Consider the following 55,519-nt stretch of genomic DNA (forward strand, 5'->3'; position numbering starts at 1 on the left):
GATGGCCGCCGTCAGGGTCGTCTTGCCATGGTCCACGTGGCCGATCGTGCCCACGTTGACGTGGGGCTTGGTGCGTTCGAATTTACCTTTTGCCATTTTTCAATTCTCCAAAGAGCGATGCCTGTGTTGTGGTTTAACGTCTGCATCCGATTGCTGGTTCGCCCTGCACAGGCAACGGGGCGGCACCGGATCGCAGACTGCAAAAATCTTGCGTGGGGAGGGTGGTGCCGCCGGCACCTGAAACCAGGTGCTGGCGGCAGTCCCTGCGAACTGCTTACTTGGCGCGGGCAGCCATGATGGCTTCCGACACGTTGCGAGGCGCTTCGCTGTAGTGCTTGAATTCCATCGAGTACGTGGCGCGGCCTTGCGTGGCCGAGCGCAGCGTGGTCGAGTAGCCGAACATTTCCGACAGGGGCACTTCGGCGCGGATGGCCTTGCCACCGCCAGGAATGTCTTCCATGCCTTGCACCATGCCGCGACGCGAGGACAGATCGCCCATCACGTTGCCGGCGTAGTCTTCAGGCGTTTCCACTTCCACGGCCATCATGGGTTCCAGGATGACCGGGTTGGCCTTGCGGCAGCCTTCCTTGAAGCCGAAGATGGCAGCCATCTTGAACGCCAGTTCGTTCGAGTCCACATCGTGGTACGAACCGAAGTGCAGCGTGACCTTGACGTCCACCACGGGGTAGCCGGCCAGGACGCCTTGCGTCACGGCTTCGTTGATACCCTTTTCCACGGCCGGGATGAATTCGCGAGGAACCACACCGCCCTTGATGGCGTCGACGAACTCGATGCCCTTGCCCACTTCGTTGGGTTCGATCTTGAGCACGACGTGACCGTACTGGCCCTTGCCGCCGGACTGGCGCACGAACTTGCCTTCGGCCTCTTCCACCGTCTTGCGGATGGTTTCGCGGTAAGCCACCTGGGGCTTGCCCACGTTGGCTTCCACACCGAATTCACGCTTCATGCGGTCGACGATGATTTCCAGATGCAGCTCGCCCATGCCGGCGATCAGGGTCTGGCCCGACTCTTCGTCGGTCTTCACGCGGAACGATGGATCTTCGGCAGCCAGGCGTTGCAGGGCGATGCCCATCTTTTCCTGGTCGGCCTTGGTCTTGGGTTCCACAGCCTGCGTGATCACAGGCTCGGGGAACACCATGCGCTCCAGAATGATCTGGGAGTCGATGTCGCTCAGCGTTTCGCCGGTCGTCACGTCCTTCAGGCCCACGCAGGCAGCGATGTCGCCGGCGCGGATTTCTTCGACTTCCTGGCGCTCGTTGGCGTGCATCTGCACGATACGGCCAATGCGTTCCTTCTTGCCCTTGATGGGGTTGTAGACGGTGTCGCCCTTGGTGAGCACGCCGGAGTACACGCGCACGAAGGTCAACTGGCCGACGAACGGGTCGGTCATCAGCTTGAATGCCAGGGCCGAGAACTTCTCGCCGTCATCCGCCTTGCGGGTCACGGGGTTTTCGTCTTCATCGGTACCGGTCACGTCTGCGATGTCCGTAGGCGCGGGCAGGTAGTCGATCACGGCGTCGAGCATGCGCTGCACGCCCTTGTTCTTGAACGCGGTGCCGCACAGCATCGGATGGATTTCCGTGGCGATGGTACGGGTGCGCAGGCCGAACTTGATCTCGTCCTCGGTGAGGTCGCCCTCTTCCAGGTACTTGTTCATCAGCTCTTCAGAGGCTTCAGCCGCAGCTTCGACCATTTTTTCGCGCCATTCCTTGGCGGATGCCAGCAGCTCGGCAGGAATTTCTTCGTAGCTGAACTTCATGCCCTGGGACGCTTCGTCCCAGATGATGGCCTTCATCTTGAGCAGGTCGACCACGCCGGTGAATGTGTCTTCTGCGCCGATCGGGATCACCACGGGCACGGGGTTGGCCTTCAGGCGCAGCTTCATCTGGTCATAGACCTTGAAGAAGTTGGCACCGGTACGGTCCATCTTGTTCACAAAGGCCAGGCGTGGCACCTTGTACTTGTTGGCCTGGCGCCAGACGGTTTCCGACTGGGGCTGCACGCCGCCCACGGCGCAGTACACCATGCAGGCGCCGTCGAGCACGCGCATCGAACGTTCCACTTCGATGGTGAAGTCCACGTGGCCGGGGGTGTCGATGATGTTGAAACGGTGCTCGGGGTAGGAGTTGTCCATACCCTTCCAGAAGCAGGTCGTGGCAGCCGAGGTGATCGTGATGCCGCGCTCTTGCTCCTGTTCCATCCAGTCCATGGTGGCAGCGCCATCGTGCACTTCACCAATCTTGTGGCTCACGCCCGTGTAGAACAGGATGCGTTCGGTGGTCGTGGTCTTGCCAGCGTCAATGTGGGCCGAGATACCGATATTGCGGTAGCGCTCGATGGGAGTCTTGCGAGCCATGGTGGATCCTTGGATGGGTCGTGTTATTCAGGGGAGGGGCCCAGCATTGTGGCGCTGCAACCCGTCAATTTTGTGACCACCTCAATCGCCACAAGGCTGCAGGCAAAAATGCCGGCAGCCTTGCGATTGGCGACGAAAGCAGTTCGTCGATTTAGAAGCGGAAGTGGCTGAAAGCCTTGTTGGCTTCGGCCATGCGGTGAACTTCGTCACGCTTCTTCATGGCACCGCCACGGCCTTCGGTCGCTTCGAGCAGCTCGTTGGCCAGACGCTGGGCCATCGACTTCTCGCCGCGCTTGCGGGCCGCTTCCTTGATCCAGCGCATGGACAGGGCCAGGCGACGGACAGGGCGCACTTCGACTGGCACCTGGTAGTTGGCACCGCCCACACGGCGGGACTTCACTTCGACCATGGGCTTCACGTTGTTGATGGCAACGGTGAAGGCTTCCAGCGGGTCCTTGTCAGGGTGCTTCTTCTCGATCAGTTCCAGGGCACCGTAAATGATGCGCTCTGCAACAGCTTTCTTGCCGCCTTCCATGATCACGTTCATGAATTTGGACAGCTCTACATTGCCGAACTTGGGATCCGGCAGAATTTCACGTTTGGGGACTTCGCGACGACGTGGCATTTTTCACCTCATATTGCTTCAGTTGGCATCTTTTCAGACACCGCGAGATTCATTCAGAACCCCACTTACTCGACCCACACGGAACAATCCGCGCTTGGGGTCACTTCGTTTGACTGCGCCTGCCAGGCGAATCAAACACCGATGGAGACACAACCGCCAGGGCTTACTTGGCCTTTGGCTTCTTGGCGCCGTACTTGGAGCGCGACTGCTTGCGGTCTTTCACGCCTTGCAAGTCGAGCGAACCGCGCACGATGTGGTAACGCACACCGGGCAAGTCCTTGACACGACCGCCACGAACCAGCACCACGCTGTGTTCCTGCAGGTTGTGGCCTTCACCGCCGATGTAGGAAATGACTTCGAAGCCGTTGGTCAGGCGAACCTTGGCGACCTTGCGCAGAGCGGAGTTAGGCTTCTTTGGCGTCGTGGTGTACACACGGGTGCACACGCCGCGGCGCTGAGGAGAGTTTTCCATCGCAGGGCTCTTGGACTTGATCTTTTCGACCTCGCGCCCCTGACGGACTAGTTGATTGATGGTTGGCATGAATACGTCCCTAAACGTAAAAAACGAAAACGTGAAACCCTTCGGAATTTCCGAAAAGCCTTCTAATGTAGCAGCATGGGTCTCGGTGGGCAAGCAGCAGTCGACTTTGCCCCCAGGTTTCCCGGGGCCTGACACTCAAGCACCGCCACCAGCCATTGAAAGCGCGCGGCCCAGGCCAGTGCCGCCGTGCAAGGGCCGCCCCGCCGCAGGGGCGCCTTTCCCCTTCCAAGGGGTAGCCTTACTTTATCCAGAGGCGGATGGCATCCCAGGCGCGGCCCAGAATGCCGGCCTGCGCCACGCCATCGAGCGCCACCAGAGGCACCTCGGCCAGCGTCTGCTCGCCCAGCACCACCTTCAGCGAGCCCACCGCCTGGCCCTTGGCAAAGGGTGCCACCAGGGGGTCGGGGCGGGCGATCTCGGTCTTGATCTTGCCGCCGCTGCCCGAGGGCACGGCCACCACGATGGCCTCCGCACGGCCGATCTTGAGGGTGTTTTCCGTGCCCTTCCAGACAGCGGGGGTGGCCACGGGCTGGCCGGCGTCGAACAGCTTGACCGCCTCGAAGGCGGTGTAGCCCCAGTTCAGCAGCTTCTGGCTTTCATTGGCACGGGCATTCTCGCTGGCGGCGCCCAGCACGATGGACAGCAGTCGGCGCTGGCCGACATTGGGGAAGTCGCGCTTGGAGGTGGCCACCAGGCAGTACCCGGCGGCGGCGGTATGGCCGGTCTTGAGGCCATCCACCGTCGGGTCGCGGAACAGCAGGGAATTGCGGTTGTTGCCGTTGGAGACGGGTGTGCCCGGGTAGCTGTACTGCTTGGTGGCGTAGTAGTGCATGTACTCCGGGAAGTCCTTCATGAGCCGGCTGGCCAGCACACCCAGGTCGCGTGCGGTGGTGGTATGCCCGGGCTCGGTCAGGCCCTCGGGGTTCTTGTAGGCGGTGTTCTTCATGCCCAGGGCCTTGGCCTGGTCGTTCATCAGCTTTACGAAGTTCTCGGCCGTGCCGCCCACGCCTTCGGCCAGGGCCATGGTGGCGTCATTGCCCGACTGCACGATCATGCCCTTGATCAGGTCGTCCACCGGCACCTGCATCTTGGGATCGATGAACATGCGCGAGCCGGGCATCTTCCAGGCCAGCACGCTCACCGGCAGCTTCTGGTCGAGGGCGATCTTCTTGGCACGCAGGGCATCGAACACCAGGTAGCCGGTCATCAGCTTGGTCAGCGAAGCCTGCTCCACTGGCGCATCGATGTCCTTGGCTGCCAGCACCTGCCCAGCCGTGATATCAAGCAGCAGGTAGTTGCGCGCGGCGATCTCCGGTGGCTGAGGGGCCTGCACCTGCGCCCACAGGGCGGCTGGCGCGAGCACCGCAGCAAGGAGGACGGAGCGCAGCGTGTGCAATAAGGACTTCATGGAAACAAGCATTCGGGTGAGAAGAGGAAAGAAAACAGCAGAAGGCGGCGGGAGACGGCCCGAAGCGGCATGCAGCCGCGCGCAATGCGCGCGGTGGCCCGGGAAGCTCAGGCGCCAGCCAGCAGGTGGCGGGTCACCAGGTTTTTGAGAAGTGGCAATTGTCCGTGAAAGAAATGCCCCCCACCGGGGACGACTGTCACAGGGAGTATCTGGGGCCGCGCCCAGTCCATCACGGCGGCCAGGGGCACGGTGTCGTCCTGTTCTCCATGCACGACCAGGGTGCGTTCGTGCGCTTCGGGGGGCACGGGCGCCACGGCAAAGCGGCTGGCAGCCGTACCCACCAGCACCACCCGTTCGATGGCACGCTCGCCCCACAGGCGCGCCAGCGCGTGGCTGGTCACGAAAGCGCCGAACGAGAAGCCGGCCAGGGCCAACGGCCCCTCGGGCGCAGCCTGGCGCACCACCTCCAGGAAATCCTCGGCCTCGCCCCGGCCCTCGTCGTGCGTGCCGGCGCTGCCACCCACGCCGCGGAAGTTGAAGCGCACCGCCGTCCAGCCGCTGTGCACGAAGGCCCGCGCCAGGGTCTGCACCACCTTGTTGTCCATGGTGCCGCCAAACAGCGGGTGGGGGTGGGCAATGACGGCAATGCCGCGCGGGGCCGCGCCCTCGGGCAGCACGGCGGCGTCGCGCACCGCCTCGATGGCGCCGGCGGCGCCGGTGAGGGTCAGGCGTTCGGTCTGGGAATTCACGAAAATTTGCTACCAGGTCAATAGCAGTCTGCGCATACAAGGCAATGCAGGCAGCCTGGAATCAGGAAGGACAACAGCGCTCTGAATGCGAATCAGCGGCCGAGTTCCGGCGGCGTGCGCAAACGCTCCACCACCTGGCCATTCTTGAGGTGCGATTCGACGATCTCGTCGATGTCGGCGCTGTCCACGAAGGTGTACCAGACTGCCTCGGGGTAGACCACCGCGATTGGCCCGCCCGCACAGCGGTCCAGGCAGCCCGCCTTGTTCACACGCACCTTGCCGGCGCCGGACAGGCCGGCGGCCTTCACCTGCGACTTGCAGCGGTCGAAGGCGGCCTGCGCACCGTGGTGGGCGCAGCTGTCTTCGCCGTTGGTGCGGTCGTTCAGGCAAAAGAAGATGTGACGCTGGTAGTAGCCCGGCTGTGCCGCCGGTGCCGTTGTCGTGGAGGTGTCGGTCATGCCGCCATTCTAGAAGCGGCGCCCTGCACGGCCTATGCCCATAACCCCCAAAAGGCGTTCAGGCCGGGCCGTCGCGCCGGGCCACGCGCACAACCACATAGGCCAGTGCCGCATAGGGCCAGACCCAACCCAGCCACTGGCCCAGGCCGTAGAAGCGGATGAAGCGCCCCTGCTCCCAGGCCTGCAGGGTCTGGGCAAAATAGGCACTGGTCGGCGCCTGGTTGAGCAGCCCCAGGTGCCACACCAGCACCAGCAGCAGCACGGCCGCGCAGGCGCGCCGGGGCAAAGCCAGCAGCAAGACCGCAAGAGCAAGCGCGCTCCACACGCCCACGCGCACGGGCAGGCCCATCCATTCCCACGCATGGGCGGGGCCCCAACTCAGCGCCGCCGACAGCGCCGTGAGCACCACGCCCACCACCACCACAGCCAGAGCGAACAGCGCCCGGCGCGATGCCTGGCGGATCACGCAGTAGCCCAAAAGACAGGGAATCAGCAGACCCAGCGTCACGCACAGCAGCTCGCCGCCGGGGGACAGGGGATCAAGATCCGTGTCGCGCATGGGCAGCCAGTCCAGGAACGGGGTGTCGGCCAGTATCTCGACCAGGGCCCCCTCCAGCCGCTCGAGCACCTGCCCCAGGCCGAACGGCAAGGCGGCAGGGAACAGCAGGGCCAGCGGCCACAGCGCCAGCAGCACCAGCGCGCCCTGCGCGTCCTGCACGAACCAGCGGTCGCGGAAATCGCTCCAGCGGTCAATGGCCCCCAGGCGCTCCAGCGCCGCAGCCGTGAGCGCACCCACCAGCGTGCCTGCCGAGTTGAGCGCCAGGTCCATGTTGGAGGGCACGCGCCGGGGCAGGTAGATCTGCAGAAACTCCAGGCTGAGCGACAGCAGCACACCTGCAACCGTGGCCAGCACCCAGGCACCCCAGCGCCAGCGCATGCGCATCAATGCCAGCGCCAGCAGGAAACCCAGGGGCGCATAGCCGATGAAATTGGAGGTGACGTCAAACCCCGTCCAATACGGCGGTGGCATGCGGGCCACGAGAAACACCCAGGGATCGATGCCCTGCGCACGCCAGCCGTCGAACGGAAACAGGCTGGCAAAGACAATCAGCGCCGCATAGATCAGCGCGAGGGGGCCGGCCGAGCTTTTGTACACGGACGCTCTGATGCTGTCAGAAAGGCTTGACCACGACCAGCACCACGGCGGTCACCAGCAGCAGCACTGGCACCTCGTTGAACCAGCGGAACCACCGGTGGCTGCGGCGGCTGCTGCCATCGGCCAGCTTGCGCAGCAGCACGCCGCAGGCGTGGTGGTAGCCGATGACCAGCACCACCACGGCCAGCTTGGCATGCATCCAGCCGTTGCCCGGCCCGCGGCCGATGCCATAGCCCAGCCACAGCCAGAGGCCCAGGGCCAGCGCGGGCACCGCCAGGAAGGTGGTGAAGCGCAGCAGCTTGCGCGCCATGAGGATCAGGCGCTCCCGCTCGGCCACCGAGCCCGGTGCCACCATGGCCAGGTTCACGAAGATGCGCGGCAGGTAGAACAGGCCGGCGAACCAGCTGGCGATGAAGACGATGTGGAAGGCTTTGACCCAGAGCATGGCTGCAGTTTAAGGGAACGCTGAACAAGTCCTGGCGACGCGTACGCAGAGAAGGCAAGGCAGGCAAGCCCCAAAAAAAAGCCCGGCAAAAGCTGCCGGGCTTCGAAAGCCCTGCCCGCATTACGGCAGCCCAGGGCCCCGCTCAGGGAGGAAAAGCGGGGGACAGCAAGCTGCCCGCAACCAATTTAGCACCAGCCTGCGGGGCATACAAGCAGGGTTTGACAACTCCGGCAGCAGCCCTCTCGCAGCCTTGGTGGGCGCGCTTGAGGCACAATTTTCCCCATGCACCTCCCAAGCCCCGCCCCCTTTCCGCAAAACCGCCCGCGCCGCCTGCGCCGCGACGCCTTCACCCGCAACCTGGTGCGCGAGCACAGCGTCACCCCGCACGACCTGATCTACCCGGTGTTCGTGCACGAAGGCGAGAACCGGCGAGAGGCCGTGCTGTCCATGCCGGGGGTGGACCGCCTGAGCCTGGACCTGCTGCTGCCCGTGGCCGAGGACTGCGTGCAGCTGGGCATCCCGGTGCTGGCCCTGTTCCCGGCCATTGACGCGGCCCTGAAGACGCCCGATGGCAAGGAAGCCCTGAACCCCGACGGCCTGATCCCGCGCGTGGTGCGCGCCCTGAAGAAGGAATTCCCCACCCTGGGCGTGATGACCGATGTGGCGCTGGACCCCTACACCAGCCACGGGCAGGACGGCGTGCTGGACGACACCGGCTACATCATCAACGACGACACGGTGGAGATCCTCACCGGCCAGGCGCTCACGCATGCCGAAGCGGGTGTGGACATCGTCGCCCCCAGCGACATGATGGACGGGCGCATCGGCGCGATCCGCGAGGCGCTGGAGGTGCAGGGCCACATCCACACGCGCATCATGGCCTACAGCGCCAAGTACGCAAGCGCCTTCTACGGCCCCTTTCGCGATGCGGTGGGCACGCGCGGCGCCCTGGGCAAGGCGGACAAGAACGTCTACCAGATGGACCCCGGCAACACCGACGAGGCGCTGCGCGAGGTGGCCCAGGACATCGCCGAAGGCGCCGACATGGTGATGGTCAAGCCCGGCATGCCCTACCTGGACGTGGTGCGCCGCGTGAAGGACGAGTTCGGCGTGCCCACCTTCGCCTACCAGGTAAGCGGTGAATACGCCATGCTCAAGGCAGCCGCCGCCAATGGCTGGCTGGACCACGACGCGGTGATGATGGAAAGCCTGCTGGCCTTCAAGCGTGCGGGTGCCGATGGCGTGCTGACCTACTTTGCCCGAGACGCCGCCCGCTTGCTCCTCAAGCGATAGCACCCTGCGGCACCACCAGGGCGCCGCCACCTTTCACAGACATCCAAACACCGGGCATTGATGCGTATCTTCCATATCCAGAGCAGTGGGGTCCAGGAACTGGACGTCCTGCCCCATGCGCCGCCAGAGCAGGGCTTTTTCTGGATTGCCTGCGCGCGCCCGGCCTTCCAGGCGCAACTGGCCGAGGTCCAGGGTGCCCTGCAGCGGCTGACCGGCCTGCAGTTGGTGGATTTGCATGTCTCCGACCTGCTCAACGGGCAGTTGCCGTCGCACTACGACTACACCTCGCAATACGACCTGCTGGTGTTCCGCCGCCTGGCCACGGTGCCTTCGGAGGACAGCGCTGACACGGCGAAGGCCACGCACCGGCGCGGCGGCACGCCCGTGCTGCGGCGCATCGACACCAGCCCGGTGGGGTTCGCCGTGTTCGACCGGGTGCTGCTGACGGTGCATCCTGGCGACTGCAGCGTGCGCGACGCCTATGCGGCGCGCCTGCTGGCGCCAGCCCCCATGGACCCGCGCGAAGGCCGGGCCAATCCCACCGCCTCCGGTTCGCGCAAGCCCACCTCGCCGGCCGACCTGATGCTGCGCGTGGTGAACCTCATGGTGGATGGCTACCTGGACCTGCGCCGCGAACTCTCGCGCGAGCTCGATCACTGGCAGACCGAGCTGCTCAAGCCCCGGGCACGCAACGTCAACTGGAGTTCGCTGCTGGAGGCACGCCTGGCGCTGCACGCACTGGACGAGATCTGCGAAGACCAGCGCACCGCCGTGCAGGACTGGATCGACGCGCTGGAGACCTGGGAAACGCCCCAGACGCCCGCCGGCATGCGCGACCTGGACCTGCTCAAGGTGCGCAGCCGCGACGTGCTGGAGCACATTGAGCGCGTGGTGCACCATGTGCGGCGCATGGAGCAAAGCACCGAAACCACGGTGCAGATGCATTTTTCGATGCAGGGCAACCGCACCAACGACATCATGCGCACGCTGACGGCGCTCACGGCGGTGTTCCTGCCGCTGAACCTGATTGCCGGCATCTTCGGCATGAACTTCGAGTTCATCCCGCTGGTGCACAAGCAGGACGGCTTCTGGTGGGCCATGGGCTCCATGATCACCATCGCCACCCTCCTGATTGCGGTGTTCTGGCGCAAGCGCTACCTGGCCCGGACAGGCTCCTGAAAGCCCTTGCCGACACGCCCCGCGTTCGGGGCGGGGGGCAGGTCAGTTGGCGCCGGAGGACAGCAAGGCGTCCTTGAGCTGGCTGTCCACCGGCGCGGCCCCCAGCCAGATGCGCAGCACCATGCCGAAGTATTCGGCATCGCCCACCGGCGCGCCCTGGGCCTGGCCCTGGATGTAGAAGGTGGTGCCCTTGCCCGGCACGAACTCCATCGCGAAGGTGTCGCCCGATGCCAGCTTGGTGCGGCCCGAGAAGATCTCGACCAGGCGGTTGCTCGACGGCGTGTGGCGCCGGATCTGGTCGGGCGTGGCGTTGGCAGACAGGCCCTTGATGAAAGACAGCCCCAGGTCCGTGCCCGGAATGTCGCGTTGGGCGACAAAATCCAGCCGCATGGCGCCGGTGGTGGCCAGAATCTCCTCGGCCGTGCGGACCTTGCGCGGCAGGTACAGCGCCATGTCGTAGACCTTGAACACGGCGCGGTAGCGCGTGCCCGCGCCTTGCAGCACCAGCGGCGTGCCCTGCACGGTCTGGGTGGGCCCGAAGGCCGGGGCAGCCATGGCGGGTGCCAGTGTGCACAGACTGGCGGCAGCCAGGGCCAACGCACAGGCAATGTGCGTAGTTGGACGCGCGGGTTGGATCAACAGGGTTGTTATGGTTTTCAAGGACTTGTCTCCGCAATGCAGGCTGCGGCGCGCCAGGAAAGCCCTGGCCGCGCCACGCCGGCACGGAAATCATAGGCGACAGCGCGCCCCAAAGCCCTATTTGCGTGGCACGGGCACCCCGAACAGGGCAGCGCTGTTGCCAAACGCCACACCCTGCGCCACGGCTGGTGGCAGGCCACCCAGCCAGGTGCGGTAGCCCTTCATGAGGCCTTCGTAGTGCTGCCAGCGCTGGTTGACCCAGGTGTCCGACCCCACCACGAAGCGCGTGGGGTACTTGAGCAGCAAGGCGCGCCAGGCCGGGCACAGCTGGTTGTCGTCGCACACCAGGCCGGGGCGGTACGACAGCTCGCCCACCAGGCCCGGGTAGCGCGCCATGAGTGCGTCCACCCGCTCTACCGGCGCACCGCCGATGCCCGTGTGCGCCCAGACCAGGCGCAGCTTCTGGCCCTTGGACGGGGTGTTGGCCATGAGCAGGTCGATGGCGGCATCGTCCACATGCGCCAGCACCACCAGGTCGCGCTGCTCGGCCAGCACCATGAGCTTTTTGGCCACGGGGCCATCGGCATTGGCGCTGTCGTACAGGTGGAACTCGCCGATGCCCTTGTAGGGGCCGGAGGCCGTGCCCTTGGCCAGCTCGGCCAGCACCATCTCGTAGATGGTCTCGTCGCGGAACCAGTTGCTGTAGTCCTCGCGGTTGCGGTACAGGCGCACGAAGGGCACGACGGCGATGCCGGCCTCGCGCACCTCGCGTGAAGCGGCCAGGGCCTGCGAGCCGGTGTTGGGCCGCGAGTTGGCCACGATGGCGCGCACGCCCGATGCCTGCATGCGTGCCAGCACGTCGGCCGGTGGGTGCGGGCCGGCCGCACCGTTCCAGGCCTCCTCGTTGTAGTGCAGGTGCGAGTCGAACAAAGGGCCGGTGTAGTCGGCCGCCTGGGATGCGCAGGCCAACCCGCCCAGCGCCAACGCCACGAAACCGCGCAGGAAGCTGCAGGCCATGGCGTCAGCCCAGGTGCTTGTCGAAGAAAGCCAGCGTGCGGTCGCGCGCGGCCAGGGCCGAGGCCTCGTCGTAGCTGCCGCGCTGGTCGCAGTTGAAGCCGTGGTCGGCCTCGTAGATATGCACTTCCACCTCGGGGTGCGTGCGCGCGAAGGCCTGCACGCCGTCGATCAGGATGTGTTTGTCGCGCCGGCCGAAATGCGCCAGCACGGGGACCTGGGGCTGGCGCGCCATCTCGGTCTCGGTGGTGATGCCACCGCCGTAGTAGGGCACGGCGGCCGACAGGCCCTTGAGCAGGCAGGCCGAGCGCCAGGTCAGCAGGCCGCCCCAGCAAAAGCCCACGATGCCCACCTTGCGGCTGCTGCGCTCGGCCGCGTGATCGATGGCGGCCTGGATGTCGGGCAGCACGCCGGGGCTGGGCAGGCCTTCCACGGCCGCCTTGAGGGCTGCGCCAGCAGCAATGTCCTCGGGCGTGTAGCCCAGTTCCACGTCAGGCTGCACGCGGTGGAAGGTGGGAGGCGCCACGGCCACGTAGCCCCGCGCGGCAAAGCGGTCGGCCACGGCGCGGATGTGCGAGTTGACCCCGAAGATCTCCTGCAGCACGACCACGGCTCCGCGTGGTGCGGTATCGGGCTCGGCCACCCAGGCGGGAAAGACGAAGCCGTCGGCGGACTTCAGATCGAAAAATTGGCCCATGGTGCAACTCCTTGAAGACGAAAAAACCAGACAGATGGGGAATGGAAGGGGGCTAACCAGGCCCCGCAAAGGTTCCCGGCAATGCTGTAATGCCCCATTCTTGCAGGAGACGCCGATTTGGACAAAGTCGCATTGATTACCGGGGGCAGCCGGGGCATTGGCGCCGCCACCGCCGTGCTGGCCGCCCGCCAGGGCTGGGCCGTTGCCGTGAACTACCTGGCCAACCAGGCCGCCGCCGAGGCCGTGGTGCAGCAGATCCGCGCCCAAGGCGGCCAGGCCATCGCCGTGCAGGGCGATGTGTCCCATGAAGAGCAGGTGCTGGCCATGTTTGCAGCGGTCGATGCACAGCTCGGTCGCCTCACGGCCCTGGTGAACAACGCCGGGGTGGTGGACGTGACGGCCCGCGTGGACGAGATGGGCGTGGCGCGCCTGCGCCGCATGTTCGAAACGAATGTGATCGGCGCCATCGTCTGCGCCCGCGAGGCGGTGCGGCGCATGAGCACGCGCCATGGCGGCACGGGTGGCTCCATCGTCAATGTGTCCAGCGCCGCCTCGCGCCTGGGCTCGGCCCACCAGTATGTGGACTATGCGGCCAGCAAAGGCGCCATCGACAGCTTCACCATCGGCCTGGCGCGCGAGGTGGCGGCCGAGGGTATCCGGGTGAATGCCGTGCGACCGGGACTCATCGAGACCGACATCCACGCCAGCGGCGGCCTGCCCGACCGGGTGCAGGACCTGGCCCACCAGGTGCCCATGCAGCGCGGCGGCACGGCCGACGAGGTGGCCCAGGCCATCGTGTGGCTGATGTCCGATGCATCGCCCTACACCACCATGTCATTTTTAGACGTCTCTGGAGGCCGTTGATATGGACCTGAAACCCCTCATCACCTTGCTGGCCATCGTGAACCCGCTGGCCATCGTGCCCTTCTTCATCCACTACACGCAGGGGTTTTCGGCGGCGCAGCGGCGCGCCACGATCCGCACGGCGGCGTTTGCCTCGTTCTGCGTGATCGCGGCCTGTGCGCTGCTGGGCCTGCAGATCCTGGAGTTCTTCAACATCTCGCTGCAGAGCTTCCAGGTGGGCGGGGGCATGCTGCTGCTGATCAGCGCGATGAACATGCTCAACGCCCAGCCGGCCGAAGCCAAGCCCATGACCAATGAGTTGGAGGAAGGTGTGGAGAAGGCGGCCACGGGCTCCAGCATCGCGGTGGTGCCGCTGACCATTCCACTGCTCACGGGGCCGGCCAGCATGTCCACCGTGGTAATTTATGCCGACAGGGCACAGACCATCTGGCAGCAGCTGGCGCTGGTGGGCTACGGCGTGGTGATCGCCCTGGCCACGGCGGTGTGTTTTTCGCTGGCCGACCCGATCGCTCGCGTGCTGGGCAAGACCGGCATCAACGTGATGACGCGGCTCATGGGTCTGATCCTCGCAGCCCTGGCGGTGGAAGTGATGGCCGACGGCCTGGGCAAGCTGTTCCCGGTGCTGGTGGCGCGTTGATTTCGCTGCGCACCATGCCGGCACGCCTGCTGCTGCTGGAAGACGACCCGGCCATCGCGCGCACCGTGGCCTATGCGCTGGAGCGCGAAGGCCTGGCGGTGACGCACAGCCTGCTGGTGCACGATGCACGCCAGCAGATGCGCCAGCAGCCCTTCGACCTGCTGGTGCTGGACGTGGGCCTGCCCGACGGTAGCGGGCTGGACCTGCTGCGCGAGCTGCGTGGCGCGCCTGCCACCGCCACCCTGCCGGTGCTGGTGCTCAGCGCGCACGGTGAAGAAATCGACCGCGTGCTGGGCCTGGAGCTGGGGGCCGACGACTACCTCGCCAAGCCCTTCAGCCCGCGCGAGCTGGGGGCGCGTGTGAAGGCCCTGCTGCGCCGCGCCAGTGCACACACTGCCGCCATCGCCACGACAGCCCCTGCGCCGCTGTTCCATGACGACGAGCCCGGCCAGCGCATCAGCCTGCGCGGCCAGGCACTGGTGCTCACGCGGCGCGAGTACCGGCTGCTGGCCTGCCTGCTGCGCGGCGCGGGTCGCATCCATTCGCGCGACGCGCTGCTCAATGCCGCCTGGGGCGACGACAGCGAGAGCACCGACCGCACGGTGGACACGCACATCAAGACGCTGCGCGCCAAGCTGCGTGAGATCGATTCCAGCCGCGAATACATCAGCACACACCGCGGCATGGGCTACTGCCTGGACCTGTAGACAAGGACTGCCGCCTATGCGCCTGGGCATCCGCCTGCTGTTCGCCTTCTTCCTGATCAACGGCATCGCTGCCTTCTTCGTGCTGCGCGTGTTCACGGCCGAGATCAAGCCCAGTGTGCGCGAGGTGATGGAGGACATGATGGTGGACACCGCCAACATCCTGGCCGAGCTGGCCAGCGATGACCTGGTGGCCGGCCGGCTGGAGGATGGCGCGGCAGGCAGTGCCTTTGCCCAGCATGTGCGCCACTACGCCACCCGGCCCATCGATGCGGCGATCTGGGGCTTTTCCAAGCAGTCGCTGGACTACCGCATCTACGTGACCGACGCCACGGGCCGGGTGCTGTTCGATTCGGAAAACCGCGCGGTGGGGGCCGACTATTCGCAGTGGCGCGACGTCGCGCGCACCCTGCGCGGCGAGTACGGCGCGCGCTCCACCCGCGACGTGGAGGGCGACGACACCAGCGGGGTGATGCATGTGGCCGCCCCCATCTACGTGCCGGGCACGGCGGCCGAGGGCCGCCGCATCGCCGGCGTGCTCACCGTGGCCAAGCCCACGCGCACAGTGCAGCGCTTCATCGACCGGGCCGAGAACAAGGTGCTGGCCAGCGGCGTGCTGCTGCTGGTGCTGTCGGCCGCCGTCGGCGTGGCCGTGACACTGTGGATGGTGTGGAACGTGCGCCGCCTGCGCGACTATGCGCTGAGCGTGCAGGGCCCCGCTGCCGGTGACCACGATTCGCCCCCCACCACGGCACTGGCCGTGCCCGAGGTGCCGGGCGAGCTGGGCGACCTGGCCCGCGCCATGGACCGCATGCGCGCGCGGCTGGAGGGGCGCGACTACATCGAAGGCTATGTGCGCGCCCTCACCCACGAGCTCAAGAGCCCCGTGGCCGCCATCCGCGGCGCCGGCGAGCTGCTGCAGGACGATCTGCCCCCGGCCGACCGCGCCGAATTTGCCACCCAGGTGGTGCAGCAGGCCGAGCGTCTGCAGCGCATCATCGACCGACTGCTGGAGCTGAGCAAGCTTGAGCAACGCCACCATGCCGATGCGCCCGTGCCCGTGGCGCTGCAGGACTGCGCGCGCGCCGCCGTGGCCCACACGCAAGGGCGCGCGGGCCAGCGCGGCATCACCCTGGCCGTCACCGGCAGCGGTGCCAGCGGCCCTTGGGAGGCCGAGCTCGTGACCCTGGCCCTGACCAACCTGCTCGACAACGCCATCGACTTCGCCCCGGCCGGCAGCCGCGTGCAGGTGGAGCTGGCCGGCAGCACCGTGGCCGTGCAGGACAGCGGCCCGGGCGTGCCCGACTACGCCCTGCCGCGCCTGGGCGAGCGTTTCTTCAGCACCGCACGGCCCGGCGGCGAGCGCAGCGGATCGGGCCTAGGGCTGGCCATCGTGCGGCGCGTGATGGCACTGCACGGCGGGCAGATGGTGGTGCGCAATAAGGCGCCGGGGCTGCGGGTGGAGCTGGAGTTCCGCAGCGACTAGCCAGCGGTGGCAAGCCGTGGCTGGGCGTTCAGGAAGTGGACCAGATCGCCGATGGTGGTGACCCGGTCGTAGAAGGGATTGGCCTGCGGGCAAGAGAGGTCGCGGCCCGCGCGCTGGGCCATATTTACAAGGACATCGTCCAGGTCTTCAGAGTCCAGCAGCAGATCGTCCTTCAGACGGTCTGTCGCACGCAGCGGCAGCACCCACCTTGCCGAGTAATAGCGCTGAAGCTCCTCGTACACCGACCGAACGACCCAGGTGTCCACCTTCCGGCAGTCGATGGCCCGGGCAAATTGGCATATGGACTCTCCCGACCGCGCCTGCACCCATTGCACCAGACGCTTGTTCTGCTGCCGCCCCTCGATGGCCACCAGAGCCCAGAGCGCCGCGGCTATCGCGCACCCAGTGACGGGATAGGCCCACAAGAAGAGCAGCAGTGAGCACAGCAGTGCCAATGCAGCCACAGCCACGAAGATGCGGCCGAGCCAAGGCATGGCGGGGCGCTGGGCCTTGGGCATGAACCGGGAAGCTCTGCGCACGGTGATCCTCCTGCAGTGGCTGAAGAAAAGCCATTCTGCCACCGGCTCCACTTCACACTGCCCTCACAAACTTCATCGCCCCCTCACACCCGCCGCCAACACTGCCTCCACCTAATTCCATGTGGAGGATCTCTTGAAATACCCCTTGTTCACCAAACTGGGCGCACTCGCGGTCATCGTGCTGCTGCTGCTCATCGGGCTGGGCCTGATCGAGGACGTGGTGCGCGACCGGCAGCGCTACCGCAGCATGACGGCACAGAGCGTGGCCGACAGCCTGGCCGGGCCGCAAACGCTGATGGGCCCGATGATCCACAGCGCCTGTGTGGAAAGCTGGGACGTGGAGACCGGCAAGGGCGAGGAGCGCCGCACCGTGGAGCAGCGCCGCGAGTTTTTGCTCACGGCCATGCCCGAACAGCTCAAGGTGGTCACCGGTGCCGCAATGGAAGAGCGCGCGCGCGGCCTGCACAAGGTCAACACCTACAACCTCAAGTCGCACGTCACCGCGCAGTGGGGGGCGCTCACCAGCCTGCAACCGCAAAGCACCATGAAGGGCTCGCGCATGAACTGCGGCGCGCCCATCCTGATGGTGGCCGTGGGCGATGCGCGCGGCATCCGCACGGCGCGGGTCACGCTGGGCGAGCAGGCGCTGGTGCTCAAGCCCGGCACCTTCCACCCCACCTACACCCGTGGCCTGCATGCCGGCCTGCCCGAGTCGGTGCGCGGCCAGGCCACAGGCCTGACCGCCACGCTGGACCTGGAGCTGGTGGGCACGGAGCGCCTGGCCATCGTGCCGATCGGGGGCAACACCGAGGTGCAGATGAGCAGCAGTTGGCCCCACCCTTCGTTCTCGGGGCAGTTTCTTCCGTCCGAGCGCGAGGTGACCAAGGCAGGTTTCACCGCCCGCTGGCGCCTGTCCTCGCTGGCGACCACCGCGCAGAAAGACATTGCCGACGGCAAGCGGGTGTGCGTGAACAGCGGCGGCGGTGGCGACGACAGCAGTGAGTACGCCACGGGCAACGCCACCCCGCGCGAATGCGCCGAAAGCTTCAGCGTGGCCTTCGTGGACCCGGTCAACCCCTACACACTGGCCGATCGGGCCACCAAGTACGGCGTGCTGTTCATCGCCCTGACCTTCGTGGCCGTGGGCCTGTTCGAGTTGATGAAGAAGCTGCGCGTGCACCCGGTGCAGTACCTGCTGGTGGGCAGCGCGCTGTGCAGCTTCTTCCTGCTGCTGGTGAGCCTGTCGGAGCACCTGCCGTTCGGCATCTCCTACGGCGTTGCGGCAACCGCCTGCGTGCTGCTGCTGGCCTACTATGCAAGCCACATGCTGGGCAGCCTGGCGCGCGGCATACCGCTGGGTGCGGGGATCGCGCTACTGTACGGCCTGCTGTACGTGCTGCTGCAGCTGGAGCAGACGGCGCTGGCCGTGGGCTCCATCGCCCTGTTCCTGGTACTGGCCGCCGTGATGGTCCTGACCCGCAAGGTGAACTGGTATGGACTGACCTCACCCGCCGGCACGCCCCGCCCACCCCTGCCGCCACGGGAGCCACCCAGAGTGCCCCCGCCCCACTCGGGCCTGGCCACCCCCACCCAGCCAGGGCGTCCATGATGCACAGCACCGAGCAGCCCACCACCTCGCCCGCATTGGCCTGGGCACACCACCTCAGTGCCGAAGCCACCACCCACCCGGCACCGGACCTGTCGGACGCGGAGGCCCGGCGTGTGCAGCGCTACCGCGACCAGTTGCTGGCGGCCCTGCAGGCGCACGACCGTGCCGCGCTGCACAGCGCCAAGCAGGCCGTGCTGCGGGCAGCCTATGGCCCGCTAGGCACATCCGGGCCACCCGCCTCGGCGGCGCTGCGCTCGGCACTGCGGGATCTGTCTTGGCACATGGCGATTGTGCTGCTGCCACGCCATCCCACCAGTGCGCTGAGCCACTGAGGTCCGCGCCGTGCCAACGCTCAGGCTGGCACGGGCTGGGCCGAAGGCGAGCAGCTGGCACTGCCGCAGCCGTGCACCAGCCCCTGGGGCAAGGCCTCGGGGGCCTTCACCACACCGGTGGCCGCGTCGAACCCCACGCGGCGCAGGTGCAGCGCCAGGGCAGCATCCATGCTCTGCGCGTGCTGGGGAAACCACAGCGCCAGTTCGCCGGCCATCATGCGCAGCACCTGCAGCTCGCCCCGGGCGGCACGCTCAGCCCCTTCGCGCATGACCTGCAGCACCACCTTGTGCTGCATGCTGTGGCAGTTGCCCGCTGCAAAGCGCGTGCCGGCCATCCACTGGTCTTCCATGCCGAAATGCTGCTCGGTGTGGGCAATGAGCGCCTGCCAGCGCGCCAGCAGTTGCGCATCGTCCGAATGCTCCACCCGCGCCAGGAGCTCGACGAACTCCTCATGGGTCTCGTCCATCAGCGGCAGGTCCAGTGCCAGTGCGTCAGACCATTCCAGTGCTGCCATGTGCCGTTCCGTTCTTGCAAGCCAATTGAAGGGCCAGCTTAGAGGCGCAAGGCAAGGGCCGCTTTGATGCAGGTCAGACACCATGGCGCAGCTCCATGACAAAGCCCCGCACGGGGCGGGGCTCGGTGGAGCACCATCGGCCCTGAAGGCCGTGGTGCGGGGGCTGGCCCGAGATTTAGCTCTGGCCGTACATGCGCTTGGCGTCGTCCACACACTTGGACTTTGCATCACCGCTCATGGCGTCGCAACGCTCCTTGGCGGCCTTGTAGTTGGCTTCGTTCTTTTCGGCCGATGCGTCCTTGCGGGCTTCTGCGACCTGGGCGCCCTTCTCGGCGGCATTGTCGGCAGGCTTGGCTGCGGCCTTGGCCACCTTGGCGTTTTCCTTGGCGGTGGTGTGGGCTGCCTTGGCATCCTTCACGCACACGTCCTTGGCATTGCCCTTCAAGTCATCGCACTTTTCCTTGGCCACATCGTAGTCGGCGTCGGCACGTGCCATGCGGGCCTTGTTCGTGGCCTTGTCGGAAGGCTTGTGCTGGGCATCCAGTTCGGCCTTGGCCACGTTTTCGGCGCCCTTGGCTTCCTTGACGCAGATGTCCTTGGCGTTATCCTTCAGGGTGTCGCAATTGGTCTTGGCAGCCTTGTAGTCGGCAGAGATCTTGTCCTTGGCCGTCTTGTACTCGGCGTCGGTCATGGCCATCGCGGAAGTGGCCAGCAGGCCGGCGGCGATAGAGGCGATCAGGGTGCGTGCGAATTTCATGGTTTTCTCCTCGGGGTCTCAGGGGGTGTCTTGTAGGGGTGCTGAAAGAGCGTTGTGCATTCGGTAGCCCGCCAACTGCAGGGCCTTGGGCCCTGGAGGGTTCTGGCTACCGGTGCGCCAAGGCCATGTCAGTCGTTGAAGCGGAAGTCGGGATGGCGGGTTTGCCAGTCGCTGAGCTGCTTTTCGGCGGCGTCGCGGGCAATGCCCTGGCGCTCCTGCAGCTTGCCCAGGAACTGCTCGCGCTTGCCATCGATGACATCCAGGTCATCGTTGGTGAGCTTGCCCCACTGTTCGGTGATCTTGCCGGTGAACTGCTTCCAGTTGCCCTTGATGGTGTCTTCATTCATGGTGTGCATCCTCGAAAAATTCGCTTCAGCCATCCACTCGGATTGCGTGGAACACTTGCGTGATGCGATGGAGAGACTGTAAGAACGAGTCCGCCTGCGGCGCGTAGTCCGCACCGTGGAACCCACGTCGGCGCACGCCTACGGGCATGCCGGACAAGCACCCGCTAAAGCAGCCTGGGTGTTTCAATCGTTGAAAAAGCGGGTGTTGCTGCTGCGCATCGCGCCATGCGGCCCTCTCCTCTGTAAGAGGCCAGCGCGTTTCTTTTGGTAACGCTTACTGTCGGGTAGGGAATGCCACTTTTGTAGGAGGTTGCCTACACTTCTGTACAAATCTTCACAAAAGTCGCTATGACACACGCCCACGAAGCATCCGATGCAGCCTTGGCAGCACCGCTGCCCGCCCGCACAGCCTCCTCTTTGTCGCCGGCCGATGCAGCGCCAACAGCATCGGACTCCGCGGGCGCTCCCTGGCTCAAGCTGTCGGCGGCAGCCGCCGCCAGCGCGGCCCTCGCGGCCTGCGGCGGCGGCGAGGCCGAAGCCGAGGCCCCCCAGGCGCTCAAGCAGGCCGACAACGCGCCCCGCATGCCCCTGCTGGGCGACATGGGCGGCTCGGGCTCCTTCCGGTCGGACCAGGCGGCCAGCCGCACGCCCACACCCGACGAACTGATGGACTGGGCGGAGATGGTCTTCCCGCAGTACTTCGACTCGCACCAGGCCACAGTGACCAGCGGCACGCTCGTCTTCCGCTACTACGGGGGCACGCGCAACTACCTGGGTGTGTACCAGGGCAACGTTGTGGTGCTGGGCCCGCCCACCAACAACGCCGTGGTCAACGTCGGCGCGCTGGCCAGCTTTGGCGATGCGGTCTTCTCCAGCGGCCGGCCGCTCAACGACCAGGACGCTGCTCGCTTTCTGCTGCAGGCAGGGTTCGCCGCCACCACGCAGGACATCGCCACCGTCCGCTCCATCGGCTTCGACGCCTGGCTGAACTCGCAGTTCAACGCCCCCATCGGCATATCGGGCTGGGAGTGGCTCAACCAGCGCGGGTATGCGGCGGTCGACAATTCCACGGCCTACTACGACAACACCTATCCGGGCGACTGCATGATCTGGTCGCAGCTCATGACATCGCCCGATGGCCTGCGCAAGCGGGTCGCGCTGGCGCTGTCGGAGATCTTCGTGGTTTCGCTCTCGGGCCTGGACTTCAACTGGCGCAGCCACGCCATCGCGCACTACTGGGACACCCTGGTATTCCATTCGTTCGGCAACTTCCGCAACCTGCTGCAGGACGTGTCGCTCAACCCCGCGATGGGCTACTACCTCAACACCCGGGGCAACCAGAAGGAGAACACCGCCACGGGCCGCCAGCCGGATGAAAACTATGCGCGCGAGGTCATGCAGCTCATGTCCATCGGGCTGGTCATGCTCAACATCGACGGCACCGTGCGCCGCGACGGCGCGGGCCAGCCCATCGAAAGCTACAGCCAGTCCGACGTGACCAACCTGGCGCGCGTGTTCACGGGCTACGACTACAACCAGTCGCTGAACCAGCAGGGCACCGTGCCCGGCACGACACGCACGGTGCCCAACACGGCGTTCACGCGGCTGCCCATGTCTCTCAATGCCTCGCTGCACTCCAACCTGGCGGTCAACTTCCTGGGTGCCTCCATTCCGGCCAATACGCCCGGTGCCGCGGCCCTGGCCACGGCGATGGACACCTTGTTCTACCACGGCAACGTGGCGCCGTTCATCTGCAAGCAGCTGATCCAGCGGCTGGTTACCAGCAACCCCTCGCCGGCCTATGTGGCGCGCGTTGCCAGCGTGTTCAACAACAACGGTGCCAGCGTGCGCGGCGACATGAAGTCGGTGGTCCGCGCCATTCTGCTCGACGACGAAGCGCGTTCGTCCGCGGGACTCACACAACCGGGCTTCGGCAAGCTGCGCGAGCCCATGCTGCGCCTGGTGCAGTGGGGCCGCACCTTCAACATCAGCTCCACCTTCGGCAGCTGGAAGATCGGGGACACCAGCTCCGCCAGTTCGCGCCTGGGCCAGAGCCCGCTGCGCTCACCCTCGGTGTTCAACTTCTTTCGGCCCGGCTATGTGCCGCCGTCCACGGCCCTGGCCCAGAGCGGTGCCGTGGCGCCAGAGTTCCAACTGGTCAACGAAAGCAGCGTGGGCGGCTACCTGAACTACATCCAGGGCGTGATCCGCAATGGCATCTACGTGAACGCGCCCGACCTGCCCAACAACGGCAGCAATGCGAACAACGGCTATGACATCAAGGCGCTGTACACGCATGAGATGGTGCTGGTCGTCGACCCCGACGCCCTGGTCGCGCGCATCAACCTGCTGATGTGTGCGGGCCAGCTGTCGGCCGCCACCGTGAAACTGATTACCGATGCGATCAAGGCAACACCCGTCACGGCCGCGAGCACCGACGCCGTCAAGCTCAACCGCATCGCGTCGGCGATCTTCCTGGTCATGGCTTCGGCCGAGTACCTCATCCAGAAATAAGAGGACGCGCGCCATGCACCTGCTCCAACCCGAACTCCACACCCGCCGGGCCTTCCTGCGCCGCAGCGGCCAACTGGGCCTGGCCGGCACCGCCCTGCCCTTTGCGCTGAACCTGGCCGCCATGGGCGAGGCGGCCGCCTTCACCGCCACCGACTACAAGGCCCTGGTCTGCGTCTTCCTCTATGGTGGCAACGACTATGCCAACACCGTGGTCACCTACGACGACCCGAGCTACCTCAAGTACAGCGCCATCCGGGGCGGCAATGGCCTGGGTGGTGGCGGCATCGCCATCCCCAAGGCGGAGCTGGCGGCGACGCTGCTCAACCCCACGGCCGGCCTGCCCGGTGGGCGCCAGTACGCGCTGCACCCTGCCATGTCGGGCCTCACGGGCCTGTTCAACAACGGCAAAGCCGCCGTGCAGCTCAACGTGGGCCCGCTGGTGGTGCCGCTGACCAAGGCACAGTACAACGGCTCCAACCGCAGCCTGTACCCGCTGCCGCCCAAGCTGTTCTCGCACAACGACCAACAGTCGGTATGGCAGTCGTCCTCGCCCGAAGGCTCCACCATCGGCTGGGGCGGCAACATCGGCGATCTGGCCCTGTCGTCCAACGCCAATTCGCTGTTCACCTGCATCTCGGTCACGGGCAATGCGGTGTTCCTCTCGGGCGACTCGGCGCTGCAATACCAGGTGAGCACGAGTGGCGCGATCCCGATCAATGGCGTCAAGAGCAGCGTCTATGGCTCCACGGCCGTGCGCTCGGCGCTGACCAGCCTGATTCAGCAGACCAGCAGCCAGACGCTGGAGAACGAATACAACAAGGTGACCACGCGCGCCGTGACCTCCGAATCGCTGGTCACCACCGGCATTGCGGGCGTGAACCTGGCCACGCCCTTCCCCGCCAACAACGGCCTGGCGGACCAGCTCAAGATGGTGGCCCGCCTGATCGGCGCGCGCGGCACCATGGGCACCAAGCGCCAGGTGTTCATGGTCTCGATGGGCGGCTTCGACCTGCACGACAACCTCATCTCCCAGCAGCCCGGCCTGATGCAGCGCCTGAGCGATGCGATGACCGCCTTCCACAGCGCCACGGTGGAGCTGGGCATTGCCGACAAGGTGACGGCCTTCACCGCCTCGGACTTTGGCCGCACGCTCAACTCCAATGGCGATGGATCCGACCATGGCTGGGGCAGCCACCACCTCATGGTGGGCGGTGCCGTCAAGGGCAAGGCCTTCTACGGCTCGGCCCCCCCGGTCAGCAACACCAGCACCGCCGCACCCGATGACCAGTGGCACGTGGGCCAGGGCCGCCTGCTGCCCAGCACCTCGGTGGACCAGTACGCCGCCACGCTGGCCAAGTGGTTTGGCGTGAGCAGCACCGAGATCGCCAGTGTGTTGCCCAACCTGAGCCACTTCGGCGGTGCCGAATACCCCGTGGACCTCGGCTTCATGAACGCTTGAGCGGCCACGCCGTCACAACGCCCCGCACGCTGCAACGCCTGCGGGGCGTGCCTTTCCGGGACCCCACTGCAGACTGCCCATAATGCAGCCATGAGCAGCATTCCCAACACACCCATCCGCCCCCGGGTCGTCATCATCGGTTGCGGGTTCGGCGGGCTGGAGGCGGCGCGCGCGCTGCACGGCAGCGCCATCGACGTCACGGTGGTCGACAAGACCAACCACCACCTGTTCCAGCCACTGCTCTACCAGGTGGCCACGGCCGGGCTCTCGGCACCGGCCATTGCTGCGCCCATCCGCCACCTGTTTCGCAAACAACCCAACGTGACCACGCTGCTCGGCGAGGTGGAGCGCATCGACGTCGCGGCACGCAGCGTGCTGCTGCAGGGTGGCGATGCCCTGCCCTACGACCACCTGATCGTGGCTGCTGGCGCCACCCACAGCTACTTCGGCCGCGACGACTGGGCACCCTTCGCGCCCGGCCTCAAGACCCTGGACGACGCCTTCGAGATCCGCCGCCGCATCCTGCTGGCCTTCGAAGCCGCAGAGCGCGAGAGCGATGCAGTCCGGCGCGCCGCCTGGCTCAACTTCGTGGTGGTGGGCGGCGGGCCCACAGGGGTCGAGATGGCCGGCACTCTGGCCGAGATCGCGCGCCACACACTGCCCGGCGAGTTCCGGCACATCGACCCGGCCAGCGCGAAGATCATCCTGCTCGAAGGCGGCACGCGCGTGCTGCAGGCCATGCCCGAGGCCCTGAGCCAGCGCGCCAAGGAGCAACTGGAAAAGCTGGGCGTGGAAGTGCGCGTGAATGCGCGGGTGACGGCCATCGATGCCACCGGCCTCACGGTGGCAGGCCCCGCCCCGGGCGCTGACCCCACCGCCACCAGCTACACGATTCCCAGCCAGTGCATCGTCTGGGCTGCAGGCGTGGCGGCTTCGCCTTTGGGCCGGCTGCTGGCCGAGGCCACCGGCTGCACCACCGACCGCGCCGGCCGCGTGGTGGTCGACCCTGACCTCACGCTACCGGGCCATCCCGAGATCAGCGTGGTGGGCGACCTGGCCGCCGCCAAAAGCCATGTGCCCGGCCAGGAACCCACACCCGTGCCCGGGGTGTCCCCCGGCGCCAAGCAGATGGGCCGCGCCGCCGCCGCCAACGTGCTGCGCCGCCTGGCCCAGCAGCAGACCCAGCCGTTTCGCTACCGCGACTACGGCAACCTGGCCACCATCGGCCGCAACGCAGCGGTGGTGGACCTCACCTCACCGATCGGCCCGGTGCGCTTTTCAGGCTACTTCGCCTGGCTGTTCTGGCTCTTCGCCCACGTCTACTTCCTGATCGGCTTTCGCAACCGCCTGGTCGTGCTCATGGACTGGGGCTGGGCCTACTGGAGCTTTGCGCGCTATGCGCGTGTGGTGACGGGCATCGAGGGCGCAGCGAAAAGAGTCCGTGAATGACAAACGGGCCCCAAGGCCCGCTCATGCAAACCAGCCTCGCCAGGCGGTACCTTTGCGCAGGAGCCTACCCTGCGCTGGTCGACGCCGCCTGGCGATGCCGGAACCGGATGCTCAGTATCCGGCGCCGGTGGCCAGCGGCAGGAAAGTGTCCACCGCTCCCAGCACGGCAGGCGCGCCGCCCACCTGGGTGTAGCTCAGCTGGCCATTGCTGATCGACAGGATGGTGCCCGTGTCGCGGTAGAAACGGTAGTACTGGTTGCCGTAGGTCAGCGAAGGCGAGAACGAGGGCTTGAACAGCGTGGGGAAGGTGTCTTCCGCGTAGTTGAACAGCCGGTCTTCCGAACGCGTGACCACCGCCTTGAACGGCGCCAGGCCGCCAGCTTGCCCCAGGCCCGTGAAGTCCATCACGTAGCTGATGGAGCCGGTCGACGGATCGACCTTGAACAGCTTGGTGAATGCCGCGCCGTACAGGGTGTTGCTGTCGCCTTCGGCCAGGCCATAGACCGAGGTCGCCAGGCCGAAGCTGCCGACGTTGGCCGACTGCTGGTTGTTGCGCAGGTTGACGATGCCGAGCGAGTCGTTCTCGCCTGCAAAGAACAGACGGCCATTGAGGTAGGCCAGGTCACCCGCCGATTGTGCGGGCAGCGTGCCGACCACCGTGGCCTGCGCGGTGGCGGGGTTGACCTGGTAGAGGTTCTTGTTGACGGCGGACGCAGCGTACAGCTTGCCGCTGCCATCGAAGGTCAGTGCATTGGCGGTGCTGATGCCGTGCTTGCCGAGCAGCACGGCACTGCCATCGGCGGCCAGGCGGTACAGCGAATTGAAGGTCAGCACGTAGAGGGTGCCCGCCGCGTCGGTGGCGATGTCGGTGATGGAGCCATCGACCGTGGGGCGGGACACCAGGGTCAGGGATTTGGCGTCCACATCGACCAGCATGATCTTGCCACTGTCCTGCACGTAAAGCTTGTCACCAGCCCAGGCGGTGGTGGCAGTGGCGGCGAGGGCGATGGTGGCGGCACAGGCGGAGCGCAGCAGCGATGGCTTGAAGAACATACGGGAAATTACCTCGGTAATGAACGTGGATCGGAGCCCGCTGCGGGCCGCGATGGCGGCATGCCATCCGGCGCTCCACTCGCAGGCGAAGGGGAACACAAGGGCTGGAGGCGGTGGCGGGCGATGGGCTGGCCATGGCAGTGACCCACCGGGAGCCAGGCACCCAGGGAACGCATTGGCGGTCTGCGGGCCCCGTACCGGACAGCCTGCCTCGTTGCAGCCCGACAAGAGATTTGCGCAATCCCGAAGGCCGTCAACACGTTCAGGCACATTATGGAAGAGCACCGAAGGCTTCAACACCCTACCTGAGTAGGGGTGCTGCAACCATCCGTAACAAGACTGGCTTTGGGGGTGCGACGGTGCGGGTGCGAGTCCGGTTCCTGCGGCTCAGCGCCCCACCTGTTCTAGCCATTCGTCCAATTCGCGCGCCGCCTGGTTGGTGGCGTCGGCCAGTGCCCGGGTGCCGCCGGCCGCATCGGCCGTGGCAGCGGGGCGTTGCACGATGAAGACACGCTGGCCCACCAGGTTCTCGCCCAGATGCGTCGGCTCGGCAACGGTGGCACGCAGGCGCACCAGGCCGGCGCTTTCTGCGGCGCTGGTGAACACCTGGCTGAACTCTTCGAGCTCCAGGCGCAGCACGGTGGGCCGCTTGTTCGCCACACGGGCCTGCACGGCCGCGTCGCTGGTGCTCAGGATGGCCCGGCGCAGGCCCAGGTGCTCGCGGATGCGCTGCTGCACCAGCACGGCCGGGGGCTGGCTCCAGCGTGCTGCGGCATAGGGGCGTGGCTGCTGGGCATCGGAGTAGGCCAGCCGGTAGAGCACCGACGTGCTGCTTTCGGGCATACCGGTGGACTCCACATCCGCCAGGGCCAGCGGCGCCAGCGGGGCCCGGCGGTCGCTCGGGGCCGTTGCCATGGCACCGGGGCCGAAGTCGTACTGCACCGCCCGCGTGGGCGGGCCGGGCAGGGCCGAGCACCCGGCCAGCACGGCAGCGGCGCACACCAGGGCGGCGCCCCGGCGGGCCAGGCGCCCCGAGACAGTGCATTGGATATCCAGCATGGCGATGTACTCCTTGAATTCGTCGGACGGCGGCATCAGCGCGCGGCGCCTGGTGCGGCAAAGCCCTCTTCGCCCGGACCAGGCGGGATGCGGCCCGAGCCATAGATGAACGACTGCGGGTTGTCGCTGACGCTGTTGGCGGCCCGGCCGATCTGGCGCGCGGTGCGCGACAGTTCGTCGGCCGCACGGGTGACGCGCGGCAGCGTGTTGCTGCCCAGTGCATCGGCCGCGCGCGTGAGCGCCTGGGTGCCCTGGGTGATCTGGTCGATGGGGCCGCCTTCAACGGTGAGACGCTGGTTGGTGGCGTTGATGCCTGCGGCCATGTCCGACACACTGGTGCCGGCCTTCTGCAGCGACTGCAGCGTCTGGCGCGCATCGCCGGCCAGGGCCGGCAGCGACGCCAGCGCCGGGTCGAGCCGGGTCTGCACCGTGGTGTCCAGCCGCTTGGTAAGGGCGTTGACGCTGCCGGCCACCTGGCCGATGTTGCCGATGGCGTCGGTGAGCAGCTTCTGGTTGGTGTCGCCCAGCAACTGGTTGATGCGGCGCGTGGCCTCCTCCACCTGGCCCAGGATGGCCGGCGCCTGCTCGGCCAGGCGGCCAAACGGCGAAGGCTTGAGCGGCAGGCGCGGCAGGCCGCTCGGGCCCGGGGGCAGCTCGGGGTAGGGCGCTGCGGCATCGTCGAGCTGCACATGGGCCAGGCCGGTGACGCCCTGGTAGCCCAGCACGGCGAAGGTGTTGGGGCTGATGGGCGCCTGCTCATTCACGGCAATGCGGATCAGCACATTGCCACTGACCTGGGGATCGAAGCCGATGCGCGTGACCTTGCCCACGGCCACGCCCTTGTATCGCACCGTGGCCTGGGGCTGCAGGCCGCTCACACCGTCCTTGGTGGACAGCTCGTACTGCTCGTAGTTGGCGTTGTCGCGCGTGAGCCAGATGGCCAGCCCTGCCAGCATGGCGGCCACCACGATGACGAAGATGCCGGCGGCGAGTGCGTGTGATTTGTTTTCCATCAGGCGTCCTTGGAAGTCTGCGTTGGGGCCGCGGGCGGCTGCTCGGGCAAGCCCGCCAGGGGGGCCATGGCGCGCTGGCCACGTTCACCCATGAAGAATTGCTCGACGAAGGGGTGTTTGAAACGCGCCACTTCAGTCGGCGGGCCAGTGACGACAACCTTCTTGTCGGCCAGCACGGCCACGCGGGTGGACAGGGCAAACAGGGTGTCGAGGTCGTGCGTGACCATGACCATGGTGAGGCCCAGCGCCGCATGCAGCTCGCGCAGCAATGCGCAGAACTCGTCGGCACTGCTCGGGTCGAGCCCGGCGGTGGGCTCGTCGAGCAGCAGCAGCGGCGGGTCCATGATGAGGGCGCGCGCCAGGGCCACGCGCTTGACCATGCCACCGGACAGATCGGCCGGCATGCGGCTGGCGTGCTCGGGCTTGAGGCCCACCATCTGCAGCTTGACCAGCGCGGCATCGCGCACCAGATCGTCGGGCAGGGTGCCCTGCTCGCGCAGCGCGAAGGCCACGTTGTCGAGCACGTTGAAGGCCGAGAACAGCGCACCGTGCTGGAACAGCATGCCCACCCGGCTGGCAGCACCTTCGCGCCCCATCTCGGAGGCCGGGCGGCCGAGCACGGTGACCGTGCCACGCGCGGGCCGGGCCAGGCCCAGTATCTGGCGCAGCAGCACCGTCTTGCCCGTGCCCGAGCCCCCTACCAGCGACAGCATCTCGCCTCGCTGCACGGTGAATTCAAGGTCCTGGTGCACGGCGAAGGCTTCGCTGCCCTTGCCGAACACGCTCCACAGGCCCTTGACCTCAACCACGGGCGGTGTGCCCGAGGGCACGGCCAGCGCCTGGGGCGCGTTGCTGCCTGCGGCGTTTGGCGGGGTGGCGATGTCGGCGGTACTCACGGCGTCAGATCCCGATGCTCTTGAAGGCGATGGCAAACAGCGCATCCACGATGATGACCATGGTGATGGAAGTGACCACCGATGCGGTCGTGCCCTCGCCCAGGCTCTGCGTATTGGGCTTGACGCGCATGCCCCAATGGCAGCCGATGAGCGCGATGCAGGCACCGAACACCACCGACTTGGCCATGGCCAGGCCGAGGTTGCCCACCTTCACGGCAGACGGCAGGGCCTGCACAAAATACGCGGGAGAAATATCCATGGCCACATCGGCCGCGAGCATGCCCCCGGCCAGCGCCGCCAGCGTGGTCCACACGCTGATCAGCGGCATGGCCAGCGCCAGCGCCAGGGTGCGCGGCATCACCAGCCGAAAGCCGTGCGGGATGCCCATGACGCGCATGGCATCGAGCTCTTCGGTCACACGCATCACGCCGATCTGCGCGGTGATGGACGAGCCCGAGCGCCCCGCCACCAGGATGGCCGCGAGCATGGGGCCCAGCTCGCGGATGAGGGAGATGCCCAGGATGTTGACGATGAACGATTCGGCGCCGAACTGGCGCAGTTGCAGCGACATCAGGTAGGCCAGCACCACCCCGATGAGAAAGCCGACCAGGGCTGTGATGGGCAACGCCGTGGCGCCCATGCGGTACAGGTGGCCGGACACGTCGCGCCAGGGCCCGCGCTGGGGGGCACGCGCCAGGCGCAGCAGGTCGAGCACCAGCTGTCCCACCATTTGCAGCATGTGGCGCGCGTGGTCCACACCATGCAGCACCAGCAGGCCCAGGTGGTCCACTTCACGGGCTAGGCTCCAGGGCTCGGGCGGCGGCGGCTCGGCCACGGTGAACTCGGCCACGCGTTCCAGGATGTCACGCTGGATATCCGTGAGCGCGAGGCGCTTGGGCCACGCACGTCCCCAGTGGTTCCAGAGCAATTGGGCACCTACATGGTCCAGCCACTGCAGGTCGCGCAGATCCCACCCGACCTGGGCACTGGACTGCTGCGCCTGCAGCTGTGCGGACAGTGCCTTCCATTGCCGGCGCGTACCCAGCTCAGCCGCGCCCCAACGCCCATGCAGCAGCAGCTCCGGGCCTTCGGAGGTGTCGGTGCGGGCAATGCGCGGAGCAAGGTCGGTCATGAAACGGGCGGCGCAAGCCACCAGCAAGGAGGTAGGGGAAGCATGGTAGCGGAGCCCATGGCCCGCAGGTAGGACAAGCCCTTGCGTGCAAGCACGACACGGGCCCGAATGCTTGCAATTATTATCAAATTGCGTGCAATCGCAACCGCTGCAAGCCACACCAGCTACAAACTTGCTAGCAAGCCGCGTTTACCCCCTCGACACCACCACTGCGGTCCGCACAATGGCGCCGACCCTTCCGATCAACCCGCGACACCCTTCTGCCACACCGTTATTCCCATGAGCGACACCACGTTTGACCACATCATCATTGGCGGCGGCACAGCGGGCGCCCTGCTGTGCAACCGCCTGAGCGCCGATGGCCGCCGCCGCGTGTTGCTCATCGAAGCGGGTCGCAAGGATGATTACCACTGGATACACATTCCCGTGGGCTATCTGTATTGCATTGGCAACCCGCGCACCGATTGGCTCTACAACACCGAGCCCGACGCGGGCCTGAACGGCCGCACCCTGCGCTACCCGCGCGGCAAGACACTGGGCGGCTGCAGCAGCATCAACGGCATGATCTACATGCGCGGCCAGGCACGCGACTACGACCAGTGGGCCGAGCTGACCGGCGATGCCAGCTGGCGCTGGGACAACACCCTGCCCCACTTTCGCCGCCACGAGGACCACTGGCGCCTGGATCAGCCCGGCGACGTGAACGAAAACTTCAAACGCCTGCACGGCAACAAGTCCACCGGCAGCACCGGCGAGTGGCGCGTGGAGAAGCAGCGCCTGCGCTGGGATGTGCTGGACGCGTTCTCCAAGGCCGCGCAGCAGGCCGGTATCCCGGCCACCGAGGATTTCAATGGCGGCGACAACGAGGGCGTGGGCTACTTCGAGGTCAACCAGAAGAGCGGCTGGCGCTGGAACACGGCCAAGGCCTTTCTGCGGCCCACCTGCTACGGCCGGCCGAACTTCGAGATGTGGACCAACGCGCAGGCCACCCAGCTGATCCTCGAAACCCAGCCGGACGGCACACGCCGCTGCACCGGCGTGAAGGTCTGGGACGGGCACGAGATGGTGACCGCGCACGCCACCGGCGAGGTGATCCTGAGCGCCGGGGCCATCAACTCGCCCCAGCTGCTGCAGCTGTCGGGCATCGGCCCTGCGGCCTTGCTCCGGCAGCACGGCATCGATGTGGTGCACGACCTGCCGGGCGTGGGCGCCAACCTGCAGGACCACCTGCAGATCCGCGCGGTGTTCAAGGTCAACGGCGTTCCCACGCTCAACACCATGGCCAGCTCGCTTTGGGGCAAGGCCAAGATCGGGCTGGAATACGCGATGAAACGCAGCGGCCCGATGAGCATGGCCCCCTCGCAACTCGGCGCCTTCACGCGCAGCGACCCCGGCCAACCCTGGCCCAATATCGAGTACCACGTGCAGCCCCTGTCGCTCGATGCCTTCGGCGAGCCCCTGCACAGCTTCCCGGCCTTCACGGCCAGCGTCTGCAACCTCAACCCCACGAGCCGGGGCACGGTGCAGATCAAGAGCGCGGACTTCAATGCCGCGCCGGCCATTGCGCCCAACTACCTGAGCACCCCCGAAGACCGGCAGGTGGCCGCCGACAGCCTGCGCGTCACGCGCCGCATCGTCGCCCAGCCCGCCCTGGCCGCCTACCAGCCCGAGGAGTGGAAGCCCGGCGTGCAGTTCGAAAGCGATGAGGACCTGGCGCGCCTGGCGGGCGACATCGCCACCACCATCTTCCACCCCGTGGGCACGACGCGCATGGGCCGCGCAGATGACCCGATGGCGGTGCTTGATTCGCAACTGCGCGTGCGCGGCATTGCCGGCCTGCGCGTGGTGGATGCCGGCGCCATGCCCACCATCACCAGTGGCAACACCAACTCACCCACGCTGATGCTGGCCGAAAAGGCAGCCGAGTGGATCCTGGCGGCGCAGAAGGCGTGAGCCTTCGAGTTCAGCGGATGCCACCGACATAGCGGGGCACCTCGACCACCGGTGCAGGCACGAGGCGCTGGCGCACCGCCTGGCTGGCGGTCTCCAGCAAGGGGCGCCGTTGCGGTGCGGGGGCCGGTTCGTGCACGGCGCGGTCAAGCCGTTCGGCCCATTCGGCGAGTTCGGGCACGCCGTCTTCGACCGCGTGCTGGCGCGCGAAGCGCACGATCTCCATCGCGTACTCTGCGTTGGCTGCCATCCACTCGGTGTCGGTCACCCGGCCGGTCTTGCGGCGCAGCAGCACGTGCAGGTGCGCTGCGATGGCGAGTTTGTCGCTGTCCTGCATGATGGTGAACTCCTCAGAACATTGGGAGGCCTACTGACCCAGGCGTTCCCGGTGCTGTGCAATATCCAGGCCCGTCTGTTCGCTTTGCTCGTCCACGCGCAGGCCGAGCACGAGGTTGGTGATCCACAACAGCAGCGCGGTGCCCACCAGGCTGAATGCCATCACGGCCCCCACGCCGATGGCCTGGGTCCAGAGGCTGCCTGCGACACCACCGACCGTGCGGCTGGCCAGCACACCCGTGAGCAGCGAACCCACGATGCCGCCGATGCCATGCACGCCGAACACGTCCAGCGAATCGTCGGCTCGCAGCAGGCGCTTGAGCCCTGTCGCGCCCCAGTAGCAGGCCAGGCCCGCCACCAGCCCGATGACCACGGCCGAACGCAGGGTGACAAAGCCGGCGGCAGGCGTGATGGCCACCAGGCCGGCCACCAGGCCCGAGCACAGGCCCAGCAAGGAGGGGCGACCGCGCATGACCGCCTCGCCCAGCATCCAGGACAGCGCGCCTGCGGCGGCGGCCACATGGGTGACGGCCATGGCCAGCCCCGCCCGGCCATCGGCTGCCACGGCAGAGCCCGCGTTGAAGCCGAACCAGCCCACCCAGAGCATCCCCGCACCCACCATGGTCAGGCCCAGGTTGTAGGGCTCGAAGGGCTCGCGCCCATAGCCGCTGCGCCGCCCCAGGAACCAGGCGCACACCAGGCCGGCCACGCCGGCATTCACGTGCACCACGGAGCCCCCGGCAAAATCGAGCGCCCCCATCTGCGCCAGCCAGCCGCCCGGCTCCCAGACCCAGTGCGCCACGGGCGCATAGATGAACACCGTCCACAGGCTGATGAACAGCAGCATTGCGGAAAAGCGCATGCGCTCGACCACCGCCCCGACCAGCAGCGCCGCCGTGATGATGGCAAAGGTCAGCTGGAACATGGCGTAGACCGACTCGGGGATGGCCGGAGCCACGTGGCTCACCGACAGCTTGCCGGCCGCCAGCTGGAAGTCGAACCCGGCAAATGCCATGCGCTCGGTACCGCCCAGCCAGGCGCTGCCCGGCGTGAACGCCCAGGAGTAGCCGATCGCAAACCACAGCAGGCTCACCAGCGCGGCAATGGCGACCACGCTGGCCATGGTGTTGAGCACGTTCTTGCGGCGCACCATGCCGGCATAGAACAGGGCGATGCCCGGCAGCGTCATGAGCAGCACCAGCGCCGTCGAGGTCATCATCCAGGCGGTGTCCGCGGCATTGATGGCCTCCTTGGCCACGAGGCCGGGGCGCGTCAAGGGAGCGGGTGCCGGTGCGGCTGCCGTTGCGGCGGCCTCGGGGGCGGGCGCTTGCGCCCAGACCGTTGCGGTGCAAAGCCCGAGGCACAAGGCCACGACCGTGACGAACCCATGGATGACTGCCCGCATGTGGAAGCTCCCTTTTCGCAATTTGTTACAAGGCACAGTGCACAAGGCATGCCAAGCAAAAAATCGCATTTGGGGCAGTCAGGGCGTCTTTCGGCCCGTTTCGCCCCCCAAAAGGGGGCGGGAAACCCCCAATGCACCAAGCGGGTGCCGCCGTTACAGTACCGTCACTCGAAAGCGCGCCCTGGTGTGCTGGACGAGGGGCCGAGGAGACATCCCTACAAGCAACAACCCAATAAAGCACCCAACGAGGTGCACCCCCTTTTCAGGCGCTGGCAATCCCAGCGCCTTTTTTCTTTCCGCTCGGGGAATGCCTTCGCTACCAAAACTGTAGCTGGGTGGGTGCGAAAATAGGGGATGGAATGGATTTTCATCACCCTCGCCTCGCTGCTGGCAGGCTTCGTGGACGCGATTGTGGGCGGCGGCGGCCTGGTGATGGTGCCAGCACTGTTCGCCGCATTTCCCCTGGCACCTCCTGCCACGCTGCTGGGCACCAACAAGGCGGCGGGCGTCTGGGGCACGGCCATGGCCACCTGGCAGTACAGCCGCCGCGTGCAACTGCGCTGGAGCGCCCTGCTGCCGGCCGCAGCCGCCGGGTTTGCCGGCTCGTTCGCAGGGGCCTGGGCCGTCACAGTCATCTCGCCCGAGTTCCTGCGCCGGCTGCTCCCCCTGGTGCTGCTGGGCGTGCTGGCCTACACCCTGGCCAAAAAGGACATGGGGCGCCACCACACGCCGCGCTTCGCCGGGCGCGCTGAAATAGTGGCCGCCAGCCTGATCGGTCTGGCCATCGGCTTCTATGACGGTTTCTTCGGGCCGGGCACGGGCAGCTTCTTCGTGTTCCTGTTCGTGCGGCTGCTCGGGTACGACTTCCTCAATGCCTCGGCGTCGGCCAAGCTGCTCAATACGGCCACCAACGTGGCGGCCATCGCCCTGTTTGCCGCCAAGGGCCATGTCTGGTGGCATTTTGCGGTGACGCTGGCCGTGGCCAATGTGGTGGGCAGCCTGATCGGCACGCACATGGCGCTCAAGCACGGCACGGGCTTCGTGCGCGGCATCTTCATCGTGGTGGTGGGGGCGCTGATCCTCAAGACAGGCTACGACGCCTTTCTGCGCTGAGCGCGCGCTGCAAAGGGCGCCCGCGCGATTACCAGCACTTGGAAAAGTTCGGGAGCCTTCTCTAAAACCTGTTGTGAATTGGCCTACAACCGGCTTTTGTAGGGCGCCCCCTGTGGCGGCAGAAAAAGACCGCTCCTTATAATTGGTGACTATTTCGTGACGCCTGACATCGCCATCCGCGATGGCTGCGGACGCATTTCCCGAGCCTCCGGCCTGCCTACCCGCATGCCGGATTTTTTGTACCTGAAATACCCCGGACAGGACCCATCCCATGCAATTGTTCAAGGCTGTAGCCACCGCCCTCGCGCTCTGCGCCGCCTTCTCCGCCCAGGCCCGGACCCTGGACGAGGTGAAGAAGGACGGCAAGATCCTCATCGCGACCGAAGGACAGTTCGCCCCATTCAACTTCTTCAGCGGCACCACGCTGACCGGCTTCGAAGTGGAGACGGCCGAGCTCGTGGCCAAGAAGATGGGCCTCGCCATCCAGTGGAAGACCCTGGGCTTCGACGCCCTGCTCACGGGCCTGCGCCAGGACCGCTGGGACCTGGTGATCGCCTCCCACGGCATCACCGAAGAGCGCGCCAAAGCAGTGACCTTCACCGAACCCCATTACTGCTCGGGCGGCATGATCATCGCCATGGACCCGGCCATCAAGAGCGCCAAGGACCTGGCCGGCAAGGTGGTGGCCGTGCAGACCGGCACCAGCTACCTGGAGAACGTGCAGAAGGTCTCGTCGATCAAAGAAATGAAGAACTTCCCCACCGACGTGGATGCCCGCAGCGCGCTGAACTCGCGCCGCGTGGACGCCTGGGTGACCGACCGCTTCGTGGCCAAGGCTGTGGCCGAGAAGAACCCCGGCGCCGGCTTCAAGCTCGGCGACATGCTGTTCATCGAGCGCATCGCCGCCGCCGTTGCCAAGGGCAACAGCTCGCTGGCCGGCGGCTGGAACAAGGCGCTGGCCGAAGTGATGGCCGACGGCAGCTATGCCGCATTGTCCAAGAAGTACTTCAACGAAGACGTTCGCTGCACCAACTGAGCAAGCCCGCTTGTAATCACCAGGGGTTTTCATGCTCACTGCCCTTTGGCCCGAGCGCTGGTCTCGCCAGCAGCGCAGCAATGCCACGCTCGTCTCGGCCGTCGTCCTGATGGTCCTGGCGCTGGCGCTGCTGGGCCGGTTGCTCTCTTTCCTGCCCGAGCCCATCGGCCCCAACGCCCAGGCGTTCTCTGACGGCGCACGCACCACGCTGTGGCTCACCCTGGTGAGCGGCAGTGTGGGCCTGGTGCTGGGCACCGGCGCAGCCCTGGCCCGCACCTCGCGCCTGACGGCCGTGCGCTGGGTGGCCGGCTTCTACATCTGGGTCATCCGCGGCACGCCGCTCTTGGTGCAGATTCTGTTCGTCTACTTTGCGCTGCCGGTGCTGGTGCCGGGCCTGAACCTGCCCGACTTCGCGGCCGCCGTGCTGGCCTTGGGCCTGAACGTGGGGGCCTACAACGCCGAGGCCATCCGCGCCGGGCTGCTGGCGGTACCGCGCGGCCAGACCGAAGCCGCCAAGGCCCTGGGCCTGGGCCGCTTGCATGTTTTCCTGGACGTGGTGTTCCCGCAGGCCTTCAAGATCTCGCTGCCACCGCTGGTGAGCAATTTCGTGGCGCTGCTCAAGGATTCGTCGCTGGCCTATGCCATCGGCGTGGTGGAACTGACCAACGTGGGCAACCGCATCCAGTCGGCCACTTTCCAGCCCATCGCCACCCTGTCCACCGTGGCCATCACCTACCTGCTGCTGACCACCCTGGTCACGCAGATCTCGAACGCCGTGGAATACCGCTTCGACGTGGAAGGCCGCAACCAATGATCCGGCCCACGCCCTTCATCGTGGTGGACCGCGTCTGCAAGTCCTTTGGCACCCACCAGGTGCTGCGCGACGTGTCCACCGTGTTCAACACCGGCGAGGTCACCGTGATCATCGGGGCCTCGGGCTCGGGCAAGAGCACCCTGCTGCGCGCCATCAACCGGCTAGAGCCCCACGACTCGGGCCGCATCACCATCGACCGGGTGGAAGTGACCGATGACATGGCCACGCTGCAGCGCCAGCGCAGCGAGGTCGGCATGGTGTTCCAGCAGTTCAACCTGTTCGGCCACATGAGCGTGCTGGACAACGTGACGCTGGCGCCCCGGCGCATCCGCCACACACCACGCGCCCAGGCCAACGAGCAGGCCATGGTGCTGCTGCGCCGCGTGGGCATGCAGGACCATGCACACAAGTACCCGTGGCAGTTGTCGGGCGGCCAGCAGCAGCGGGTGGCCATTGCGCGGGCGCTGGCCATGCAGCCCAAGGTGATGCTGTTCGACGAGCCCACCTCGGCCCTCGATCCCGAGATGGTGCAGGAGGTGCTCGACGTGATGCGCGAGCTGGCCAGTGGCGGCATGACCATGATCGTGGTGACCCACGAGATGGGCTTTGCCCGCGAAGTGGCCGACCGCGTGATGTTCTTCGACCAGGGGCGCATCGCCCACGACGCGGCGCCCGCCGAATTCTTCAACAACCCCGCCAACGACCGCATCCGTGCCTTCATCGGCCGCATGAGCGCCTGAGATCCAGGCCCGTGCCATGCCATTACCAGCCCCTACCGGAGTGACCATGAAACTGAACCACACGTTCCTCGCCCTGCTGGCCGCCGGCCTGTGCAGCCTGCCCCCTGCGGCCTTCGCGCAGTCCGCCAAGGACTTCGAAGAAATGCGCAACGAGCTCAAGGCCCTGCGCGCCGAGCTCAACCAGCTCAAGGCCCAGCAGGCCCAGGCGCCCGCCGCCCCTGCGGCGTCGGCATCGGCCTGGAACGACCGCATCGAGGCCGTGGAACTCAAGCAGAAGGACGCCGTGGTGCTGGGCGACATTCCGGGCAGCTTCCGCCTGCCGGGCAGCGAGACCTCGATCCGCGTCTACGGCTTTGCCGAGGCCAACATGGTCAAGGATTTCAAGGGCACGGCCCCCGGCGACAATTTCACGAACCTGATGGAGCAGCCCCTGGGCGAATCGCGCCAGGGCAAGAGCAGCCTGACCGCGCAGACTTCGCGCTTTGGCTTCGAGACCTCCACGCCAACTTCCATCGGCACCTTCAACACCAAGATCGAGGCCGACTTCTACGCCTATTGCGGTGCCGAGTGCAACCGCAACCGCCTGCGCCTGCGCCACGCCTACGGCGAATACGCTGGCTGGCTGATCGGCCAGACCTGGTCAACCTTCATGGACACGGACAACCTGCCCGAGACCGTGGACTTCAACGGCCCGCCCGGCGCCACCTTCCGCCGCCCCGCGCAGATCCGCTACACCTACAACAACCCCGATCTGGCCAAGTTCCAGTTCGCGCTCGAAGAGCCCACCGATGGCGCCAAGGGCCTGAACTTCGTGGCCCGCGTGGACAAGGCCTTCGACTGGGGCAACGTGAACGCCCGCCTGCTCTCGCACGAGCAACGTGTCGACGGATTCAGCAAGCGCGGCCTGGGTGTGGGTATCGGCGCCGGCTACAAGATCACCGGCACCACCACGCTGATGGCCCAGTACACGCGCCTGGATGGCGATGGCGATGGCGCCTACCTGGTGGGCGCGAACTACCCCGTGCTTGACGGCAGCACCGTGCGCCTGGACCGCTCGCACGGCGTCGTGATCGGCCTGAGCAACGTCTTCAGCGAGAAGATGCGCGGCACCGTGTCGCTGGGCGCCGTGCGCTCGCGCCACCGCCTGGGCGACGACTACGTGAACGCCTACGGCGGCGAAGGCAACCACAAGCTCTACCAATGGCACGCCGGCATGTACTACCTGCCGATCAAGAACGTGGAACTGGGCAGCGAGCTGATCGGCGGCCGCCGCACCACCTTCGACGGCCAGAAGGGCGACATGCTGCGCCTGAATCTGCAGGCCCGCTACCTGTTCAATTGATCCACGGCGCCCCTTGCGCCCGACAGGCTGGCCGGAGACCCCGGCCAGCCTTTTTTCTTTTTGCCCATGCGATCTGAACGTTTTGGCCTGTTGGCCCTGCTGGCGGTGACCGCGGTGTGGGGCACCACCTTCCCCGCCATGAAGCTGCTGTCCGCCCAGCTCGATGCGCTGCAGATCATCTGGCTGCGCTTCGTGATTGCCCTGGCGGTGCTGGCACCGCTGTGGTGGGGCATGCTGCGCCATGAACGCCGCTGGGGCTGTGCGCTGGGCCTGCTGCTGTTTCTGGCGTTCTGGCTGCAGATCGAGGGGCTGGCGCGCACCAGCAGCAATCGCAACGCCTTCGTGACCGGCCTGAACGTTTTGGTGGTGCCGCTGATCGCCATGGCACTGATGGGCCGGCGCTATGGCTGGCGGCTGTGGGCCGCATGCGCCATGGCCTGCGCGGGCATGGCGCTGATGTTCCATGAGAACGACCCCTGGAACCTGGGCGATACGCTGACGCTGGCCAGCACCGTGTTCTATGCCCTCTACATCCTGGCGCTGGAGGAGTGCGCGCGGCGCACGGCCGACAACCCGCTGCGCGCCACGCGCATGGCAGCCGCGCAGGCTGGCGTGATGGCCCTGGCCTCCACCGTGCTGCTGCTCGCGCGCGAGGATGGCATGGGTTGGCTGGAATCTGCGGCCCGGCTGCCCGCAGAGGCCTGGGTGGCCGTGGTCTACCTGGGCCTGCTGGCCAGCGTGGTGGTGGTCACCCTGCAGGCCTGGGGCCAGCAGCGCGTGGATGCCATGCGCAGCGCCATCGTCTTCGGGCTGGAGCCGGTGTTCGCCGCCCTCACCGCCTGGGCTCTGCTCGGCGAGCAACTGGGCTGGGCGGGCCTGAGCGGTGCGGCACTGATCGTTACTGCGCTGGTGTTCAGCCAGTTGGCGCCGCCGGCCCGCAGCCCGGCAACCAGCGCCTGAAGAGCGATCAGGGCGCCGGGGGGCTGATCACCACGTCGGCCACCGCGCGCGGCTTGCCGATGGGCGCGGCGGCGATGCCCTTGCGCACTGCGGCAAGGTCTTCATCGTTCGGGTACTCGCCCTGGAGCCAGTAGTCGAACACACGCCGCGCAATCGGGCCGGCAGCCGCAGCGCCAAAGCCGGCGTTCTCGACGATGACGGCCAGTGCGATCTGGGGGTTCTCGGCCGGGGCAAAGGCCGCAAACAGCGAGTGGTCGCGCTGGTGCTCTTCGAGCAGCTTGGCGTTGTAGCGCACGTTCTGGCCCAGGCTCATGGCCTGCGCAGTGCCGGTCTTGCCGGCGGACGTGTAGGGCGCGCCTGCAAAGATGCGCGTGCCCGTGCCACCCTTGTTCACCGCCACCAGCGCGTTGCGCACGATCTCCACGTTCTTCGGCAGGTAGCCAAGGTTTTCTCCCGGAGGCTGAACCACCGGGGTCACGGTGCCGCTGACCGTGTCGCGCACGGCCTTGATGAGGTGGGGCGCATACTTGATGCCGCCGTTGGCCAGCGTGGCCTCGGCCTGCGCCAGCTGCAGGATGGTGAAGCTGTTGTAGCCCTGGCCGATGCCCAGGGACACGGTTTCGCCGGGGTGCCAGCGCTTCATCTCGGGGCGCTTGTAGGCATTGCGCTTCCAGGTGGTGCTGGGCAGCACGCCGCGCACCTCGCCGTTGAGATCGATCCCCGTGCTCTGGCCCAGGCCCAGCGGCTTCATGAAATCGTGGATGGCATCGACCCCCATCTCCACGGCCAGCGAGTAGAAATAGGTGTTGCTCGAGAACTGGATGGCGCGGTGCATGTCCACCCCGCCCAGGCCCCCTTCGTGGCTGCGGAAGGTGTGGCCGCCAAAGGTGTAGAAACCCGGGTCGTTGACCACCATGCTGGGCGCACGCTTGCCCAGCTGCAGCGCCGCGAGCGCCATGAAGGGCTTGTAGGTGGAGCCCGGCGGGTAGGTGCCGCGCAGCGCGCGGTTGAGCAGCGGCTTGTCGATCGACTCGTTGAGCGCCTGCCAGCTTTCGCTGTCGATGCCCTCGACGAACAGGTTCGGATCAAAGGTGGGTTTGCTCACCAGCGCCAGCACCTCGCCATTGCGCGGGTCGATGGCCACCAGGGCGCCGCGGCGGTCGCCGAACATGTCCTCGATGAGTTTTTGCAGCTTGATGTCCAGCGACAGCATCACCGTGTTGCCCGGCGTGGCCGGGTGGCTGGCCAGCCGCCGCACGGCGTGCCCGCCGGCCGAGGTCTCCATGCGCTCTACGCCGGTCAGGCCGTGCAGCATGTTCTCGAAACTCTGCTCCACGCCGAGCTTGCCGATGTACTCGGTCCCCCGGTAGTTGGCCTCGTCGTCCGAGTCCTGGATGCGCGCCTTTTCCGTCTGGTTGATGCGGCCGATGTAGCCGATGGCATGGGCGCCCGCGTCGCCCAGCGGGTAGTTGCGAAACAGCCGGGCCTTGATGTCCACGCCGGGAAAGCGGTAGCGCTGCGCGGAAAAGCGCGCCACTTCCTGGTCGGTCAGGCGCGTGCGGATGGGCAGGGATTCGAAGTTGCGCGACTCTTCCAGCAGGCGCTTGAAGCGCCGCCGGTCGCGCTGCTGAATATCCACCACCTTGGACAGGGCCTCGATGGTCTCCTCCAGCACGCCCACTCGCGAGGGGGTGATCTCCAGCGTGTAGGCCGCGTAGTTGGTGGCCAGCACCACGCCGTTGCGGTCCATGATCAGGCCGCGGTTGGGCACGATGGGAACCACCGCCGTGCGGTTGCTCTCGGCCTGGGCGGCCAGGTCCTCGTGGCGCACCACCTGCAAGAACACCAGGCGCGCGACCAGCAGTCCGAACGCCAGGAACACCACGAAGGCGACGGTGAAGATGCGGGCGCGAAAACGCGACGAGTCCGCTTCGGCATTGCGCAGTTCAGTCACGCTGCGCCCTCCCCACCACCGTGCGGCAAGCGCAGGCGGATCGTTGGAGGGTCCACACCAGGCTCATAGCGGTCGATTCTGATCGCGATCAGGCGGGCGGCGCTGGGGCGCCAGCAATACCCAACTGGCCAGTGGCCACAAAAGCGCTTCGAGCACTGGGGCCACGAAGACCCACAGCCCCGGGAAAATGCCGCCCGACACTACGCGCACCAGCAACTCGATGGAATGCGCAATGAGGAACAGCGGCAACACCTGCAGCGCCTGCGAAGGCACGCTGAACCACAGCAGACGGCGGTGGATGGCGATGGCGCCAAAAGCCAGTACCGAATACGACAGCGCATGCTGGCCCAGCAGCGAGGACTGCTGCACATCCATGCACAGGCCCAGCAGGAAGGCCGTGCCCATGCCGATGCGCAGCGGCTGGTGCACGCTCCAGAACACCAGCAGCAGCATCAGCAGGTCAGGCGTCCAGACCACACGCCCCAGAGGGATCATGTTGATGGCCAGGCCCGCCATCAGGCTCACGGCGATGAAGACGGGGTTGACGGGCAGCAGCAGCGGCTGGCCGCGCGGCATGATCATTTGTGGCGTCCCTTCTTGCCAGCGGTGGGCGGGGCGGCCGGCTCGGGCCGCTCGGGAATGTGTCCCGACAGGGGCTTGAGCACCATCACATGGCGTGCGCCTTGCACCTGGGCCAGCGGCTCGCAGTAGATGCGCGCAAAGGCCGAGTCGGCCCGGCGCTCCACGCGCACGATCTTGGCCACCGGCAGGCCGGGGGGGTACAGGCCGTCCACGCCACTGGTGGTCAACAGGTCGCCTTCGCGCACGTCGGCATTGGCGGGCATGAAACGCAGCTCCATGCCGCCGTTGTTGCCCGCCACGGGATCCCCGTAGGCCACGCCGCGCGCACCGGTACGGATATTGAGCACTGGAATGGCCTGGTCCCGGTCGACCAGCAGCGTCACTTCGCTGAGCATGGGGAACACCCGTGTGACCTGGCCCAGGATGCCCGCTTCGTCGAGCACGGGCGCACCGAGTTCCACCCCCGCCATCAGCCCCTTGTCCACCACCACGCGGCGGGTATAGGGGTCGGCGGTGTCATAGATCACTTCGGCCGCCTCGGCCGAAGTGGTCAGCCGCTCGCGCAGCGTGAGCAGCTTGCGCAGCCGCTCGTTCTCCAGTATCAGTTGGTCGGCCTGGCTCGCACGCTGCGACATCTGGGCCATCTTGCTGCGCGCGGCATCGGCGTCCTGCTGCGCGGTCTGCAGGTTCTGGAAGTAGCCGGCACCGCGCCCGGCAAACTCCACTGGCTGCAGCATCAGCCACTGCACCGGGTAGAGCACGGTGGACACGGCCTGGCGGAACGGGCCGGTCAGCTTGAAGCGCACGTCCGCCACCATGAGGAAAAGGGCCAACGCGCCGTAAAGCGCCAGCCGCGACAGGGCCGAGGGGCCTTGCTTGAAGAAGGGAGGCGCACTGCGCTCCAGGGTTCCCAGGGGCATGGCGCTCAGCGGTGGGCCTGCACGGCGCGCCAACGCGGCCAGGGGCACGGCTCAAAAAGCATCGGTGCGGTTGCGGTCATGCCATTTCAGCGCGATGGGTGCCTGCATGGCTGGCACGCAGGCACGGGGGACTTACTCGCTTGTAAAAATGCTGCCCTGGCGGTCCATGCGCTCCAGCGCAATGCCGCAGCCACGCACCACGCAGGTCAGCGGGTCTTCGGCCACCAGTACCGGCAGGCCGGTCTCCTCGGCCAGCAGGCGATCCAGGTCGCGCAGCAGCGCGCCGCCGCCGGTCAGCATCATGCCGCGGTCGGCAATGTCGGCGCCGAGCTCGGGCGGGGTCTGTTCCAGGGCGTTCTTGACGGCCGAGACGATCTGGTTGAGCGGATCGGTCAGCGCTTCCAGCACTTCGTTGCTGGAGATGGTGAAGCTGCGCGGCACGCCTTCGCTGAGGTTGCGGCCCTTGACTTCCATCTCGCGCACTTCGGAGCCGGGGAAGGCCGAGCCGATGTTCTTCTTGATGGATTCAGCCGTGGGCTCGCCGATCAGCATGCCGTAGTTGCGGCGGATGTAGCTGATGATGGCTTCGTCGAACTTGTCGCCGCCCACGCGCACACTGCCCTTGTAGACCATGCCGCCCAGCGAGATCACGCCCACCTCGGTGGTGCCGCCGCCGATGTCCACGACCATGGAGCCGCTGGCTTCCGAGACCGGAAGGCCCGCGCCGATGCCGGCGGCCATGGGTTCTTCGATCAGGTAGACGGCGGTGGCGCCGGCCGCCTCGGCTGCGTCCTTGATGGCGCGGCGCTCGACCTGGGTGGAACCGCAGGGCACGCAGATGATGATGCGAGGGCTGGGGGTGAACAGCGTGCGCGGGTGCACCATCTTGATGAACTGCTTGATCATCTGCTCGGTGATCACGAAGTCAGCGATCACACCGTCCTTCATGGGCCGGATGGCTTCGATGTTGCCGGGCACCTTGCCAAGCATGGCCTTGGCTTCATGGCCTACGGCCTGAATGACTTTCTTTCCATGGGGTCCGCCTTCGTGGCGGATGGCGACAACAGAGGGCTCATCGAGCACAATGCCTTTGTCGCGGGCGAATATCAGGGTGTTGGCTGTGCCAAGATCAATGGCCAGGTCGGTGGAGAAGTACCGACGGAAAGCTCCGAACATTCAAGAATCCTCTCAGGCATGGCGTGCGCATCGGCCTGCCATCGCCGGGTTTACGGGGTCAAATTTCGCTTTTTTCGCACAATGACCGGCATGAGGGAGGGTATTGCGGCAAAGCCGGGATAATACCCTATCCCCTGTGAATAACTCTCCTGGTCCCACCCCCCATTTCAGCTTTACATCTGGTTTCTCCCGAATTTTTCCCCTATGGCACTGACATCCCTGGACATCGACCGCATCGCCAATCTGGCGCGACTGGAATTGAGCGCGAGCGAAAGTGAGCGCATGCTCACACAACTCAACGGCTTTTTCGACATCGTGGAGAAGATGCGCGCTGTGGATACTGGGGACTTGACGCCCCTGGCACACCCCGTGGCAGCCATCCAGGAGATCGCCCTGCGCCTGCGCGACGACGTCGCCAGCGAGCCGAACCAGCGCGAGGCCAACCAGCGCAGCGCGCCGGCAGTGGAACGCGGCCTGTTCCTTGTGCCCAAAGTGATCGGTTGAGGCCAGCATGAACAAGCAAATTGCAGACCTGCACGATCTGACCGTCACCGCCCTGGCCGCGCAACTGCGCGAGCGCCAGGTCTCCGCCGTGGAAGCGGCCCAGCATTTCCTGGCCCGCGCCAAGAGCCACCAGTCGCTGGGCGCCTACGTGGCGGTCAATGAAGACGTCACGCTGGCCCAGGCGCGTGCGGCCGATGCCCGCATTGCCGCCGGTACGGCAGGCGCGCTGGAAGGCGTGCCCCTGGCCCACAAGGACATTTTCGTCACGCGCGACTTCCCCAGCACCGCCGGCTCGAAGATGCTGGCGGGCTACCAGTCCCCGTTTGACGCCACCGTGGTGCGCAAGCTGGCCGAGGCCGGCGCCGTGACCCTGGGCAAGCTCAACTGCGACGAGTTCGCCATGGGCTCGGCCAACGAAAATTCGGCCGTGGCCCCCGTGGGCTTCGACGCGCCCGCCCCGGTGCGCAACCCCTGGGATACTTCGCGCATCCCCGGTGGCTCCTCGGGCGGCAGCGCGGTGGCCGTGGCTGCGCGCCTGGCCCCGGCCGTGACCGGCACCGACACCGGCGGCTCCATCCGCCAGCCGGCCTCGTTCTGCGGCATCACCGGCATCAAGCCCACCTACGGCCGCGCCTCACGCTACGGCATGATCGCCTTTGCCTCCAGCCTGGACCAGGCCGGCCCCATGGCGCGCACGGCCGAGGACTGCGCGCTGCTGCTGTCCACCATGTGCGGCCCCGACCTAGACCGCGACTCCACCTCCATCGACATGCCCGCCGAGGACTTCGGCCGCTCGCTGAACGACTCCATCGACGGCCTGCGCATCGGCATCCCGGCCGAGTTCTTCGGGGACGGCCTGGCGCCCGACGTGCGCGCTGCGGTGGACGCTGCGCTCAAGGAATACGAGAAGCTTGGCGCCAGGCTGGTGCCCATCAGCTTGCCGCGCACCGAACTCTCGATCCCGGTGTACTACATCATCGCGCCGGCCGAGGCCTCGTCCAACCTGAGCCGCTTCGACGGCGTGAAGTTCGGCCACCGCGCCAAGGACTACGGTGACCTGGAGGACATGTACAAGAAGACCCGCGCCGAAGGCTTTGGCGACGAGGCCAAGCGCCGCATCATGATCGGTGCATACGTGCTCTCGCACGGCTACTACGACGCCTATTACCTCAAGGCCCAGAAGATCCGCCGCATGATTGCCGACGACTTCCAGCAGGCCTTCGCGCAGTGCGACGTGATCGCCGGCCCGGTGGCTCCCACCGTGGCCTGGAAGCTCGGCGAGCATGGCGCCGACCCGCTGGCCGACTACCTGGCCGACATCTTCACCCTGCCCGGCTCGCTGGCCGGCCTGCCCGGCATGAGCGTGCCGGCGGGCTTTGGCGAAGGCGGCATGCCCGTGGGCCTGCAGCTGATCGGCAACTACTTCCAGGAAGCGCGCCTGCTCAACGCAGCGCACCGGCTGCAGCAGGCCACCGACTTTCACCTCCGTCAACCCGGAGGTCTGTGACATGACGACGACGACAACCAGCAAATTGATCCGTGGCTACGAGGTCGTGATCGGCTTCGAGACCCACGCCCAGCTCGCCACCCAGAGCAAGATCTTCAGCCGCGCCTCCACGGCCTTCGGCGCCGAGCCCAACACCCAGGCCTGCGCCGTGGACCTGGCCCTGCCCGGCACGCTGCCGGTGATGAACCGCACCGCCGTGGAATGCGCCATCAAGCTCGGCCTGGCGCTGGGCTCGCACATCGCGCCCGAGAGCATCTTCGCGCGCAAGAACTACTTCTACCCCGACCTGCCCAAGGGCTACCAGATCAGCCAGTTCGAGATCCCCGTGGTGCAGGGCGGCGAGGTGCAGTTCTTTCTCGGCGACGAGAAGAAGACCGTGCGCCTGGTGCGCGCCCACCTCGAAGAAGATGCAGGCAAGTCGCTGCATGAGGACTTCATCGGCCAGAGCGGCATCGACCTGAACCGCGCCGGCACGCCGCTGCTGGAGATCGTGACCGAGCCCGACATGCGCTCCAGCGACGAGGCCGTGGCCTATGCGCGCGAGCTGCACAAGATCGTGACCTGGATCGGCATCTGCGACGGCAACATGCAGGAGGGCTCGTTCCGCTGCGATGCCAACGTCTCGGTGCGCAAGCCCGGCGCCCCCCTGGGCACGCGCCGCGAGATCAAGAACCTGAACAGCTTCAAGTTCATGCAGCAAGCCATCGACTACGAGATCCGCTGGCAGATCGAGGAGATCGAGGATGGCCGCGCCATCCAGCAGGCCACGGTGCTGTTCGACCCCGACACGGGCGAAACCGAGGCCATGCGAACCAAGGAAGACGCGGCCGACTACCGCTACTTCCCCGACCCGGACCTGCCGCCGCTGCAGATCTCGCGCCAGTGGGTGGACGAGCAGCGCGCACTGATGACGGAGCTGCCGCGCGCCATGGCCGCGCGCTTCGTGGCCGACTATGGCCTGCCCGAGTACGACGCGACCACGCTGACCCAGAGCAAGGCCATGGCCGCCTATTTCGAGACCGCAGCCCAGGCCAGCAAGCAGCCCAAGCTGGCCAGCAACTGGATCATGGGCGAGGTCTCGCGCCGCCTGAACGCCAACGACATGGCGCTGGATGCCTCGCCCGTGTCGGCCGCCCAACTGGGCACGCTGATCGGCCGCATTGCCGACGGCACGGTGTCGAACAACGCCGCCAAGCAGGTGTTCGAGGCGCTGTGGACCGGGGAATCACCCGACGTGGACGCCATCATCGAGGCCAAGGGCCTCAAGCAGATGAACGACACGGGTGCCCTGGAAGGCATCATTGACGACGTGATTGCGGCCAATGCCGACAATGTGGCCCAGTTCCGCGCCGGCAAGGACAAAGCCTTCAACGCACTCGTGGGCCAGATCATGAAGGCCAGCAAGGGCAAGGCCAACCCGCAACAGGTCAACGACCTGCTGCGCGCCAAGCTCGCTGTCTGATCACGCCCGGTGGATGCCGCCCCCTGCGTGGAGGGCATCCATCGCCGAGAACCCTGAATGGGCCCTGATCAGCGGGCACCGCCGGCGGACGCCGGGGGGGCGCTGCTCGCAGCACCAGGCACGCCAACGCCCCGCTGCTCATCCCACAGCTTGCGCAGTTGTGCGAGCTCCACGTCGAAGCGCTGGTGCACACGGCGCTTTTCGTCGTCCTGGCCGCCAATGAAGCGCTGCTGTTCGGCAATGCTGTCGTCGTTCTCGGCGATCTTGCGGCGCAGCGTCATCGGGGCCTTGTTGGGGTCCTTCTTGTAGAACTCCATCTCGGTGTCCATGGCCTGGCGTTGCTGGCGCAGCTCGACGATGCGCTTCTGGGCCGTGGCCGCCACGTCTTCCACCATCTGGATGGCGGCCTTGCGCTCCACGTCGTGCGCGGCCTTGTCGGGGTAGCGCGACGTCAGGGCACGCTCGCGGCGGCGTTCTTCCAGGGCGCGGCTGCGTTCCTCGGCTTCCTTGCGCTGGCGCACTTCGAGGGCGGCGCGCTCCTGCTCGGTCAGCGTGGGGCCAATCTGGCGCCGTACGATGCCAGAAGGGCCCAGCTCGCGCTGCTCGCGGTCCACGCATTCGGCAATGGGGCGGTCGGCCGTGAGCCGACGGCCATTGCGGTCCACGCAGGTGTAGATGCTGCCCACCGGTCCCGTCTGCTGCGCCCACGCGGACGCCGTGGCCAGGCCTGCCAATGCCAATTCGCCAATGAGCCACGCCGTCTTGTGCAACTAGTTACCCTTCGTTCACCCCGTACCGCTCGCGGTAGGCCGAAACCCGTTCGTGATGGGCGCGCATCTCCGCCCCCCCTGTTTGCGATAGGTACAGCAATAAGTCTGCCAGCCTGGCGATAGTACAAACCTTCATGCCAAGCTGCTGGCGCACATACTGCACTGCACTGTGCTCCACGTCCAGCCCATTCTCGGTGGCTTTCTCCTGGCGGTCCAGCGCAATGGCCACCGCATGGGGGGTGGCGCCTGCGGCCTGGATGAGGGCAATCGACTCGCGCGCCGCAGTGCCGGCCGACATCACGTCGTCCACGATCAGCACCCGGCCCTGGAGCGGAGCCCCTACCAGGGTGCCCCCCTCGCCATGGTCCTTGGCTTCCTTGCGGTTATAGGCAAAGGGCACATTGCGCCCCTGGCGTGCCAGCTCCACCGCCACGGTCGCGGCCAGCGGGATGCCCTTGTAGGCCGGCCCGAACACCATGTCGAACTCGATGCCGCTGGCGATCAGGGCTTTTGCATAGAATTCGGCCAGGCGCCCCATCTTGCTGCCGTCGTCGAACAGACCGGCATTGAAGAAGTAGGGGCTCAGGCGCCCGGCCTTGGTCTTGAACTCCCCGAAGCGCAGCACGCCCGATTCGACGGCAAACCGTACAAAGTCCTGCGCCAGCTGGCCCTCATCCGAGCCCTGCGCAACAACATCTACCATGGGAAATTCCTTGTTCAATTTGACCAGCCTCAACCTCAATGGCATCCGTTCGGCCACCACCAAGGGCGTGGAAAGCTGGATGGCTGCCACACGGCCGGATTGTATTTGCGTCCAGGAAGTCAAGGCGCAGGCCGCCGACGTGGCCACACGCTTCGAGCGCCTGGCCGAGATGGACGGGCACTTCCACTACGCGCAGAAGAAGGGCTATTCGGGCGTTGGCATCTACACCCGCCACCGGCCCAGCGACGTGATCGTGGGCTACGGCTCGAACGAGTTCGACGCCGAGGGCCGCTACCTCGAGCTGCGCTTCGACACCCCCGCGCGCAAGCTGTCCATCATCAGCGCCTACTTTCCCAGCGGTTCCTCGGGCGAGGAGCGCCAACTGGCCAAGTACCGCTTCCTTGCGGAATTCCATCCCCACCTCATGCAGCTCAAGCGGGAGCGAGAGTTCATCCTATGCGGCGACATCAACATCGCCCACCAGCAGATCGACCTGAAAAACTGGCGCAGCAACCAGAAGAACAGCGGCTTCCTTCCCGATGAACGCGCCTGGATGACAAAGTTGTTGCACACAACTGATGAAGGCGGCGGCCTGATCGACGTTTACCGTCAGTTACAACCGACCACCACCGACACCGCCTACACATGGTGGAGCAACCGCGGGCAGGCCTACGCCAACAACGTGGGCTGGCGGCTGGACTACCACCTGGCCACCCCTGCGCTGGCGGCCCTCGCGCGCACCGAGACCATCTACAAGGACGTGAAGTTTTCGGACCACGCGCCGATCACCATCGGCTACGACTTCAAGATGTGATACTGCAGAGATGCCTGCGTTCTGCTCAGCGCGGAAACCACAGCTCGAACCGGATCGTTCCCGATGCCGAGCACGAGGCCCGGACCTCGCCCCCATGCAGGTCCATGATGGCCTTCACGATCGCCAGGCCCAGACCGCTGGACTCGGCGGGGCGCTCATGGACGGCCTCGGCCCGGTAAAAGCGGTCGAACAGCCGCTCCATCTGCGCGGGCGGAATCGGCAGGCCCTTGTTCTCCACCACCATCGTTGACGCACCTTCCTCTTCGAATGCCGCCAAGCGCACCACGGTCCCGGGCGTGCTGTAGCGCACGGCGTTGACCACCAGGTTGTGCAGCGCACGCAGGGCAAGTGGCGGGTTCACCCGTGCGGTGCCGCTGGCCTGCACCGCAAAGCCCAGGCCCGCTTCGTCGGCAGGGCCCTCGAAGTAGTCGGCGATGCGCTGCAGTTCGGCCGCCATGTCCATGGGCGTGCGCTCGATCTGCAGCGTGGCATGGTCGGCCTGGGCGAGGAACAGGATGTCGTCGACGATGCGGCGCAGGCGGTTCAACTCCTCCAGGTTGGACTCGAGCACCTGCTGGTACTCCTCGGGGGTGCGGGTGCGGTTAAGCGCCACCTGCGTCTGCCCGATCACGGCACCGATCGGCGTGCGGATCTCGTGCGCCAGATCGGCCGAGAACTGCGACAGCCGGCCGTAGCCGGTGGCGATGCGGTCCAGCATGGCGTTGAAGGCCGCCACCATCTGCTGCAACTCCAGCGGCGCGTCGTGCTCGGGCAGGCGGATCGCGAGGTTGATCGGTTCGATCAGGGAGGCCTGCGCGGCCACCCGGTGCAAGGGCCTGAGGCCGTGGCGCAGCACCCAGTAGACCAGGAGCGAACTGGCGAGCACCGCCAGGAAGGTGCTGAACAGGACTTGGTCGCGGCTGCGCCGGATCATCTGCATCTCGCTGGCCAGGGCATGCCCGGCCAGGACCTCGACCATCTGCCCGTCGTGGCCAGCCCGGGCCTGCCCCGCGGCCCAGTGCATGCGGGGTAGGCCCGGGGCATCGCTGTGGCACACATCCCCCCGGGCCAGGGGCCTGTGGACGGCGGCGGGCACGGCACAGGCCGGCGGCACCACCTGGCCAGGATTCACCTCGACCAGCGGCGCCTCGCCCGCGCGGCGCACCACGAACACGTCCCCAGAACTGCCCGACAGCGCCTCGAGCAGCATGGCCTGGTTGCGTAGCTTCCGCACGGTGCGTGCATCGCCAAGCAGGCGGCGCAGCCGTTCCACCCGCACGATCAGTTGCTCGTCGGCATGCGCCAGGATGGCGCTGCGCGCGGCGAAGAAGTAATTGCCCCCCAGCATGCCGGTCACCCCGACGGCGATCAGCCCGCACAACAGGGTCACGCGCACCGCCAGCGAGCGTGGGAGCCAGCGCGCGCGCATCAGTCACCGCCTCCGGCCGCACCCGCCGGCGGGTCGCCCAAGGCATAGCCCACATTGCGCACGGTGTGGATCAGCGGCGTTGCAAACGGCTTGTCGACCTTGGCGCGCAGGCGCTTGACCGCGACGTCGACGACATTGGTGTCGCTGTCGAAGTTCATGTTCCAGACCTCGGAAGCGATCAGCGTCCTGGACAATGCCTCGCCCTGCCGCTTCACCAGCAGGTGCAGCAGCAAAAATTCCTTGTTCGTCAGCGCGATCTCCACGCCTTCACGGGTGACCTTGCGCCGCAGCGCGTCCAGGTGCAGGCCGGCCACCTCGTACACGTCGACCTCACGTGCCAGCCCGCGCCGCAGCAGGGTGCGGATGCGCAGCACCAGTTCGGTGAAGGAGAACGGCTTCACGAGGTAGTCGTCCGCCCCCAGTTCGAGCCCGCGGATGCGGTCGCTCAACTGGTCGCGCGCCGTGAGGAACAGCACGCGCATATCGCCCCTCTCGCGCAGCGCCGGCATGATCTGCCAGCCGTCGATACCCGGCAGGCTCACGTCCAGCACCACCAGGTCGTAGGCATGGGCCAGCGCCATGCGCAGCCCGTCGGTGCCCGTGCGCGACAGGTCCACGCTGTAGCCGCTCTCGCGCAGGCCCTTCTTCAGGTAGTCCCCCGTCTTGGGGTCGTCCTCGATGACCAGGATCTTCATGCCGCCGATTCTCGGGCAAAGCCGCGCTGCGGGCGGTGGATGACAGCTTTGTCATGCACTTGTCACCACTGGCCGTGGCGCGAAATCCTAGACTGCTCCATCAACAGCGCCCCATCACCACGAGACCCCTTCCCATGCCCAATCCCCTATCCACCCTTGGCATCGCCCACACCGCCATCAGCCTGCTGCCGCTGGGCGCGGCCATCTACAGCTTTGCCCGCCACGGCGCCATCGAACCGGGCACGCGCTCCGGCCGCGTCTACCTGGTGGGTATGGTGCTTTCGGTGCTGACGGCCTTCGGCCTGTCGAGCACCGGCGGGTTCAATGCCGGGCACGCGCTGGGCATCCTGGCACTGCTTGCTGTCTTCGGCGCCTGGCTGGCACCGAAGTTATCCTTCCTCGGGCGGGCCAGTGCCTACTTGGCCACGCTGGGATGGTCATTCAGCGTCTTTCTGCTGCTGGTGCCCGGCATCAACGAGACGCTGACGCGCCTGCCACCGTCCCAGCCTCTGGCCTCGGGGCCGGACTCCGCGCTCGTGCGCGGTGCGCTGCTGGCCTGGCTGGCATTGTTTGTCGTAGGCTATGCCATCCAGGTGATCATTCTCCGCTCGCGCCAACGGGCGCAGGCGCCGCGCCGCTGAACGGACGCACGGAAGCGGCCAGGGCAGCAACTCAGCGCCGGCCGCGTGTGCGGCCGCGCACGATCAGTGCGCACAGCACGATGCCGGCCGCCAGGCTGGTGTGGCCGCTGTAGCTCACCAACCCCATGCCCCAGCCCTGGGCCTGCACGATGATGGCCAGCGCCACGGCCAGGGCGCCCCAGCCCGCGATGCGCAACAGCCAGGTGGCGCGCGGTGCCAGCGCCTGGCCGAACAGCTCGTCCTGCGGGCGTTCCGTCCCTAGTGCCAGGGCTGCGAAGGCGGCCAGGCAGGTCACGAAGGTGAGCAGGTGGTGCATCACGCGCCCCCCTGGGGCATGGCAGAGCCGGTGGGCGCGGAGGGCGCTGGCGCCCGTGCCGCACGGCGCTTGGGCCCCTGGTGGCGCGCCGTGCGCACCGCCAGCCACACGTGCATGCCGGCCAGCACCCAGAGCATGAGCTCGAAGCCGACAAACACCCAATCCCCCTCGGCCAGGCTGCGCCACAGCGGCCGCTCGGTGGTCAACGCGCTGACCAGGGGCAGCAGGGCCAGCGCTGCCGCGCCGATCCAGAACTGCTCGATCCAGGCGCGGCGCGAGGGGCGCAGCATGGCATGCGCCAGCGTCAGGGCCCAGACGATGAAAAACACATGCACCTCCCATGCCGTGCGCTCGGCCATGCCTTGCGGCAGCAGGCGGTTGCCCCAGAGGAAGCCGGCCATGGCGATGGACAGGCCCGCGATGCTGGCGATATTGAGCTTTTCCACCAAGCGAAAGCCGAAGTGCGGCCGCGCCGGATCGCCCAGCTTGCGGCGGCGCTTGACGGTCCACATCACCAGGCCCGTGCCCACCATGGCCGTGCCCGCCAGACTCACGATGAAGTACAGCCAGCGCATGTGCAGGTCACTGAAGCGCCCCAGGTGCAGCGAATAAAGCACGCCACGCGTTTCGGCTGCGGGGCCTACGCTTTCCTTCACCTCCAGCAGCTTGCCGCTCACACCATCGAACAGCATGTACTGCGGGCTCATGGAGACCCGGCCCTCCTCGCCGCGCGTCACGCTCACACGCGCCGCGGAGTCGCCGGCATTCGTGGCGGTGAGGCGGCCCACGTTGCCCTCGCCCCAGCGCGCCTGGGCCTGGCGCACCATGTCGTCCACCGGCGCCAGCGGCGCCGGCTGGCCCGTGGCCTTGCCGGGCTGGATGAAGGCGCTGAGCTGGGAGGTCATCTCCTGCTCCTGCGCCGGTGTCGTGTACGCCGCCTGCTCGCCGAACGGCATGTACAGCGCCATCAGCGTGATCAGGCCGGTGTAGGTGATCATGAAGTGGAACGGCAGCCCGAACACCGACAGCGCGTTGTGCGCATCCAGCCACGAGCGCTGGCCCTTGCCCCAGCGGAAGGTGAAGAAGTCGGTGAAGATCTTCTTGTGCGTGATGACCCCGCTGACGATGGCCACCAGCATGAACATGGCGCAAAAGCCCGCCAGCCAGCGCCCCCACCGCACGGGCATGTAGTGGAACTGAAAGTGGAAGCGGTAGAAAAATTCGCCGCCCACCGTCTCGCGCGAGGCCACCTTCTCGCCGGTCAGCGGATCGAAGTTGGCACTGCCGAAGTTGCGCCCATTGGCAGCCGCCCCCTGCCCGGGTGCCAAGCGCCAGAAGCTGTCCACCGTGGTGTAGCGCTCGTCGGGCAGGCGCATGCTCCACTGCGGCGCATTCGGCACCAAC

The 55,519-nt window shown here is 66.7% G+C and carries 56 protein-coding genes (1 of these 56 cut by a window edge); 23 read left to right on the forward strand and 33 right to left on the reverse strand.

The genetic code is table 11. The annotated features are described in order from the left end of the window. The 9 genes from ASE31_RS14725 to ASE31_RS14765 form a co-directional block, all read right to left on the reverse strand. Positions 1 to 96: GTP-binding protein (locus tag ASE31_RS14725; protein WP_033470817.1), on the reverse strand; the 96-nt coding region annotated here is incomplete at its 3' end. 178 nt (positions 97 to 274) lie between these two features. Further along, positions 275 to 2,377, reverse strand: a complete 2,103-nt coding sequence (fusA, locus tag ASE31_RS14730; RefSeq protein WP_057202586.1) for an elongation factor G — start codon at positions 2,375 to 2,377, stop codon at positions 275 to 277. Between the two features lie 151 nt (positions 2,378 to 2,528). After that, a complete protein-coding gene (gene rpsG / locus ASE31_RS14735; RefSeq protein ID WP_005798541.1) occupies positions 2,529 to 3,002 on the reverse strand; it encodes a 30S ribosomal protein S7 in 474 nt (157 codons plus the stop codon). Positions 3,003 to 3,165: 163 nt separating this feature from the next. After that, positions 3,166 to 3,543 (reverse strand): 30S ribosomal protein S12, encoded by a 378-nt coding sequence (rpsL, locus tag ASE31_RS14740; RefSeq protein WP_007851137.1) that lies wholly within the window; start codon positions 3,541 to 3,543, stop codon positions 3,166 to 3,168. Positions 3,544 to 3,781: 238 nt separating this feature from the next. Further along, on the reverse strand, positions 3,782 to 4,951 hold the full coding sequence (locus ASE31_RS14745; protein ID WP_057202587.1) for a D-alanyl-D-alanine carboxypeptidase family protein: 1,170 nt from the start codon (positions 4,949 to 4,951) through the stop codon (positions 3,782 to 3,784). Positions 4,952 to 5,058: 107 nt separating this feature from the next. After that, on the reverse strand, positions 5,059 to 5,700 hold the full coding sequence (locus tag ASE31_RS14750; protein ID WP_057202588.1) for an alpha/beta hydrolase: 642 nt from the start codon (positions 5,698 to 5,700) through the stop codon (positions 5,059 to 5,061). 92 nt (positions 5,701 to 5,792) lie between these two features. Then, positions 5,793 to 6,158 carry a ferredoxin gene (locus ASE31_RS14755; RefSeq protein ID WP_057202589.1) on the reverse strand — a complete coding sequence of 122 codons (366 nt, stop codon included), beginning with the start codon at positions 6,156 to 6,158 and terminating at the stop codon, positions 5,793 to 5,795. Between the two features lie 58 nt (positions 6,159 to 6,216). Further along, the gene (locus ASE31_RS14760) at positions 6,217 to 7,314 is read right to left on the reverse strand and encodes a VanZ family protein (RefSeq protein WP_057202590.1); all 1,098 of its coding nucleotides are present in this window, start codon (positions 7,312 to 7,314) and stop codon (positions 6,217 to 6,219) included. A 16-nt stretch (positions 7,315 to 7,330) separates the two neighbouring features. Further along, positions 7,331 to 7,759, reverse strand: coding sequence for a CopD family protein (locus tag ASE31_RS14765; protein WP_057202591.1), 429 nt, complete (start codon positions 7,757 to 7,759; stop codon positions 7,331 to 7,333). A gap of 282 nt (positions 7,760 to 8,041) precedes the next feature. Here ASE31_RS14765 and hemB point away from each other — a divergent pair, with 282 nt between their 5' ends. Together hemB and ASE31_RS14775 are read left to right on the forward strand one after the other, a co-directional pair. Next, a complete protein-coding gene (gene hemB / locus ASE31_RS14770; RefSeq protein ID WP_057202592.1) occupies positions 8,042 to 9,052 on the forward strand; it encodes a porphobilinogen synthase in 1,011 nt (336 codons plus the stop codon). Between the two features lie 60 nt (positions 9,053 to 9,112). Next, the gene (locus ASE31_RS14775; protein WP_057202593.1) at positions 9,113 to 10,231 is read left to right on the forward strand and encodes a magnesium transporter CorA family protein; all 1,119 of its coding nucleotides are present in this window, start codon (positions 9,113 to 9,115) and stop codon (positions 10,229 to 10,231) included. A gap of 42 nt (positions 10,232 to 10,273) precedes the next feature. On the opposite strand, the gene ASE31_RS14780 is transcribed toward ASE31_RS14775, so the two are convergent. The 3 genes from ASE31_RS14780 to ASE31_RS14790 form a co-directional block, all read right to left on the reverse strand. Next, positions 10,274 to 10,786, reverse strand: a complete 513-nt coding sequence (locus ASE31_RS14780; RefSeq protein ID WP_157412500.1) for a chalcone isomerase family protein — start codon at positions 10,784 to 10,786, stop codon at positions 10,274 to 10,276. 201 nt (positions 10,787 to 10,987) lie between these two features. Further along, a complete protein-coding gene (locus ASE31_RS14785; RefSeq protein ID WP_057202595.1) occupies positions 10,988 to 11,887 on the reverse strand; it encodes an amidohydrolase family protein in 900 nt (299 codons plus the stop codon). 4 nt (positions 11,888 to 11,891) lie between these two features. Next, positions 11,892 to 12,581 (reverse strand): dienelactone hydrolase family protein, encoded by a 690-nt coding sequence (locus ASE31_RS14790; protein WP_057202596.1) that lies wholly within the window; start codon positions 12,579 to 12,581, stop codon positions 11,892 to 11,894. A 117-nt stretch (positions 12,582 to 12,698) separates the two neighbouring features. Between ASE31_RS14790 and ASE31_RS14795 the strand changes: the two genes are divergently transcribed. The 4 genes from ASE31_RS14795 to creC are packed head-to-tail and all read left to right on the forward strand — an operon-like array spanning position 12,699 to position 16,272. Beyond that, entirely contained in the window at positions 12,699 to 13,445 is a 747-nt protein-coding gene (locus tag ASE31_RS14795) for an SDR family oxidoreductase (protein ID WP_057202597.1), read from the forward strand. A 1-nt stretch (position 13,446) separates the two neighbouring features. After that, a complete protein-coding gene (locus ASE31_RS14800) occupies positions 13,447 to 14,082 on the forward strand; it encodes a MarC family protein (protein WP_057202598.1) in 636 nt (211 codons plus the stop codon). Between the two features lie 14 nt (positions 14,083 to 14,096). Further along, a complete protein-coding gene (gene creB, locus ASE31_RS14805) occupies positions 14,097 to 14,789 on the forward strand; it encodes a two-component system response regulator CreB (RefSeq protein ID WP_057202721.1) in 693 nt (230 codons plus the stop codon). 16 nt (positions 14,790 to 14,805) lie between these two features. Then, positions 14,806 to 16,272: a two-component system sensor histidine kinase CreC gene (gene creC / locus ASE31_RS14810; RefSeq protein WP_057202599.1), complete on the forward strand. Its 1,467-nt coding sequence runs from the start codon at positions 14,806 to 14,808 to the stop codon at positions 16,270 to 16,272. On the opposite strand, the gene ASE31_RS14815 is transcribed toward creC, so the two are convergent. Then, positions 16,269 to 16,811: a hypothetical protein gene (locus tag ASE31_RS14815; RefSeq protein WP_057202722.1), complete on the reverse strand. Its 543-nt coding sequence runs from the start codon at positions 16,809 to 16,811 to the stop codon at positions 16,269 to 16,271. The two genes, creC and ASE31_RS14815, sit on opposite strands and share 4 nt — an antisense overlap. A gap of 133 nt (positions 16,812 to 16,944) precedes the next feature. Here ASE31_RS14815 and creD point away from each other — a divergent pair, with 133 nt between their 5' ends. Together creD and ASE31_RS14825 are read left to right on the forward strand one after the other, a co-directional pair. Then, positions 16,945 to 18,420, forward strand: coding sequence for a cell envelope integrity protein CreD (creD, locus tag ASE31_RS14820; protein ID WP_057202600.1), 1,476 nt, complete (start codon positions 16,945 to 16,947; stop codon positions 18,418 to 18,420). Beyond that, a complete protein-coding gene (locus tag ASE31_RS14825) occupies positions 18,417 to 18,752 on the forward strand; it encodes a hypothetical protein (protein WP_235514477.1) in 336 nt (111 codons plus the stop codon). The genes creD and ASE31_RS14825 overlap by 4 nt, the downstream gene beginning before the upstream one ends. Before the next feature lie 20 nt (positions 18,753 to 18,772). Here the strand turns inward: ASE31_RS14825 and ASE31_RS14830 are convergent, their stop codons facing one another. The 3 genes from ASE31_RS14830 to ASE31_RS14840 all read right to left on the reverse strand — a co-directional run bounded on the left by ASE31_RS14830 (position 18,773) and on the right by ASE31_RS14840 (position 20,371). After that, the gene (locus tag ASE31_RS14830; protein WP_057202601.1) at positions 18,773 to 19,267 is read right to left on the reverse strand and encodes a hemerythrin domain-containing protein; all 495 of its coding nucleotides are present in this window, start codon (positions 19,265 to 19,267) and stop codon (positions 18,773 to 18,775) included. 175 nt (positions 19,268 to 19,442) lie between these two features. Further along, entirely contained in the window at positions 19,443 to 20,024 is a 582-nt protein-coding gene (locus ASE31_RS14835) for a hypothetical protein (RefSeq protein WP_057202602.1), read from the reverse strand. A 128-nt stretch (positions 20,025 to 20,152) separates the two neighbouring features. Further along, positions 20,153 to 20,371 carry a CsbD family protein gene (locus ASE31_RS14840; RefSeq protein WP_057202724.1) on the reverse strand — a complete coding sequence of 73 codons (219 nt, stop codon included), beginning with the start codon at positions 20,369 to 20,371 and terminating at the stop codon, positions 20,153 to 20,155. Positions 20,372 to 20,719: 348 nt separating this feature from the next. Here ASE31_RS14840 and ASE31_RS14845 point away from each other — a divergent pair, with 348 nt between their 5' ends. The 3 genes from ASE31_RS14845 to ASE31_RS14855 all read left to right on the forward strand — a co-directional run bounded on the left by ASE31_RS14845 (position 20,720) and on the right by ASE31_RS14855 (position 25,793). Beyond that, complete coding sequence (locus tag ASE31_RS14845; RefSeq protein ID WP_057202603.1) at positions 20,720 to 22,885, forward strand: DUF1800 family protein; 2,166 nt, start codon at positions 20,720 to 20,722, stop codon at positions 22,883 to 22,885. A 13-nt stretch (positions 22,886 to 22,898) separates the two neighbouring features. Beyond that, on the forward strand, positions 22,899 to 24,344 hold the full coding sequence (locus ASE31_RS14850) for a DUF1501 domain-containing protein (protein WP_057202604.1): 1,446 nt from the start codon (positions 22,899 to 22,901) through the stop codon (positions 24,342 to 24,344). Between the two features lie 90 nt (positions 24,345 to 24,434). Further along, positions 24,435 to 25,793 (forward strand): NAD(P)/FAD-dependent oxidoreductase, encoded by a 1,359-nt coding sequence (locus ASE31_RS14855; protein WP_057202605.1) that lies wholly within the window; start codon positions 24,435 to 24,437, stop codon positions 25,791 to 25,793. 111 nt (positions 25,794 to 25,904) lie between these two features. Here ASE31_RS14855 and ASE31_RS14860 read toward each other — a convergent pair whose 3' ends face one another. The 5 genes from ASE31_RS14860 to ASE31_RS14880 form a co-directional block, all read right to left on the reverse strand. Next, positions 25,905 to 26,846, reverse strand: coding sequence for a hypothetical protein (locus ASE31_RS14860; RefSeq protein ID WP_057202606.1), 942 nt, complete (start codon positions 26,844 to 26,846; stop codon positions 25,905 to 25,907). A gap of 387 nt (positions 26,847 to 27,233) precedes the next feature. Next, positions 27,234 to 27,941, reverse strand: coding sequence for an ABC-type transport auxiliary lipoprotein family protein (locus ASE31_RS14865; protein ID WP_082604160.1), 708 nt, complete (start codon positions 27,939 to 27,941; stop codon positions 27,234 to 27,236). Next, on the reverse strand, positions 27,941 to 28,918 hold the full coding sequence (locus tag ASE31_RS14870) for an MlaD family protein (RefSeq protein ID WP_057202607.1): 978 nt from the start codon (positions 28,916 to 28,918) through the stop codon (positions 27,941 to 27,943). The genes ASE31_RS14865 and ASE31_RS14870 overlap by 1 nt, the downstream gene beginning before the upstream one ends. Further along, positions 28,918 to 29,814, reverse strand: a complete 897-nt coding sequence (locus tag ASE31_RS14875; protein ID WP_235514480.1) for an ABC transporter ATP-binding protein — start codon at positions 29,812 to 29,814, stop codon at positions 28,918 to 28,920. Before ASE31_RS14875 ends, ASE31_RS14870 begins: the two co-directional genes overlap by 1 nt. A gap of 4 nt (positions 29,815 to 29,818) precedes the next feature. Next, the gene (locus ASE31_RS14880; protein ID WP_057202608.1) at positions 29,819 to 30,946 is read right to left on the reverse strand and encodes an ABC transporter permease; all 1,128 of its coding nucleotides are present in this window, start codon (positions 30,944 to 30,946) and stop codon (positions 29,819 to 29,821) included. Positions 30,947 to 31,225: 279 nt separating this feature from the next. Between ASE31_RS14880 and ASE31_RS14885 the strand changes: the two genes are divergently transcribed. After that, on the forward strand, positions 31,226 to 32,899 hold the full coding sequence (locus ASE31_RS14885) for a GMC family oxidoreductase (protein ID WP_057202609.1): 1,674 nt from the start codon (positions 31,226 to 31,228) through the stop codon (positions 32,897 to 32,899). 10 nt (positions 32,900 to 32,909) lie between these two features. Here ASE31_RS14885 and ASE31_RS14890 read toward each other — a convergent pair whose 3' ends face one another. Next, positions 32,910 to 33,233: a hypothetical protein gene (locus tag ASE31_RS14890; RefSeq protein ID WP_057202610.1), complete on the reverse strand. Its 324-nt coding sequence runs from the start codon at positions 33,231 to 33,233 to the stop codon at positions 32,910 to 32,912. Positions 33,234 to 33,263: 30 nt separating this feature from the next. Then, a complete protein-coding gene (locus ASE31_RS14895; RefSeq protein WP_057202611.1) occupies positions 33,264 to 34,637 on the reverse strand; it encodes an ammonium transporter in 1,374 nt (457 codons plus the stop codon). A 354-nt stretch (positions 34,638 to 34,991) separates the two neighbouring features. On the opposite strand from ASE31_RS14895, the gene ASE31_RS14900 reads away from it, so the two are divergent. The 6 genes from ASE31_RS14900 to ASE31_RS14925 all read left to right on the forward strand — a co-directional run bounded on the left by ASE31_RS14900 (position 34,992) and on the right by ASE31_RS14925 (position 40,642). Further along, entirely contained in the window at positions 34,992 to 35,750 is a 759-nt protein-coding gene (locus ASE31_RS14900) for a TSUP family transporter (protein WP_057202612.1), read from the forward strand. A gap of 271 nt (positions 35,751 to 36,021) precedes the next feature. Next, positions 36,022 to 36,786, forward strand: a complete 765-nt coding sequence (locus ASE31_RS14905) for an ABC transporter substrate-binding protein (RefSeq protein WP_057202613.1) — start codon at positions 36,022 to 36,024, stop codon at positions 36,784 to 36,786. A gap of 31 nt (positions 36,787 to 36,817) precedes the next feature. Then, complete coding sequence (locus ASE31_RS14910; RefSeq protein ID WP_057202614.1) at positions 36,818 to 37,600, forward strand: amino acid ABC transporter permease; 783 nt, start codon at positions 36,818 to 36,820, stop codon at positions 37,598 to 37,600. After that, a complete protein-coding gene (locus ASE31_RS14915) occupies positions 37,597 to 38,340 on the forward strand; it encodes an amino acid ABC transporter ATP-binding protein (protein ID WP_057202615.1) in 744 nt (247 codons plus the stop codon). Before ASE31_RS14910 ends, ASE31_RS14915 begins: the two co-directional genes overlap by 4 nt. Positions 38,341 to 38,386: 46 nt before the next feature. Continuing rightward, on the forward strand, positions 38,387 to 39,682 hold the full coding sequence (locus ASE31_RS14920; protein ID WP_057202616.1) for a DcaP family trimeric outer membrane transporter: 1,296 nt from the start codon (positions 38,387 to 38,389) through the stop codon (positions 39,680 to 39,682). Positions 39,683 to 39,748: 66 nt separating this feature from the next. After that, positions 39,749 to 40,642: a DMT family transporter gene (locus tag ASE31_RS14925; protein WP_057202617.1), complete on the forward strand. Its 894-nt coding sequence runs from the start codon at positions 39,749 to 39,751 to the stop codon at positions 40,640 to 40,642. Positions 40,643 to 40,649: 7 nt separating this feature from the next. Here ASE31_RS14925 and mrdA read toward each other — a convergent pair whose 3' ends face one another. The 4 genes from mrdA to ASE31_RS14945 form a co-directional block, all read right to left on the reverse strand. Further along, positions 40,650 to 42,596, reverse strand: a complete 1,947-nt coding sequence (mrdA, locus tag ASE31_RS14930; RefSeq protein ID WP_057202618.1) for a penicillin-binding protein 2 — start codon at positions 42,594 to 42,596, stop codon at positions 40,650 to 40,652. Positions 42,597 to 42,659: 63 nt separating this feature from the next. Next, a complete protein-coding gene (gene mreD / locus ASE31_RS14935; protein ID WP_057202619.1) occupies positions 42,660 to 43,178 on the reverse strand; it encodes a rod shape-determining protein MreD in 519 nt (172 codons plus the stop codon). Beyond that, a complete protein-coding gene (gene mreC, locus ASE31_RS14940) occupies positions 43,175 to 44,098 on the reverse strand; it encodes a rod shape-determining protein MreC (RefSeq protein ID WP_057202727.1) in 924 nt (307 codons plus the stop codon). The genes mreD and mreC overlap by 4 nt, the downstream gene beginning before the upstream one ends. Before the next feature lie 132 nt (positions 44,099 to 44,230). Next, positions 44,231 to 45,274: a rod shape-determining protein gene (locus ASE31_RS14945; RefSeq protein ID WP_007858125.1), complete on the reverse strand. Its 1,044-nt coding sequence runs from the start codon at positions 45,272 to 45,274 to the stop codon at positions 44,231 to 44,233. 204 nt (positions 45,275 to 45,478) lie between these two features. Here ASE31_RS14945 and gatC point away from each other — a divergent pair, with 204 nt between their 5' ends. Genes gatC through gatB form a run of 3 tightly spaced genes read left to right on the forward strand, consistent with a single transcriptional unit; the run spans position 45,479 to position 48,747 of the window. Continuing rightward, the gene (gene gatC, locus ASE31_RS14950; protein WP_057202620.1) at positions 45,479 to 45,778 is read left to right on the forward strand and encodes an Asp-tRNA(Asn)/Glu-tRNA(Gln) amidotransferase subunit GatC; all 300 of its coding nucleotides are present in this window, start codon (positions 45,479 to 45,481) and stop codon (positions 45,776 to 45,778) included. Between the two features lie 7 nt (positions 45,779 to 45,785). Then, on the forward strand, positions 45,786 to 47,285 hold the full coding sequence (gene gatA / locus ASE31_RS14955) for an Asp-tRNA(Asn)/Glu-tRNA(Gln) amidotransferase subunit GatA (RefSeq protein ID WP_057202621.1): 1,500 nt from the start codon (positions 45,786 to 45,788) through the stop codon (positions 47,283 to 47,285). A gap of 1 nt (position 47,286) precedes the next feature. Then, entirely contained in the window at positions 47,287 to 48,747 is a 1,461-nt protein-coding gene (gene gatB, locus ASE31_RS14960) for an Asp-tRNA(Asn)/Glu-tRNA(Gln) amidotransferase subunit GatB (protein ID WP_057202622.1), read from the forward strand. Between the two features lie 68 nt (positions 48,748 to 48,815). Here gatB and ASE31_RS14965 read toward each other — a convergent pair whose 3' ends face one another. Next, positions 48,816 to 49,517 (reverse strand): hypothetical protein, encoded by a 702-nt coding sequence (locus ASE31_RS14965; RefSeq protein WP_057202623.1) that lies wholly within the window; start codon positions 49,515 to 49,517, stop codon positions 48,816 to 48,818. 4 nt (positions 49,518 to 49,521) lie between these two features. Continuing rightward, complete coding sequence (pyrE, locus tag ASE31_RS14970) at positions 49,522 to 50,220, reverse strand: orotate phosphoribosyltransferase (RefSeq protein ID WP_057202624.1); 699 nt, start codon at positions 50,218 to 50,220, stop codon at positions 49,522 to 49,524. Between the two features lie 10 nt (positions 50,221 to 50,230). On the opposite strand from pyrE, the gene ASE31_RS14975 reads away from it, so the two are divergent. Then, a complete protein-coding gene (locus ASE31_RS14975; protein WP_057202728.1) occupies positions 50,231 to 51,034 on the forward strand; it encodes an exodeoxyribonuclease III in 804 nt (267 codons plus the stop codon). A 25-nt stretch (positions 51,035 to 51,059) separates the two neighbouring features. Here the strand turns inward: ASE31_RS14975 and ASE31_RS14980 are convergent, their stop codons facing one another. Both ASE31_RS14980 and ASE31_RS14985 read right to left on the reverse strand, forming a co-directional pair. Beyond that, on the reverse strand, positions 51,060 to 52,463 hold the full coding sequence (locus ASE31_RS14980; protein ID WP_057202625.1) for a heavy metal sensor histidine kinase: 1,404 nt from the start codon (positions 52,461 to 52,463) through the stop codon (positions 51,060 to 51,062). After that, the gene (locus ASE31_RS14985) at positions 52,463 to 53,158 is read right to left on the reverse strand and encodes a heavy metal response regulator transcription factor (RefSeq protein WP_057202626.1); all 696 of its coding nucleotides are present in this window, start codon (positions 53,156 to 53,158) and stop codon (positions 52,463 to 52,465) included. The genes ASE31_RS14980 and ASE31_RS14985 overlap by 1 nt, the downstream gene beginning before the upstream one ends. 134 nt (positions 53,159 to 53,292) lie before the next feature. Here ASE31_RS14985 and ASE31_RS14990 point away from each other — a divergent pair, with 134 nt between their 5' ends. Beyond that, the gene (locus ASE31_RS14990) at positions 53,293 to 53,799 is read left to right on the forward strand and encodes a hypothetical protein (protein WP_057202627.1); all 507 of its coding nucleotides are present in this window, start codon (positions 53,293 to 53,295) and stop codon (positions 53,797 to 53,799) included. A gap of 31 nt (positions 53,800 to 53,830) precedes the next feature. Here ASE31_RS14990 and ASE31_RS14995 read toward each other — a convergent pair whose 3' ends face one another. Both ASE31_RS14995 and ASE31_RS15000 read right to left on the reverse strand, forming a co-directional pair. Further along, complete coding sequence (locus ASE31_RS14995) at positions 53,831 to 54,115, reverse strand: DUF3325 domain-containing protein (protein WP_057202628.1); 285 nt, start codon at positions 54,113 to 54,115, stop codon at positions 53,831 to 53,833. Next, on the reverse strand, positions 54,115 to 55,519 hold the 3' portion of the coding sequence (locus ASE31_RS15000) for a PepSY domain-containing protein (protein ID WP_157412487.1). The gene runs 251 nt beyond the window's last position; 1,405 of the gene's 1,656 nt are visible here — the last part of the coding sequence; its start codon lies beyond the right edge, outside the window; the stop codon is at positions 54,115 to 54,117. Before ASE31_RS15000 ends, ASE31_RS14995 begins: the two co-directional genes overlap by 1 nt.

It is taken from the genome of Acidovorax sp. Root217 (assembly GCF_001428645.1).
In the GTDB taxonomy this organism is placed as follows: domain Bacteria; phylum Pseudomonadota; class Gammaproteobacteria; order Burkholderiales; family Burkholderiaceae_C; genus Acidovorax.

Excerpts from the sequence above, each read along its gene's own strand:
- fusA (WP_057202586.1), bottom strand. The coding sequence starts at position 2,377 with ATGGCTCGCAAGACTCCCATCGAGCGCTACCGCAATATCGGTATCTCG.
- rpsG (WP_005798541.1), bottom strand. The coding sequence starts at position 3,002 with ATGCCACGTCGTCGCGAAGTCCCCAAACGTGAAATTCTGCCGGATCCC.
- rpsL (WP_007851137.1), bottom strand. The coding sequence starts at position 3,543 with ATGCCAACCATCAATCAACTAGTCCGTCAGGGGCGCGAGGTCGAAAAG.
- ASE31_RS14745 (WP_057202587.1), bottom strand. The coding sequence starts at position 4,951 with ATGAAGTCCTTATTGCACACGCTGCGCTCCGTCCTCCTTGCTGCGGTG.
- ASE31_RS14755 (WP_057202589.1), bottom strand. The coding sequence starts at position 6,158 with ATGACCGACACCTCCACGACAACGGCACCGGCGGCACAGCCGGGCTAC.
- ASE31_RS14765 (WP_057202591.1), bottom strand. The coding sequence starts at position 7,759 with ATGCTCTGGGTCAAAGCCTTCCACATCGTCTTCATCGCCAGCTGGTTC.
- hemB (WP_057202592.1), top strand. The coding sequence starts at position 8,042 with ATGCACCTCCCAAGCCCCGCCCCCTTTCCGCAAAACCGCCCGCGCCGC.
- ASE31_RS14775 (WP_057202593.1), top strand. The coding sequence starts at position 9,113 with ATGCGTATCTTCCATATCCAGAGCAGTGGGGTCCAGGAACTGGACGTC.
- ASE31_RS14780 (WP_157412500.1), bottom strand. The coding sequence starts at position 10,786 with ATGGCTGCCCCGGCCTTCGGGCCCACCCAGACCGTGCAGGGCACGCCG.
- ASE31_RS14785 (WP_057202595.1), bottom strand. The coding sequence starts at position 11,887 with ATGGCCTGCAGCTTCCTGCGCGGTTTCGTGGCGTTGGCGCTGGGCGGG.
- ASE31_RS14790 (WP_057202596.1), bottom strand. The coding sequence starts at position 12,581 with ATGGGCCAATTTTTCGATCTGAAGTCCGCCGACGGCTTCGTCTTTCCC.
- ASE31_RS14800 (WP_057202598.1), top strand. The coding sequence starts at position 13,447 with ATGGACCTGAAACCCCTCATCACCTTGCTGGCCATCGTGAACCCGCTG.
- creB (WP_057202721.1), top strand. The coding sequence starts at position 14,097 with ATGCCGGCACGCCTGCTGCTGCTGGAAGACGACCCGGCCATCGCGCGC.
- creC (WP_057202599.1), top strand. The coding sequence starts at position 14,806 with ATGCGCCTGGGCATCCGCCTGCTGTTCGCCTTCTTCCTGATCAACGGC.
- ASE31_RS14825 (WP_235514477.1), top strand. The coding sequence starts at position 18,417 with ATGATGCACAGCACCGAGCAGCCCACCACCTCGCCCGCATTGGCCTGG.
- ASE31_RS14830 (WP_057202601.1), bottom strand. The coding sequence starts at position 19,267 with ATGGCAGCACTGGAATGGTCTGACGCACTGGCACTGGACCTGCCGCTG.
- ASE31_RS14835 (WP_057202602.1), bottom strand. The coding sequence starts at position 20,024 with ATGAAATTCGCACGCACCCTGATCGCCTCTATCGCCGCCGGCCTGCTG.
- ASE31_RS14840 (WP_057202724.1), bottom strand. The coding sequence starts at position 20,371 with ATGAATGAAGACACCATCAAGGGCAACTGGAAGCAGTTCACCGGCAAG.
- ASE31_RS14845 (WP_057202603.1), top strand. The coding sequence starts at position 20,720 with ATGACACACGCCCACGAAGCATCCGATGCAGCCTTGGCAGCACCGCTG.
- ASE31_RS14850 (WP_057202604.1), top strand. The coding sequence starts at position 22,899 with ATGCACCTGCTCCAACCCGAACTCCACACCCGCCGGGCCTTCCTGCGC.
- ASE31_RS14855 (WP_057202605.1), top strand. The coding sequence starts at position 24,435 with ATGAGCAGCATTCCCAACACACCCATCCGCCCCCGGGTCGTCATCATC.
- ASE31_RS14860 (WP_057202606.1), bottom strand. The coding sequence starts at position 26,846 with ATGTTCTTCAAGCCATCGCTGCTGCGCTCCGCCTGTGCCGCCACCATC.
- ASE31_RS14865 (WP_082604160.1), bottom strand. The coding sequence starts at position 27,941 with ATGCCGCCGTCCGACGAATTCAAGGAGTACATCGCCATGCTGGATATC.
- ASE31_RS14870 (WP_057202607.1), bottom strand. The coding sequence starts at position 28,918 with ATGGAAAACAAATCACACGCACTCGCCGCCGGCATCTTCGTCATCGTG.
- ASE31_RS14880 (WP_057202608.1), bottom strand. The coding sequence starts at position 30,946 with ATGACCGACCTTGCTCCGCGCATTGCCCGCACCGACACCTCCGAAGGC.
- ASE31_RS14885 (WP_057202609.1), top strand. The coding sequence starts at position 31,226 with ATGAGCGACACCACGTTTGACCACATCATCATTGGCGGCGGCACAGCG.
- ASE31_RS14890 (WP_057202610.1), bottom strand. The coding sequence starts at position 33,233 with ATGCAGGACAGCGACAAACTCGCCATCGCAGCGCACCTGCACGTGCTG.
- ASE31_RS14895 (WP_057202611.1), bottom strand. The coding sequence starts at position 34,637 with ATGCGGGCAGTCATCCATGGGTTCGTCACGGTCGTGGCCTTGTGCCTC.
- ASE31_RS14900 (WP_057202612.1), top strand. The coding sequence starts at position 34,992 with ATGGAATGGATTTTCATCACCCTCGCCTCGCTGCTGGCAGGCTTCGTG.
- ASE31_RS14905 (WP_057202613.1), top strand. The coding sequence starts at position 36,022 with ATGCAATTGTTCAAGGCTGTAGCCACCGCCCTCGCGCTCTGCGCCGCC.
- ASE31_RS14910 (WP_057202614.1), top strand. The coding sequence starts at position 36,818 with ATGCTCACTGCCCTTTGGCCCGAGCGCTGGTCTCGCCAGCAGCGCAGC.
- ASE31_RS14915 (WP_057202615.1), top strand. The coding sequence starts at position 37,597 with ATGATCCGGCCCACGCCCTTCATCGTGGTGGACCGCGTCTGCAAGTCC.
- ASE31_RS14920 (WP_057202616.1), top strand. The coding sequence starts at position 38,387 with ATGAAACTGAACCACACGTTCCTCGCCCTGCTGGCCGCCGGCCTGTGC.
- ASE31_RS14925 (WP_057202617.1), top strand. The coding sequence starts at position 39,749 with ATGCGATCTGAACGTTTTGGCCTGTTGGCCCTGCTGGCGGTGACCGCG.
- mreD (WP_057202619.1), bottom strand. The coding sequence starts at position 43,178 with ATGATCATGCCGCGCGGCCAGCCGCTGCTGCTGCCCGTCAACCCCGTC.
- mreC (WP_057202727.1), bottom strand. The coding sequence starts at position 44,098 with ATGCCCCTGGGAACCCTGGAGCGCAGTGCGCCTCCCTTCTTCAAGCAA.
- ASE31_RS14945 (WP_007858125.1), bottom strand. The coding sequence starts at position 45,274 with ATGTTCGGAGCTTTCCGTCGGTACTTCTCCACCGACCTGGCCATTGAT.
- gatC (WP_057202620.1), top strand. The coding sequence starts at position 45,479 with ATGGCACTGACATCCCTGGACATCGACCGCATCGCCAATCTGGCGCGA.
- gatA (WP_057202621.1), top strand. The coding sequence starts at position 45,786 with ATGAACAAGCAAATTGCAGACCTGCACGATCTGACCGTCACCGCCCTG.
- gatB (WP_057202622.1), top strand. The coding sequence starts at position 47,287 with ATGACGACGACGACAACCAGCAAATTGATCCGTGGCTACGAGGTCGTG.
- pyrE (WP_057202624.1), bottom strand. The coding sequence starts at position 50,220 with ATGGTAGATGTTGTTGCGCAGGGCTCGGATGAGGGCCAGCTGGCGCAG.
- ASE31_RS14980 (WP_057202625.1), bottom strand. The coding sequence starts at position 52,463 with ATGCGCGCGCGCTGGCTCCCACGCTCGCTGGCGGTGCGCGTGACCCTG.
- ASE31_RS14985 (WP_057202626.1), bottom strand. The coding sequence starts at position 53,158 with ATGAAGATCCTGGTCATCGAGGACGACCCCAAGACGGGGGACTACCTG.
- ASE31_RS14990 (WP_057202627.1), top strand. The coding sequence starts at position 53,293 with ATGCCCAATCCCCTATCCACCCTTGGCATCGCCCACACCGCCATCAGC.
- ASE31_RS14995 (WP_057202628.1), bottom strand. The coding sequence starts at position 54,115 with ATGCACCACCTGCTCACCTTCGTGACCTGCCTGGCCGCCTTCGCAGCC.